This window comes from Flavivirga eckloniae (assembly GCF_002886045.1).
Taxonomy (GTDB): domain Bacteria; phylum Bacteroidota; class Bacteroidia; order Flavobacteriales; family Flavobacteriaceae; genus Flavivirga; species Flavivirga eckloniae.
This window is the reverse complement of sequence record NZ_CP025791.1, coordinates 403,700-461,370: the sequence shown is the minus strand read 5'-3', so window position 1 is coordinate 461,370 and position 57,671 is coordinate 403,700. Positions and strand designations below refer to the sequence as shown.

General features: G+C 34.6%; 44 protein-coding genes and 1 tRNA gene (2 of these 45 running past the window's edge). 18 read left to right on the top strand and 27 right to left on the bottom strand.

Translation table 11 applies throughout. The features are described 5' to 3' along the window. Positions 1–4,867 carry the 5' portion of a PKD domain-containing protein gene (locus C1H87_RS01895; protein WP_102754196.1) on the bottom strand. 929 nt of this gene lie to the left of the window's left edge, so 4,867 of the gene's 5,796 nt are visible here — the first part of the coding sequence; its start codon is at positions 4,865–4,867; its stop codon lies off the left edge, out of view. A gap of 1,276 nt (positions 4,868–6,143) precedes the next feature. Here C1H87_RS01895 and C1H87_RS01890 point away from each other — a divergent pair. Next, a complete protein-coding gene (locus C1H87_RS01890; protein ID WP_102754195.1) occupies positions 6,144–7,310 on the top strand; it encodes a hypothetical protein in 1,167 nt (388 codons plus the stop codon). Positions 7,311–7,675: 365 nt separating this feature from the next. Here the strand turns inward: C1H87_RS01890 and C1H87_RS01885 are convergent. After that, positions 7,676–7,760 (bottom strand) — tRNA-Ser (locus C1H87_RS01885). Positions 7,761–7,947: 187 nt separating this feature from the next. Here C1H87_RS01885 and C1H87_RS01880 point away from each other — a divergent pair. Together C1H87_RS01880 and C1H87_RS01875 are read left to right on the top strand one after the other, a co-directional pair. Beyond that, entirely contained in the window at positions 7,948–8,577 is a 630-nt protein-coding gene (locus C1H87_RS01880) for an NAD(P)H-dependent oxidoreductase (RefSeq protein ID WP_102754194.1), read from the top strand. A gap of 63 nt (positions 8,578–8,640) precedes the next feature. After that, the gene (locus C1H87_RS01875; protein ID WP_102754193.1) at positions 8,641–9,834 is read left to right on the top strand and encodes a DegT/DnrJ/EryC1/StrS family aminotransferase; all 1,194 of its coding nucleotides are present in this window, start codon (positions 8,641–8,643) and stop codon (positions 9,832–9,834) included. A gap of 75 nt (positions 9,835–9,909) precedes the next feature. On the opposite strand, the gene ribB is transcribed toward C1H87_RS01875, so the two are convergent. The 10 genes from ribB to nhaC form a co-directional block, all read right to left on the bottom strand. Then, positions 9,910–11,073: a 3,4-dihydroxy-2-butanone-4-phosphate synthase gene (gene ribB / locus C1H87_RS01870; RefSeq protein ID WP_233783299.1), complete on the bottom strand. Its 1,164-nt coding sequence runs from the start codon at positions 11,071–11,073 to the stop codon at positions 9,910–9,912. A 34-nt stretch (positions 11,074–11,107) separates the two neighbouring features. After that, positions 11,108–13,087: an LptF/LptG family permease gene (locus C1H87_RS01865; protein WP_102754192.1), complete on the bottom strand. Its 1,980-nt coding sequence runs from the start codon at positions 13,085–13,087 to the stop codon at positions 11,108–11,110. Between the two features lie 251 nt (positions 13,088–13,338). Beyond that, on the bottom strand, positions 13,339–13,974 hold the full coding sequence (locus C1H87_RS01860) for a LolA family protein (protein ID WP_102754191.1): 636 nt from the start codon (positions 13,972–13,974) through the stop codon (positions 13,339–13,341). A gap of 12 nt (positions 13,975–13,986) precedes the next feature. Further along, on the bottom strand, positions 13,987–16,374 hold the full coding sequence (locus C1H87_RS01855; protein ID WP_102754190.1) for a DNA translocase FtsK: 2,388 nt from the start codon (positions 16,372–16,374) through the stop codon (positions 13,987–13,989). Between the two features lie 63 nt (positions 16,375–16,437). Next, positions 16,438–16,806 (bottom strand): diacylglycerol kinase, encoded by a 369-nt coding sequence (locus C1H87_RS01850; protein WP_102754189.1) that lies wholly within the window; start codon positions 16,804–16,806, stop codon positions 16,438–16,440. A gap of 21 nt (positions 16,807–16,827) precedes the next feature. Then, positions 16,828–17,328, bottom strand: a complete 501-nt coding sequence (gene tpx / locus C1H87_RS01845) for a thiol peroxidase (RefSeq protein WP_102754188.1) — start codon at positions 17,326–17,328, stop codon at positions 16,828–16,830. A 276-nt stretch (positions 17,329–17,604) separates the two neighbouring features. Beyond that, positions 17,605–17,865 (bottom strand): DUF6952 family protein, encoded by a 261-nt coding sequence (locus tag C1H87_RS01840; RefSeq protein WP_102754187.1) that lies wholly within the window; start codon positions 17,863–17,865, stop codon positions 17,605–17,607. Positions 17,866–17,879: 14 nt separating this feature from the next. Continuing rightward, complete coding sequence (locus tag C1H87_RS01835) at positions 17,880–18,188, bottom strand: thioredoxin family protein (protein ID WP_102754186.1); 309 nt, start codon at positions 18,186–18,188, stop codon at positions 17,880–17,882. Between the two features lie 87 nt (positions 18,189–18,275). Beyond that, positions 18,276–18,914 (bottom strand): peroxiredoxin, encoded by a 639-nt coding sequence (locus C1H87_RS01830; protein WP_102754185.1) that lies wholly within the window; start codon positions 18,912–18,914, stop codon positions 18,276–18,278. A 141-nt stretch (positions 18,915–19,055) separates the two neighbouring features. Then, on the bottom strand, positions 19,056–20,546 hold the full coding sequence (gene nhaC, locus C1H87_RS01825) for a Na+/H+ antiporter NhaC (protein WP_102754184.1): 1,491 nt from the start codon (positions 20,544–20,546) through the stop codon (positions 19,056–19,058). Between the two features lie 355 nt (positions 20,547–20,901). On the opposite strand from nhaC, the gene C1H87_RS01820 reads away from it, so the two are divergent. Together C1H87_RS01820 and C1H87_RS01815 are read left to right on the top strand one after the other, a co-directional pair. After that, complete coding sequence (locus C1H87_RS01820; RefSeq protein ID WP_102754183.1) at positions 20,902–21,144, top strand: hypothetical protein; 243 nt, start codon at positions 20,902–20,904, stop codon at positions 21,142–21,144. A 45-nt stretch (positions 21,145–21,189) separates the two neighbouring features. Further along, positions 21,190–22,212, top strand: coding sequence for a metal-dependent hydrolase (locus C1H87_RS01815; protein ID WP_102754182.1), 1,023 nt, complete (start codon positions 21,190–21,192; stop codon positions 22,210–22,212). A gap of 72 nt (positions 22,213–22,284) precedes the next feature. On the opposite strand, the gene C1H87_RS01810 is transcribed toward C1H87_RS01815, so the two are convergent. Then, complete coding sequence (locus C1H87_RS01810) at positions 22,285–23,529, bottom strand: aminotransferase class I/II-fold pyridoxal phosphate-dependent enzyme (protein ID WP_102754181.1); 1,245 nt, start codon at positions 23,527–23,529, stop codon at positions 22,285–22,287. Positions 23,530–23,689: 160 nt separating this feature from the next. Here C1H87_RS01810 and C1H87_RS01805 point away from each other — a divergent pair, with 160 nt between their 5' ends. The 5 genes from C1H87_RS01805 (at position 23,690) to C1H87_RS01785 (ending at position 26,931) form a co-directional block, all read left to right on the top strand. Beyond that, positions 23,690–24,148: an Lrp/AsnC family transcriptional regulator gene (locus C1H87_RS01805; protein WP_102758140.1), complete on the top strand. Its 459-nt coding sequence runs from the start codon at positions 23,690–23,692 to the stop codon at positions 24,146–24,148. Positions 24,149–24,162: 14 nt separating this feature from the next. Then, positions 24,163–24,789, top strand: a complete 627-nt coding sequence (locus C1H87_RS01800) for a CPBP family intramembrane glutamic endopeptidase (protein ID WP_102754180.1) — start codon at positions 24,163–24,165, stop codon at positions 24,787–24,789. 85 nt (positions 24,790–24,874) lie between these two features. Beyond that, positions 24,875–25,420: a hypothetical protein gene (locus C1H87_RS01795; protein ID WP_102754179.1), complete on the top strand. Its 546-nt coding sequence runs from the start codon at positions 24,875–24,877 to the stop codon at positions 25,418–25,420. Between the two features lie 42 nt (positions 25,421–25,462). After that, positions 25,463–26,155, top strand: a complete 693-nt coding sequence (locus C1H87_RS01790) for a hypothetical protein (protein WP_233783296.1) — start codon at positions 25,463–25,465, stop codon at positions 26,153–26,155. Then, a complete protein-coding gene (locus tag C1H87_RS01785; RefSeq protein ID WP_102754177.1) occupies positions 26,131–26,931 on the top strand; it encodes a sensor histidine kinase in 801 nt (266 codons plus the stop codon). The genes C1H87_RS01790 and C1H87_RS01785 overlap by 25 nt, the downstream gene beginning before the upstream one ends. Before the next feature lie 100 nt (positions 26,932–27,031). Here the strand turns inward: C1H87_RS01785 and C1H87_RS01780 are convergent, their stop codons facing one another. From C1H87_RS01780 to panB, 3 genes are all read right to left on the bottom strand, one after another. Next, a complete protein-coding gene (locus C1H87_RS01780; protein ID WP_102754176.1) occupies positions 27,032–28,411 on the bottom strand; it encodes an aldehyde dehydrogenase in 1,380 nt (459 codons plus the stop codon). 26 nt (positions 28,412–28,437) lie between these two features. Beyond that, complete coding sequence (locus C1H87_RS01775) at positions 28,438–29,139, bottom strand: RluA family pseudouridine synthase (RefSeq protein ID WP_102754175.1); 702 nt, start codon at positions 29,137–29,139, stop codon at positions 28,438–28,440. A gap of 64 nt (positions 29,140–29,203) precedes the next feature. Then, complete coding sequence (panB, locus tag C1H87_RS01770) at positions 29,204–30,022, bottom strand: 3-methyl-2-oxobutanoate hydroxymethyltransferase (protein WP_102754174.1); 819 nt, start codon at positions 30,020–30,022, stop codon at positions 29,204–29,206. A gap of 120 nt (positions 30,023–30,142) precedes the next feature. Here panB and C1H87_RS01765 point away from each other — a divergent pair, with 120 nt between their 5' ends. After that, positions 30,143–30,601, top strand: coding sequence for a nuclear transport factor 2 family protein (locus C1H87_RS01765; protein WP_102754173.1), 459 nt, complete (start codon positions 30,143–30,145; stop codon positions 30,599–30,601). 618 nt (positions 30,602–31,219) lie between these two features. On the opposite strand, the gene C1H87_RS01760 is transcribed toward C1H87_RS01765, so the two are convergent. Further along, positions 31,220–32,641 (bottom strand): L-serine ammonia-lyase, encoded by a 1,422-nt coding sequence (locus C1H87_RS01760; RefSeq protein ID WP_102754172.1) that lies wholly within the window; start codon positions 32,639–32,641, stop codon positions 31,220–31,222. Positions 32,642–32,852: 211 nt separating this feature from the next. Between C1H87_RS01760 and C1H87_RS01755 the strand changes: the two genes are divergently transcribed. The 5 genes from C1H87_RS01755 (at position 32,853) to C1H87_RS01735 (ending at position 38,974) form a co-directional block, all read left to right on the top strand. Next, the gene (locus C1H87_RS01755; RefSeq protein WP_102754171.1) at positions 32,853–34,199 is read left to right on the top strand and encodes a hypothetical protein; all 1,347 of its coding nucleotides are present in this window, start codon (positions 32,853–32,855) and stop codon (positions 34,197–34,199) included. Positions 34,200–34,353: 154 nt separating this feature from the next. Further along, a complete protein-coding gene (gene dnaK / locus C1H87_RS01750) occupies positions 34,354–36,264 on the top strand; it encodes a molecular chaperone DnaK (protein ID WP_102754170.1) in 1,911 nt (636 codons plus the stop codon). A gap of 286 nt (positions 36,265–36,550) precedes the next feature. Beyond that, positions 36,551–37,075, top strand: coding sequence for a hypothetical protein (locus C1H87_RS01745; RefSeq protein ID WP_102754169.1), 525 nt, complete (start codon positions 36,551–36,553; stop codon positions 37,073–37,075). Positions 37,076–37,243: 168 nt separating this feature from the next. Further along, positions 37,244–37,663 (top strand): lipocalin family protein, encoded by a 420-nt coding sequence (locus C1H87_RS01740; protein WP_102754168.1) that lies wholly within the window; start codon positions 37,244–37,246, stop codon positions 37,661–37,663. A gap of 33 nt (positions 37,664–37,696) precedes the next feature. Beyond that, positions 37,697–38,974, top strand: a complete 1,278-nt coding sequence (locus C1H87_RS01735; RefSeq protein WP_102754167.1) for a class I SAM-dependent rRNA methyltransferase — start codon at positions 37,697–37,699, stop codon at positions 38,972–38,974. 63 nt (positions 38,975–39,037) lie between these two features. Here the strand turns inward: C1H87_RS01735 and C1H87_RS01730 are convergent, their stop codons facing one another. After that, positions 39,038–39,538: a nicotinate-nucleotide adenylyltransferase gene (locus C1H87_RS01730; RefSeq protein WP_102754166.1), complete on the bottom strand. Its 501-nt coding sequence runs from the start codon at positions 39,536–39,538 to the stop codon at positions 39,038–39,040. Positions 39,539–40,020: 482 nt separating this feature from the next. Here C1H87_RS01730 and C1H87_RS01725 point away from each other — a divergent pair, with 482 nt between their 5' ends. After that, on the top strand, positions 40,021–40,968 hold the full coding sequence (locus C1H87_RS01725; RefSeq protein WP_102758139.1) for an NAD(P)H-dependent flavin oxidoreductase: 948 nt from the start codon (positions 40,021–40,023) through the stop codon (positions 40,966–40,968). Here C1H87_RS01725 and C1H87_RS01720 read toward each other — a convergent pair. Then, positions 40,961–41,323, bottom strand: a complete 363-nt coding sequence (locus C1H87_RS01720) for a hypothetical protein (RefSeq protein WP_102754165.1) — start codon at positions 41,321–41,323, stop codon at positions 40,961–40,963. The two genes, C1H87_RS01725 and C1H87_RS01720, sit on opposite strands and share 8 nt — an antisense overlap. Before the next feature lie 151 nt (positions 41,324–41,474). On the opposite strand from C1H87_RS01720, the gene C1H87_RS01715 reads away from it, so the two are divergent. Beyond that, positions 41,475–42,080: an MSMEG_1061 family FMN-dependent PPOX-type flavoprotein gene (locus C1H87_RS01715; RefSeq protein WP_102758138.1), complete on the top strand. Its 606-nt coding sequence runs from the start codon at positions 41,475–41,477 to the stop codon at positions 42,078–42,080. 125 nt (positions 42,081–42,205) lie between these two features. Here the strand turns inward: C1H87_RS01715 and C1H87_RS01710 are convergent, their stop codons facing one another. The 8 genes from C1H87_RS01710 to C1H87_RS01675 all read right to left on the bottom strand — a co-directional run. Beyond that, positions 42,206–44,479, bottom strand: a complete 2,274-nt coding sequence (locus C1H87_RS01710) for a T9SS type A sorting domain-containing protein (RefSeq protein WP_158655096.1) — start codon at positions 44,477–44,479, stop codon at positions 42,206–42,208. A 1,180-nt stretch (positions 44,480–45,659) separates the two neighbouring features. Continuing rightward, a complete protein-coding gene (locus C1H87_RS01705; protein WP_102754163.1) occupies positions 45,660–47,930 on the bottom strand; it encodes a T9SS type A sorting domain-containing protein in 2,271 nt (756 codons plus the stop codon). A gap of 562 nt (positions 47,931–48,492) precedes the next feature. Then, positions 48,493–49,245, bottom strand: a complete 753-nt coding sequence (locus C1H87_RS01700) for a fibrobacter succinogenes major paralogous domain-containing protein (RefSeq protein WP_102754162.1) — start codon at positions 49,243–49,245, stop codon at positions 48,493–48,495. A 147-nt stretch (positions 49,246–49,392) separates the two neighbouring features. Continuing rightward, positions 49,393–50,556, bottom strand: a complete 1,164-nt coding sequence (locus tag C1H87_RS01695; RefSeq protein WP_102754161.1) for a hypothetical protein — start codon at positions 50,554–50,556, stop codon at positions 49,393–49,395. Between the two features lie 322 nt (positions 50,557–50,878). Further along, positions 50,879–51,349, bottom strand: coding sequence for a hypothetical protein (locus tag C1H87_RS01690; protein ID WP_102754160.1), 471 nt, complete (start codon positions 51,347–51,349; stop codon positions 50,879–50,881). Further along, positions 51,346–52,953, bottom strand: coding sequence for a class I SAM-dependent methyltransferase (locus tag C1H87_RS01685; RefSeq protein ID WP_102754159.1), 1,608 nt, complete (start codon positions 52,951–52,953; stop codon positions 51,346–51,348). The genes C1H87_RS01690 and C1H87_RS01685 overlap by 4 nt, the downstream gene beginning before the upstream one ends. 263 nt (positions 52,954–53,216) lie before the next feature. Then, positions 53,217–55,628 (bottom strand): alpha-ketoacid dehydrogenase subunit alpha/beta, encoded by a 2,412-nt coding sequence (locus C1H87_RS01680; protein ID WP_102754158.1) that lies wholly within the window; start codon positions 55,626–55,628, stop codon positions 53,217–53,219. Positions 55,629–55,791: 163 nt separating this feature from the next. After that, on the bottom strand, positions 55,792–57,671 hold the 3' portion of the coding sequence (locus tag C1H87_RS01675; protein ID WP_233783294.1) for a gluzincin family metallopeptidase. It continues 856 nt past the right edge of the window; the window shows 1,880 of its 2,736 coding nt (coding positions 857–2,736); its start codon lies beyond the right edge, outside the window — the gene reads right to left on this strand; the stop codon is at positions 55,792–55,794.

The window sequence follows — 57,671 nt, the reverse complement described above, 5'->3', positions numbered from 1 at the left end:
TATCGATAAAATATTTTACGTGGCGACCTCCAGGGGTAATATCCCAGTTGAAGGTTGAAAACTTGATATCGAAGTTCGGGCCAATTACCCCACCATTAGTAGGTGTTTCTATTGTAACTGTTGGGCCTACTGGTAAAGGATTGTTTGTAACATTAACGGTTATGGTATCACCCAAAGCGGTAAGTGAATTATCGCTACGTTCCATCTGCAGGCTTAATTTGTGTAGGCCTTCAGGTAAATTTGTCGGATCTGTAAATTCAGTATTGCTGGTTACCAAACCTCTGTCTCCACCATTAATTCTGAACCTGAGTTTGTATTGTTGAGAGGGAATGCTCCAGCCTTCGGTTTTAAACTTGATATTTAGCGGTGTATTTACCATTTGACCATCTACAGGAGATTCAAAATAAACATCCGGTAATGGAGCAATAGGGGTAGTAGCATCTCCACCATGAAGCGTCCATAATACGGCGGCGTCAAACATTTTGAGTCCATCAGCAGTAAGCAGATGCATAAACTGATCTCTTAGAGGGAAAGCCACGCGTCTTGAAGTAATAGCAATACTTGCTTCATAGCCAAAAAGAATGGGTTGCGTTCCGGCCTTGGCTATAACAATGGCTTCTGTTGTTGGTTTCCCAAATGGCAGAGCTTGTGTTATGGAATACAAAGCTGTACTGGCACCCACACTTGCCGCCATAGGATGTGTAGGGTTTGAAACGGTAATTGTGGAAAATCCATTTTGTGTAAATCCGTATCCGGTGTTTAATCCTCCCGTTGTCATTTTTAGTTTACCATACATAAACGGATTCCAGGTCATTAGTGGCACTTTGGCAGCTTCTAAATCATTCCCTAATTCTCTGGGATCTACGGTAGAAGATATTAATGCCATATCAAATGGGTTGGCAGATTGTGGGCTTGTGGATTCTTCATCAGAGAACAACGTTATTTGGAAACCGAACAGTTGTTCTAACCTCGATTTTATTTTTTGATCTTCTAGGGTTAAGTTATTCTTATCGCCTACAACAAACATAACTTCTATAGTATTCTTATACTTTACTTTTATATCTGGGGTTATTGAGGCAGTATGACCATTATTATAAAATACCTTAGCAGAAATGGTATATGTCTTCCAAATTATTGGAGTCCATAAAGATTCAAATGGTGCTGTAGTTACTGCCTCAATTAGGGTATTGTCTACATAGTATTCAATTTTTGTAACCCCAGTTAAATTTGTTTCAACACTTAGTTTTATAGGATCGGCTTTGTCGATGTTTGTTCCGTCAATTGGACTGGCTATTTTTAATATTTGTTGTGTTGCTAGTGCCGATTCCGATCCATCAATTTGTTTAAGATAGGCTTCTAATTGAGCCATTTCGGTTGTGCTTAATGTAGATGTTGCGCCATGACTATTGTTGGTGTTGTAAGTTGTAAACACTTCGGTTAAGGTTTTAGCAGCTCCGTTATGCAAGTATGGGGCTGTAGCCCAAACATCTTTTAAGGTTGGTACATCCAACGCTAATAGGTTTTTGCCTAAGCGTTGGCCGCTATTATTGTTAATGGTTCCTACATCGTGCATTTTACCTGTACTGCTATCGGTAAAATCGGAACCAGAATGACACGTATGGCATTTTAAGTTTTCGAATATAGCTTTTCCTGCAGCTCCATCCGCAGTTAGGCTACCATTGGTATTTCGATATGGGCTTGGATCGAAAGCATTCAAGGATTCTACATAGGCGACTAGGGCATCTAAATCGGCAGATTTACCCGTTTTAGGATCTCCAAGAGGAAGCCCTGTAGTGCCAGCATTAAAGTTGGCATCGGTCATAAATCCTTGACCTTTGAAGTGGAAACGGATATCATTTTCAAAATCCTGAATTTCATCAAAATTTGCACTCCAATGCACCCTTCCATGTCCTGTACCAGCTCTACCAACTAAGGAAATGGTATTTCGTAATCCTTCACCACGGTCTGTGAAATCCCATGTCCGTCCGTCCTGAGTACCGTCGCTATGGCAACTAACACAGCTAATGTAACCATCGGTTCCCATTCTTAAATCGGCAGCGTCATAAAATATTTGTTTCCCTTTAAGTACTACAGGGCTTAATGTTTCACTGCTAACTGTACTAATAGTAGCTAATTCGGTCAAGGTGGTACTTCCTGTTGTAATCATTTCCGAAGCATCAAAAACAGTCACGTTTCTACTCATAAAGTTTTTTACAAAAACCCTATTGGTGGTTGGATCTATCGCTATGCCCTGAGGTGCTTTGCCTACATCTTTTTTTAAGAGTTCTAATCCCTTTTTAGGGTCGATTACAACAATTCTGTTATTGCCTTGCATGGTGATGAAAAGGTAGTTGCCAGTTGGGGTATACAAAGCCGAGGAAGGTTGTCCGTGATTATCAATATCCAATCGCTTTGTAAGTTCCTCTGTGCTTGTTGTTAGATTTATTGGAGAGATTGCCGTACGAACAGCGTTATCAAAAGTCATAGGTTTTCCATCTCTGGCAAGTCCCCTAAGAATATTATCTTTTTTGGCTACAGACCAGGCTGATGAGTTATCTGGGTTAATGGCTATTCCTGCCACATAATTTGGTAAGCCTCTGCCCGCATTTCCGTTATCTACTGTAAAATTATCCAGGGCTAGTGGAATGGTTTTAGTAAGTGCGAATGTATTTAGGTTGATTTCCCAAACCTGTCCTTCTAGATCTGGTGAAATGAATCGGGTTACAAACAATTTTGATCCATCGCTGGTAACTGCCAGAGCTCTTGGTGTTGGGCCAATATCGATAGTGTTGGTTATTGTATTTGTAGAAGGAGAAACTTCTATAAGTTTACCCGATCCGAAGGCAGATATAAAGCCTCTCGTGCCATCTGGAGTGAAAACGATACCATAAGGGCGAGATCCTTTGGGTAAAACTATTTTGGTTTGAAATGAACCGTTTGTATTAAGAATGTAGACTTCATCGGAGTCTCTACAGGTAATCCATGCTTTTCCCGTACCATCTAAAGCCACATTTACCGGGTCTTTTCCAACAGCTACTTCGTTGATTTTTGTTAGGTTATCTGCATTAACTCGGGCTACAGTATTATTGTCCGGATTAACGGACCAAACAATTCTATTCGTGGCATCTACAGTTATAGGCCCGGATTGCGTAGGTAAGTTTACAGGTAAATTTGGTACAACAACTATAGATTGTGATCCGACTATAAACCCTCCATTATTATCTGATACCTGTACCTGAACTAAATAATTCCCGGCTTCGGTGTAGGTATGGGATGTTGTATTGCCGATCCATCCTGTTTTTGGAGAACCATCTCCAAAATCCCATCTATAGGTCAGTGTGTTTCCATCGGCGTCTGTAGCATTGGCAGTAAAATTTACTCCGGTACTTATGGTAATAGGGGAAGGGGTGCTTAAATTAATCCCTGTAATTTGTGGAGATTGATTTGTGGTATCACCTCCTGTAGTAAAATAAAAGATGTATTCTTCCATACCGTTTCCTACGGCATCTTTTATACCGCCCTCAACAAATTTTACTTCGTATGTGGTGTTTGGCAACAAGGCTTGTTTTGGAGCATAATTAACAACTTGATAGGAGGTTGTGGTTACATCGCCTTGGATAGGAGCGCCTCCTAATGGACTTACTTGTATGGTTTGGTCGTTTACAGTTAAATCATTAAGGGTTTCGTTGATCACAAAACCTAATGTGGTGGTTTGTGGCTGATTTATTGCTCCCGATACTGGAAAATGATGCCCCACTGTTGGCGGTTTTATGTCTAACCCGTCTTGATGTGTGAAAATAGAGGTTTTGTCATCTCCGCTAGCAACGAGAATATGGCCGATTGGCATCCATTGGTTGTCTATAAACTGAACCGTTTCATCACTAGACGGCGGTATAAATTCCTGTGCGATCTGCATCGTTTCAAAATTAAACTTTACGCCGCGGTCAAATCGTCCGGAGAATCCGTATTCATCCTGAAAAATCATATACCTTCCTAAAGTAATTTGATCGGAATGTAAACTAAAGCTTTTGGTTACATTGGTGGGGTCGCTAATATTGAAACCTACCAAAGCATCAGGGCCTTGGTTACCACTCATAAAGACAAGATGGTTTCTCCATAACTGGATTGCTGTGCTATATTGCTCGTGTGGTACATTACCACCAAACGATCCCAAGAATTTAATATTTAATGGATCTCCGAAATCAAATACGCTAATGGCTCCGGTTTGGGGGGCATAAAAAACATAGTTTCCAATGCGTACTACAATGTCTGGGAGAGCTACAGTAGTGGGGATGTCGTCTACCTGTACTCCAGTTCTCATGTCAAAAACCCGGCTGCCGTCTATAGTGTGTGGAAATGTTTCCAGATTGTCATAGTTTGACTGACCATCGTTTACGTTGTATAAAATACTTGAGGCGGTTACAGGTTTTCTGTCCAGCACATTGGAAATATCGAGGTATTTATATCCGGTTCCTTGAACTTCTGGTACCGAATATTCCCTGTAGAATAAATCGCCTTCCAGTTTCCACCACCGATGACCGTTATTTGCTGCATTACTAAATTGTATTCTTTTTGGTGCTGTGGGATTGGAAATATCCCAAACACTGGTTCCTGCCTGACCATTCATAAAAAAATAGTTACGGTGGTAGGTGCTAATTCTGTCTCCTTCTGGGAAGTTGGCTAAAAATGTTCCCGCCGGCCAGGTTTGGGTTGTCATTTCTGGGCCTGCGGTGCCATCGTAAACTTGTATAAATGATCTAAACGCTATAGAAAGTGATGCTAATATGATAATGAGGTAAAGTTTGCGATTGTTTTTCTTAAAGAAAGTGATGCCCCAATTTCTTTTCTTTTTGTTGGTTGATTTCATGATCGTGTTATGTGTTTATATATTGCGGTTTGTTGTTTTCTATTTTCGAGAAAACATTCACTATAACCATAAAGAAGGGGGCGTTATAGCACATGGCTATCTTCTTGAATGTGTATGTTTATTAGGTTTTAAGAATAGGTTATAGCTATTCTTAATTTCTCTTTTCTTTTTTGTGGTTAGTTTACAGCATACTCTTTCTAGCTCAAAATTAGAAGTGTTTAGTTCTACTTTTTTTGAGTTTGATTCATCCTGTGTCTCTTTAATTAATGCACAAGATTTATGTATTACTAGTTGTAGTTCCTTTCGATAAACCTTTTTTCATTGAGAAACTGGTTTATTCTGAACAGGGTTCTTAAATGTCTTTGCATTTAATATTGCTACTGGTAATTCATTTTGACAAGCAGGCGTAGTACATTATTATTGAAATAACAACGCTTTCAATTAGAGGTTTGCCCTGCATTAGTGGGGTATCCTAATGCTGAATCGTGTATGCAACGTGTTTGTTTTTTTAGTATAGTAAAATTACCTGGATATTGAACTTAGAAGGAAAGTGGTTCTATCAAGATTACTCTATGTTTGGTATTGCTATACTTTTTAAATAACAATACAAAAGTGTTAAATAAAATTTATTTTAAACGTATAAATAATTGTATTAGAAGGATTTATGTTTATTTTCAATTAAAGAAGCTTTTGCAATTACCTCATGTTTTGCAAAGTGCTTTACAGCATTATTTTCGAAAGCATTGCGAGCTATTTTATTGTTAGTGTTGCCAACGACCAGAATTTTTTTGTATTGTTTTAAGTTTTTTCATTTTTAATTAGTTAAAATATTTAGTTTAGCCTAAAGAATTAAAACGTATTCTTTTGTTTTTTGAATTCAAGTTGCTTTCCTACATGTGGTATGGTTTTAAAAAGTAACCACAATTACTGCCTTTGTAATTATCATTTTTGGGTCAAAAAAAAAGGATGCTGTTTTTGGTATAATGTTCCAAAACGATAGTAACATATTTAATCATTTTTTATTAGTGAAACTCTATTTTGAAAAGTTGCGAAGCAAAGCATTCAAAATAGTAAGTAGAACTAATCCCGCTTCCTGTGCTGAACTTGTTTCAGTATCTGGCGGGATCTTAAGTTTAATACCACGAAGCTTGCTTCGGAATTTATAAATAATATTTTCAATTGAATGCCTCGTGCGTTTGCCCCGAGGATCATTTACTTTTAAATCATGATATTAAAATTTTTAAAACAATTCTATGCGTAATAAAATAAGTGTGTTATGAAGTTAATTGAGGTTAAAACGTCAAAGGAGGCAAAAGAGTTTGTTAAATTACATACTTGGTTATATAAAGAAGAAAGGGCATGGATTCGGCCTTTAGACAAGGATATTGAAGATGTGTTTAATGAAAAGGTTAACCAGAATTTTAAAAATGGTGTTTGTACTCGATGGATTTTAATGGATAATGGTATGTGTGTGGGCAGAATAGCCGCTTTTATAGACTACCGAATTGCATATAAAAATGGAGAAGCACCAGTAGGAGGGATTGGCTTTTTTGAATGTATAAATAATCAAGAAGCTGCTAACATGCTTTTAGATGCTTCTAAGGAATGGTTGAAGAATAAAGGTATGGAAGCCATGGATGGCCCCATAAATTTTGGAGATCGGGATAAATGGTGGGGTTTGTTAACCAAAGGATTTGAATTAGAACCTAATTACAGATGTAATTATCATTTATCATACTATAAGGATTTGTTTGAAAACTATGGTTTTGAAACGTACTTTAAGCATTATACTTTTATACGAAATACTGCAGACCCTTTACATCACAGAATTAAGTACAAATCTGATATATTTAGTAAGGATAAAAACTATCATTTTGAGCATATGAACCTAAAACATATAGATAAGTATACCGAAGATATTGTGCATATTTATAATAAGGCTTGGGTAAACCATGAGGGAGTGGCAGAGTTATCTTTAGAGCAGGGACGTGCTATTATAGCAGAGTTACGCCCCATAATAGATGAAAAGATTATTTGGTTTGCATATTTTAAAAAAGCCCCGGTTGCTTTTTATATTAACATCCCCGAGGTGAATCAGGTTTTAAAATATGTAAACGGAAAGTTAGGTATTATAGGCAAATTAAAATTTGTTTGGCACCAATGGAGAAAAACAAATAACAAAATGTTGGGATTGGTGTTTGGTGTGGTGCCAGAACATCAAGGAAAAGGGTTAGATGGTGCACTAATTATGGCAGCAGCCCAAATGATTCAAAAGGAATACCCTAGGTACCCAATATTGGAGATTAATGGTATTGGAGATTTTAATAAAAAGATGTTAATGGTAATAAAACAGGTCGGGGGGGAAGTAGCAAAAGAGCATACAACATATCGTTACAGTTTTAATGGGAATATACCTTTTCAAAGAATAACGAACATTGGATAAGTTTATATAAATAAACTCCTTTGATTCTGTTTTAAAGGCTAATTTTTAAAATCAATTTGTAACTTATATTTGCATTCATATACCAATCCAGTATGAATGTTGTTTTACTAGTAATTCAAGTAAGAAGCGATTTTGGGGTGTTGGAAAAGATTCCAAGGATGCCAGTTGTTCTTCTAATTCTTTTGACAATATTATTTGTAGGGACTTTATATCTTTTAATATGATAAGTTTAAAAGGAAATAACCCAATTCTTACCTATTAAAACGACATGTAGTTTTCATAAAATGTCTTGATCCGTTAATTGTCAATGATACTGTCAGCTAAAAAACAAAACCCTTGTAATCGTACGATTACAAGGGTTTTTGCGGAGAAAGAGGGATTCGAACCCCCGGAGGTGTGACCCTCAACAGTTTTCAAGACTGCCGCATTCGACCACTCTGCCATTTCTCCTTGAGTGCCTCATCAAGCTATTTGCCTGAATGCGGGTGCAAATATAGAACCCTTTTTTAATTCTTTCAAATAAAATGCAAACTTTTTAAAAAATAATTTTCACGTCATCCGAACCAGATTATTTTATCCCTTAAAATTTTAAAAAACAAAATCTCAAAACCTTATTTTTGCGTAATATTAAAATGAAATGGATACTATAAAACAATTACAATGGCGTTATGCTACTAAAAAGTTTGATAGCAATAAGAAACTATCAAACGAGAAGCTTAACACTTTAAAAGAAGCTTTTAATTTAACGGCTACTTCTTTCGGACTTCAAACTATCAAGTTAATAGTTGTAGAGGATGAAGCCTTAAGAACACCATTGGTTAAGCATGCATTTAACCAGAAACAGGTTTTAGATGCTTCTCATTTATTTGTAATCTGTATACAAGATAATATTCATGAGGAAGATGTTAATACGTATTACAATAACATCAAATCTATTAGAGGAACATCCGAAAAGATTTTAGACCCCTATAGATTGGATCTTATTAATTATATGAAAAAAATGTCTGTAGAAGAACGTCAGCAATGGTCTAAAAACCAAGCTTATATTGCATTAGGTAATTTAATGACGGTATGTGCTGTAGAGCGTATAGACTCATGCCCGATGGAAGGGTTTTTACCAGATAAATTTGATGCCGCTTTGGGATTGGATACAATGAAACTAAAATCTGTATTGCTATTACCTGTAGGATACAGGGCTGATGATGATATGTTTTCTGAATTTGAAAAAGTTAGAAAACCAATTAAAGACGCGATTATTGAATTATAAACTAAACGGGCTGTTTAAGAAGTCATATTTAGACAGCTTTATAAAAACAACAAAATATTATTTATGCCAGGATTTGAATTATTTGGAGAATTAGAACGAAAGGAAGTTAACGATGTGTTAGATAACGGTGTTTTAATGCGCTATGGTTTTGATGGTATGCGCAACGGTCATTGGAAATCTAAAGAACTTGAAACAGCTTTACAAGCGTCGTTTAAAACAAAACACGTACAACTAGTTTCGAGTGGTACAGCTGCCGTTTCGGTTGCATTGGCTTCTGCTGGCGTTGGAGCTGGAGACGAAGTTATTATGCCAGTGTTTACATTTGTGGCGAGTTTTGAAGCTATAATGATGCTAGGCGCAGTTCCCGTTTTAGTCGATATTGACGATACGCTTGCAGTAGATCCAAAGGCTGTTGAAGCTGCGATTACTCCAAAAACAAAAGCTGTCATGGTTGTACAGATGTGTGGAAGCATGGGGCATATGGATGCTATACAGGCTATTTGTAATAAGCACAATTTATTATTGGTAGAAGATGCCTGCCAGGCCATAGGAGGAAGCTATAAAGGTAAGTCTCTAGGGAGTGTAGGAGACCTTGGTTGCTTTTCCTTTGATTTTGTAAAAACGATTACCTGTGGAGAAGGTGGTGCGGTTATTACAAATAATGAAACCTATTATACTAATGCAGATCATTATAGCGATCATGGTCATGATCATGTGGGTAATGATAGAGGAGCAGAAACACACCCTTTTTTAGGATATAATTTTAGAATTTCTGAATTACATTCGGCCGTAGGTTTGGCACAAATAAAGCGGTTACCGGAGTTTTTAGAGATTCAAAAGAAGAATTTTTCAATACTTAGAGACGCTTTGTCTGAAATTCCCGAGGTAACTTTTAGAACTGTACCAGAAGGAGGGGAGGAGAGTTGTGCATTTTTGAATTTCTTTTTACCAGATTTGGAAACTGCTCGAAAAGTGTCGGAAGCTTTTAAACAAAATGGAGTAGATGCCTGTTTTCATTATTACGATAATAATTGGCACTATATTAGAAAATGGGATCATTTAACGAATTTGAAATCGTTATTTCCAATTTCTTCAGAAATTAAAGAAGGACTTAGCTACTTAAAGACAAAAGAATTCACCCAGTCTGATCATTATATTGGTAGAAACATTTCTTGTTTAATAAAGCTATCGTGGACGGAAGCAGAAGTAAAAGAAAGAGCGAGTAAAATGGCCGAGATTATTAAATCGGGTATTTAATGAATAAGTAACTTAATTATCATTCCTGCCTGGTCACTGAGCGTAGTCGAAGTGCAGGTAGGAATGATAAAACTTTTAATATTTCACATAATCAACAATCTCTAAACCATAACCAACTAAACCAACACGTTTGGTATGTTCTTCGGCGTTAGAAATTAATCTTAATTTATGAATATTTAAATCGTGAAGTATTTGAGCACCTATACCAAAATCTCTGGAATCCATTTCAATTCGAGGAGCTTTAGTTAATTGACCAGCGACCTGATTCTCTTTTAAAATACTCAAACGCTTTAAAATATTTCTGCTTTGTATTTGTTGGTTAATAAATAATATGGCGCCTTTACCTTCATCGTTAATCACTTTAAACATGCCATCTAATTTTTTGTCGATGTCATTGGTAAGTGTGCCTAAAATATCGTTATTAACTAACTTCGAATTTATTCTGGTGAGTACCTGCTCATCATCTTTCCATTGTCCTTTGGTTAAAGCTATATGTACTTGATTGTTAGTTGTTTGGTTATATGCTCTTAACCTAAAACTTCCAAAACGAGTTTCTATTTGAAAATCCTCTTTTTTCTCAATTAGAGAATCGTGTTGCATCCTGTATGCTACCAAATCTTCAATAGATACAATTTTTAAATCGAGCTTTTTTGCAACATCCATAAGCTCTGGTAAGCGTGCCATAGTACCATCTTCATTCATAATCTCTACGATTACACCAGCTGGATTTAACCCGGCCAATCTGGCAAAATCGATAGCGGCTTCTGTATGCCCCGTTCTTCTTAAAACACCACCTTCTTTGGCAACCAAAGGAAAAATATGTCCTGGACGCGCCAACTCAAAAGGTTTAATGTTAGGGTCTATTAAGGCTTTGATCGTTTTTGCTCTATCGCTAGCTGAAATTCCTGTTGTAACACCATTGCCTCTTAAATCTACAGATACTGTAAAAGCCGTTTCCATAGGATCGGTGTTATTACGTACCATCATATTAAGCTCAAGCTCCTTACATCTGTTTTCGGTTAGAGGTGTACATATAAGCCCTCTACCATGCGTGGCCATAAAGTTTATCATTTGTGGTGTTACCATATCGGCAGCAGCAACAAAGTCACCTTCATTTTCACGGTTTTCGTCATCAACAACAATAATTACTTTACCATTTCTAATGTCATCAATGGCTTCATGTATGGTGTTTAGCTTGAATTTAGTGGTCGTCTTTTGTATCATGGTATCTGAAATCATAATGCAAAGATATTGATATTGTTAAATTTTTGATCTAAATTATTTGATTTAAATCTTCTTTAATCTTTTTTCTTTGGAGTAGGTAATAAATAAAATATAGAGGCAGACCAATAAGAATAAAAAGAATAACATTACCAATAGACCTTTTATCTATTAATTTATAAAAATTAGATTGGTAGTTGAATGATTTTACTAATGCTATAAGGTAAATTACGCCAAAAACAATTCCTATAGCTACTAATGTTGTTCCTAAGGTAGGGAAGGTGTTATTCTTTAGGATTAAGCCTGGTACGGCTAATACTGCCCCGATTATGTATAGAATAAAGGCTAATTTCGAATCTTCTTCAAAGGCAGAGGTTAATCGAACGGCTTCTTCATATTTTTGATTTGAAAAATTATTACTAATTTTCAATTCTTGTTTGGAAACTCCTCTATTTTCCAATATAGATAGCGACATCGCCTTAAAGCTTGCATCGTAATCGTATTGTTTGTAATTTTTAAGGATGTCTATAAGTTTGTCGTTTTCGTAAGAATTAAGAAGCTTATAATCTTCAGAAGATGTATCGAAATTAACATTTGCGATATCTGGCTTATTACTTTTTATTCTAAACAGTTTCTTTAACGGTGTTAAAATCCCTTCACTTTCAAACAGACCCCTGTCTGCCGTGGCTCTTTTGGTTAAAATAATGCCAAGAGGTAGCATGGTAAGGGTGGAGAACCAACTGGCTAAAATAGGGTTAAGGTTACCACTTTTTGCGCTGTTAGTGGCAAAAATACCTATAAAGTGATAGGATAAGAATAACAATATAGCTATAACCATAGGAAGTCCAATACCTCCTTTGCGAATTAAAGCTCCTAATGGTGCACCAACAAAGAATAATATAATACATGCAAAGCCTAAAGCAAATTTTTCTTGTAAAGAAATAATATGCTTGTTAAACATGATTTTTGAGTTTTTTCGTGTTTTTTGTTTTGATATGATAATCTGTTTAGCACTTGTTATTGATTTATCCGCAAGGTCTACCAACTCTATTTTTTTTTCGGGACTAAAGATGTCCAAAATAGCTCCTGTATAAACAGAATCCTTTATAACGGCTTTGGTTTTAATAACATTGGAAACACCAGATCTTAGATGTAGATTTTTTGAAAATGTTTGAAAATCGGATTGTCTTTTTTCTGCAAGGGAATCAATGGTTTTGTTTAATCCATTTACACTTAACATGTTGTATTTATCTGTTTGCGATTTTTCATCAAAATCAACTTTGTTAAGCTTAGAGAGGTCTATATTGATAATATACTTTTCGAAAGTACTTTTTGCGAATGGCTTTTTTTCTCTATCCTTTGATTTTTTAGGACTAAGGTCTGTATAATAATTACCATCTAGCAATATAAGTTTTAAAACATTCGAATTCTTTTCACTGGCAAGTTCTCCTGTTTTGGATTTTATAGTTGTGGCATTTTTTTTACCATCGTTTCCTTTAATATGTATGGTGATATCGGTTAAATATTGATCTCTATCACCGTGTTTGTCTGCGAATTTTATATTATAAGTACCTACCTCGTTAAACTGGCCTTCGGCTAATAGCATGGCTGGTTTTAGTTTCGCTATATTTCGGCGCAGGTTATAGGAGTTAAGTTCTGCCCACGGAATAACATTATTGGAAAAGAAGAATGTGATAATACCTAATACGACTATAAAAATACTAAGACCAGACATAGCACGCTGCAAGGAGATACCAGTAGATTTCATGGCAGCAAACTCGTAATTCTCTGCAAATGCTCCAAAAACCATAATGGAAGATAGTAATATGGTTAGAGGTAATACCAACGGAATTAGTTTAGGCATGAAATAAACTAAAAACTTAACGATTACCACAATGTCTAAGTCCTTACCAGCAAGTTCTTTAATATAGAGCCAAATGGTCTGTAAAATAAAAATCAGCATGAGTATTATAAACACGCTGAAAAAGGTTTTAAGGTATGTGGTTAGTATGTATCGATCTAGTATTTTCATCTGCTCAAACTTATTGTTTTTTTACAGTCATGGTTCGGTCTCGCTTAATACAAGAATATAACATTTATGTAATAATTCTTTCTAGTGATTAAGTTTATTTTCATAAATGTTTTACGTGGTTAAGGTTTGTTGGTTACTTGGTTAACGAGCTAATTTATAAATATAAAGAACGAGTATAAACTCGTTCTTGAATTAAAACTTTTTAAAATAGTTGTTTAGATTTTAATAATAACTGTTTCACAAGCGTTTGCCTAATCTAATTTATTGATGTAATAGTCTGTATACTTATTGGCATCAAAGGTAAATAAGCTTTTTGATAAAGGCTCATTAGTTTTAAAAGAATTAACAGTTAATGTAGTTTTTGTACCGTTTTTTCCAAGCTGAATCAAATTGTATACATGCTTGGTTTGTGAATCGATACCTAGCAAAATATATTTTATTTCAGAATTTGAATCGATAGGTGTTAACTTGATGTATTGTATTTTTCTGCCTTTTATATTTTGTTCGATATCTAAAGCGTACATATAGCCATCTTCATAAAAAGACAACATTTTACTTGGCGTAATGGCATCCTCTTCGCTATTGCTTTCTGAAGAAATGGTTACTTCTTCATCTTCTGGGCTTATAGTGTAAAGTGTTTTACCATTAAAAAGACGAATAACACCAAGAATATTCAGCTTATATTTTTCGCCTTTCATGATAACATCACCGCGCGTTTCTTGCTTTATATTTTCTGACGTGTTTTCTAGTGTATATTTAAAGTCTATGGAAATATTTTCATAGCTCTTTACTTTTTGGGAAACTTCGTTTAGTAATGTTTTTGCTTTATTTTGTGCTATGCCATTAAATGCACATGCAATAAAAAGGTATGTAATAATTCTTCTCATCTTCAAATTAGGTTATATCTCGTTTTCTAAATGTTGATCTAAGGCAATTAGGTCGGTAATTAAAACTTGTCTTGCCTTGCTGCCTTCAAAAGGCCCTACTATTCCAGCTGCTTCTAATTGATCGATTAATCTACCGGCTCTATTGTAGCCTAGTTTTAATTTTCGTTGCAATAATGAAGCTGAACCTTGTTGTGCTGTAACAATAACAACAGCAGCATCTTTAAACAATTTGTCTCTGTCTGATATGTCTACATCAATACTTGTGCCACTTTCTTCACCAACATATTCTGGTAAAAGGTAAGCATCTGGATAAGCCTTTTGAGCACCTATGTAATCAGTAATTCTTTCAACCTCTGGTGTATCTACAAAAGCACATTGTAAACGAATAACATCGTTCCCTTGGGTAAATAACATATCTCCGCGACCAATTAATTGATCGGCTCCTGAGCCATCTAAAATGGTTCTTGAATCGATTTTAGAAGTTACTCTAAATGCTATACGGGCAGGGAAGTTTGCTTTTATAATACCTGTTATTACGTTTACAGACGGACGTTGCGTTGCTATGATTAAATGAATACCGATAGCTCTGGCTAATTGTGCTAAACGTGCTATGGGTGTTTCTACTTCTTTTCCAGCAGTCATGATTAAGTCTGCAAACTCATCAACCACCAAAACAATGTATGGCAAAAATTGATGTCCGTCATTAGGATTTAATTTGCGAGCCTTAAACTTAGTATTGTATTCTGCAATGTTTCTACACATAGCATTTTTAAGCAGCTCATAGCGGTTGTCCATTTCAATACATAATGAGTTTAATGTATTGATTACCTTGGTGTTGTCTGTTATTATAGCTTCTTCACTATCTGGTAATTTGGCTAAATAATGACGTTCAATTTTATTGAATAGTGTTAGCTCTACTTTTTTAGGATCGACAAGAATAAACTTAACTTCTGCCGGATGCTTTTTATATAGTAATGATGTTAAAACGGCATTTAAACCTACCGACTTACCTTGTCCCGTAGCACCAGCCATTAGTAAGTGAGGCATTTTGGCAAGGTCGACAACAAAGGTTTCGTTGCTAATGGTTTTTCCTAAAGCTATAGGAAGTTGCATTTCTGAAGTTTGGAACTTTTTGGATGCAATTACCGATCGCATAGAAACTATTGTTGAGTTTTTATTTGGTACTTCTATACCAATGGTTCCTTTTCCTGGGATAGGAGCAATGATACGAATACCTAGTGCCGATAGGGATAAAGCAATATCATCCTCTAGGTTTTTAATTTTTGAAATACGGATTCCAGCATCTGGAACTATTTCGTATAAAGTAACGGTTGGTCCTATAGTCGCTTTAATACTGGCAATACCAATTTTATAGTTGCTTAAGGTTTCAACAATTTTATTCTTATTATCTTCTAACTCTTCTTGGTTTATAGTAATACTTTCTGAATCGTATTTTTTAAGAAGGTCTAACGGTGGAAACAGATATTTGGATAATTCTAACGTTGGGTCGAATTGTCCAAAATCCTCAACCAATTTATTAGCTAAATTATTTTTTTCTGAAAGTTCTTCTGAAACTTCTTCAACCTTCATTTCCAAATCGAGTTCTTCTTCTGCTTCTTTTGGAGCTACTTTAACTTCCAGAGGGGCTACTTCTTTTATAGGTTTGTCATCCTTTTTTAATGTAGGTTCATCATTTTGCAAAGAAATTTCGTAAGCAGACTTAATAGCTTCAGCTTCATCAGATAAGTTGTTATCTAAAGGCACCACCAAATCGTCTTTTAAATCGGAAATTTCATTTTTAAGATCCTTTTTTGCAGATTTAAAAAGGGCTGTTATACTTTCGAACGTTACTCTAAAACGGATAGCTAAATACGTAATAAAACCAAATAAGAGTAGGAGAGATGTTCCTATTTTACCAATATAATCTTGTAAGAAAGAATTAATTTCATACCCAATTGTACCACCAAGAATAGCCGTTTTATTCCAGAAGAATCCAAAAAGAACGGATAGCCAAATAATGATTAAAGTACCCCAAAACCAATGCTTTCTTAATTTGGATTTATTAAGATTCATTAGCACATATATTCCCGATAAAAATATTAGTCCAGAGAATATAAACGAAGCAACACCAAAACCACGTTGAATAAGGTATTCCCCAATCCAGGCACCAAACTGGCTTACCCAATTTTGGGTTTCTATGGTTCTGGAAGGAAACGTATTTATAATACTTTGGTCTGCTTTTCCGGTAAAGAAATAGGAAACAAAGGCAATACACAACCAAATACCACTAATAACAAGTAAACTACCAAACACCAATTTTTGTTGGTTTGATAGCTTAAAACTTGGTTTTTTAATTTTTTGTGTAGGTGGTTTTTTAGTCTTAGTTTTTCTCTTCGCCATTAATGCGTTGTTAGTTTAAACAAAAATACAAATTACTAACGTTTATCCTAAAGTAATAGTATTTTAAAAAATCTTTGGCAGGTATATAATGAAACCAATAATGATGGCAAAAATAGAAGCTATAAATACGGCTCCTGCTGCAATATCTTTAATAAAACCAATTTTGTTATGGTGCTCTGGATGAATAAAATCGGCAATCGCTTCTATGGCTGTATTTACGCCTTCAATACTCATTATTATACCGATACAAAGTAATTGAATCATCCATTCTGTAGATGAAATATCATAATATACGCCTGCTATTGTTATAATGATGGCAATCGCAAACTGAATTTTAATACTTGCCTCGGTTTTTAAAAGTATCAAGGCTCCTTTAAAGGCATATCCTATACTTTTTAAACGATTTACTAAAAAGGAGTCTTGTTTTGTCATGTACTAAATAAGATCTAGTATTTACTGTAAAGCTTCTAGAGCAGCTTTGTAATTAGGTTCGTTAACGGTTTCCGGAACTTGCTCTGTGTATTTTACAATACCGTTTTCGTCTACGATTACAACACTTCTTGAGTGCAATGCTTCTAATGGACCGGTTACAAAGTTTAATCCGTAATCTTTTCCAAAACTTCCATCTTTATAATCAGATAAACTAATAACGTTTTCCAATCCTTCCGCACCACAAAAGCGTGCATGAGCAAATGGTAAATCGTGAGAAATACAAAGAACTTTAGTGTTTTCTAGGTTACTAGCTTCTTTGTTAAACTGTCTAACAGATTGTGCACAAGTACCAGTATCGATACTTGGGAAAATATTTAAAACTAATTTTTCTCCTTTAAAGTCGCTTAACGTTTTAGTAGATAAATCGGTTGCTGTTAATTTAAAATCTGGAGCTGGACTTCCAATTTCAGGTAAGTTTCCAGACGTTTCTATTGCATTTCCTTTTAGGGTTACTGTTGCCATTTTTTTATAATTTTTATTTGAATTTAAAAATATAAATATTTAATCTTTTACCTACTAAATTTTAAAAATTGTTTTAATAAAAAACACTTCATCTATGTTTACGGATAAAGTATTCAATTTTTATATAATAGATCTCTTGTAAAATGCTAATTTATAAAACGGATGACTTGCAGAAATGTAATGAGTAGTTATTGTTTAGTTCTTTATAGCTTTAAAATATAAAACCGTCTAAAATCACTATTTAGACGGTTTTAAATTATTGGAATTTTTCTTTTTCTAAGTTTTATCAATAGATCCTAAAACACGTTTCATAAAACTGTTCAGGGCTTCTTTCTTATCTACACCATCTTTTATCATTTTATTTACTTCAATGGCGCCGTACATGTTAGAAATAAGCTCACCAATAACATCTAATTCTTCATCTTTTAAAGAGGGAACTTCTGTTAATGCTTCAAGGGTTTCGATGGTTTCTATTACAAAATCCTCGTCATTGTCTTCAATAAACTGTGTAAGATGTTTAATTACTGGTAACTTCATTTAAATAATGTGTTTTAAATAACTTCGTCGACTAACTCTTTTAAAACGTCAAACTTGTTTGTTTGAACCTGATTTAAAAGTACGCCATCTTTAAAGGTTGCAAAAGTCGGTAAATTGTCAACAGTTGCTAATTTTCTGGATTCCGGAAATTTTTCTGCATCTGCAATAACAAAAGAAACGTTTTCGTTTTCTGAAGCTAATTTCTTGAATTTAGGTTTCATAATTCTACAATTACCACACCAGGTAGCAGAATATTGAACAACTACGATGTTGTTGTTAGAAACTATTTCTGTTAAATTATCTTGATCTAATTCTTGTAGCATAATATTTTTATTGAATTTTCAATAGATCAAGCGCCAAATTCCGAGATGGAATCGTAGGAATTTGGCATTTTGACTATTGATATTTATTTAGTGAGAAGCTAAATACTCTGCTGTAGCCTTAGCATTAGGATTCATGGCATCTTTACCTTCTTCCCAGTTTGCAGGACATACTTCTCCTTTTTCTTGTACATGGGTTAATGCATCAACAAGACGAATATATTCTTGTACATTTCTACCCAAAGGCATGTTGTTTATGCTTTCGTGTTGTACGGTACCTTCTTCGTCTATAATGTAAGTGGCTCTGTACGTTACGTTATCGCCTTCAACTTGTACAGTTTCTGTTGCTTCGTCGTATGTTTCATTAGTAATATCCAGTATACCTAAAACACTTGATAGGTTTCTGTTGCTATCTGCAAGAATAGGGTAGGTAACACCTTCGATACCACCATTATCTTTAGAAGTGTTTAACCATGCAAAATGAACTTCTGGTGTATCGCAAGATGCGCCAATTACAATGGTATTGCGTTTTTCAAATTCTGGTAATGCTGCTTGAAATGCATGTAATTCTGTAGGACATACAAATGTAAAATCTTTTGGATACCAAAATAATACTACTTTTTTCTTGTTGTTAACTGCTTCTTCAAGAACGTTTACTTTAAAAGTATCGCCCATTTCGTTCATTGCGTCAACGTTTAAATCTGGAAATTTTTTTCCTACTAATGCCATGTGTTTTATATTTTAATTGTTATTAATTTTCGACAATACAAATATAAAGCAGAATAGTGATTTTTGTAAGAATTGAAATTTTTATTATTTATTAGTCAATAGATTTTGTCTATTCGTAATTCAAAAAACAATAATTTAAATTTATTTTTCAGTAAGCTGTTTTATTTTAATTGAAAAGGCAGCAAACAGTAAGGTAACGAATGGACTAAGAATACTAAAGAAAACGTACGGAATGTATGCTGTGGCTCCTGCATAACCAAATAGAACTTTAGAATGGTAGGCCCCACAAGTATTCCAAGGAATAAGAACAGATGTTACCGTTCCGGAATCTTCGAGTGTTCTACTTAAGTTTTCGGGGGCGAGACCTTTGTCTTTATAAGCTTGTTTAAACATTTTTCCGGGAACTACAATAGCTAGATATTGATCGGAAGCTGTCAGGTTTAGGGCTAAACAGCTAGCAACCGTACTTGCAAATAGGCCAAATGTAGTTGTTGCTAAATTTAATAAAGATTTGGTGATTCTGGATAAGGCACCTATAGCATCCATAACTCCTCCAAATACCATAGCACAAACGATTAGCCAGATGGTTCCAAGCATACCTTTCATACCTCCAGCTGTAAATAAATCGTTCAATTCTGGGCTAGATGTTTCAACAGCAGTGTCTACTGTTAAAGCATTCATGACGCCTTGATATGCCGATTGAAATGTTAATGATTCTGCCCCAGCAATTTTTGCTACAATGTCTGGTTGTGCAATAAGAGCAGCTACACCACCAAGTAAAGCTCCTGCAAGTAAAGCTATTAATGGCGGGGTTTTCTTTACAATCATAACTATAACTAATACTGGAACGATAAATAACCATGGACTTATGTTAAAAGCTCCTTTAATAGCAGTTAGTTTATCATTTATTTGTGGAGTACCGGTTATATCTAGATTTAAACCTATTATAATAAAAATGATAAGTGTTATTAGTATGGTTGGCACTGTAGTTAATGACATATATTTAATATGACTGAACAATTCCCCACCTGCCATAGCCGGCGCAAGGTTGGTCGTGTCGCTAAGTGGCGATAGTTTATCACCAAAATAGGCACCAGATAATACGGCTCCTGCTGTCATTCCAACCGATATACCTAAGGCCTCACCAATACCAACAAGAGCAATACCAATAGTAGCAGAAGTAGTCCAAGAGCTTCCAGTTGCCACAGAAATAATGGAACAAATAATTACACAGGCTGCTAAAAAGATAGTTGGGTTTAATATTTGTAGACCATAATAGATCATGGTTGGAATAATACCACTAATTAACCAGGTTCCTGCTAAAGAACCTACCATAAGTAATATTAATAGCGCTCCGGTGGTCGACTTTACATTCTCAGAAACTTCTTCAATCATTCGTTTGTAAGATACTTTGTTCTTAAAACCAACTATGGCAGCAACGGCAGCACCTAGGAGTAAAATAAACTGGTTACTTCCGCTTAAAGCATCATCGCCATAAACATATATGTTATATGCCAGCATACCAACCAATGCTATTACAGGAATTAAAGCCTCCAAAATGCTTAATTCTTTGTTGTCAATTATTTTTTGATCGTCGATTTTAATTTCAGAGAGATTGTTTTCGTCTTGCATCTATTTTTTTTTAGTCACGTAATGTTACGATAATCCTTATTTTTTAGCAAATTGTTAAACTTCAATTTTTAAATTTTTGTGTTGTCTGGATTACGAATGGCCTATTTGGGTGTGACTTTGTAATAAAAGTCGTGTCGTAATTAATGTAGCAGGAGTACTCTTGGTTCTATTACTACAACAAAATGTTACAATTTAAGATTTTGATTTTTTTTTCAGTTATTTTTTTTTATTTTGAAACCACTAAATCCAACAGTATAGTGATTCTCTCGCCCTAAATAGGGTTTGTCACTTAATCTGTATCTAAATCTCTGATTTTGACTTAAATAAAACTAACCAACCAACCAGATTAATAGCAATGAAGTATAACGTAGAAACGCGTAATCATGTAAAAACTAAAATAGAAAAATATAATCAGACACTATCCAGAAGCTTAAAAACCCTGGAATATATCTATATGATAGAAAATGATTACGCAAAACAGCAGAAAAAAGAAAGTTATGAAGAACTTTTAGAGTTCAAAATTAACATTCAGGAAAATATAATTAGAATTACTGAAAAAATAAACTACTATAAATCTTTACAAAAAATGTTAAGATGATGGCGTTTTGATGAAGCCGTTTAAATTGTATTTTTACCGGCGTATATGGATTCATTAACTCAAATTGTCTTAGGGGCTGCTTGCGGTGAAGCTGTTCTTGGAAAGAAAATTGGTAACAAAGCGCTTTTATTCGGCGCTATTGGTGGCACAATTCCAGATTTAGACGTTTATGTTGGCAGCTTACTTTATGGTAACGAAATTGACGCCATGCTGTTTCATAGAGGTTTTATGCATTCCATTTTATTTTCGGTTCTTGCTACATTTCTTTTAGGATGGCTCACTCATAAAATATATAATTCCGGCAAACGGATTCATACTACTACTGCAAAGGATTGGATGTGGTTATACTTTTGGTCTTTGATTACGCATCCAATTTTAGATTGTTTTACACCCTATGGAACGCAGTTGTTTACGCCATTTAGTAATTACCGTGTTGCTTTTAATAATATTGCGGTAGTAGATCCCATTTATACGTTACCGTTCCTTATCTGCATGATCGTTTTGATGTTTATTAACAGAACATCGAATAGAAGGGAGCTTTGGTTAAAATTGGGTCTAGGTATAAGTTCTACATATATGTTGTTTACCATAGGGAACAAGCTTTATATAGATGCCGTATTTAGAAAATCGATGGCAGAAAGTCAGATTAATTTTAAGCGGTATAGTACACAACCAGCTATATTTAATAATGTATTGTGGTACGGAATTGTTGAAACGGATTCTTTATACTTTGTGTCTAACTATTCGTTGTTAGATAGGCAAAGTAAGTTTTTGAATTTTAGAGTGCTGCCAAAACAGCGTGATTTAAAACCTTCTCAATATGATGATATTAAAAACCTAGCAAAGTTTAGTAATCATTATTATAGCATTTATAAGATGAAGGATAATAACTATCAATACAATGATTTACGGTATCCGACTTTAGACGAAAACAACCCTAATTCTTCTGTTTTTAGCTTAAAGCTTTATAAGGACAATAATCGATTGAATATTAAACCTTTTGAGCCAGAGTTTGAAAACTTTGAAACGGTTATGTCCGACCTATGGACGCGTATTAAAGGGATTTAACTTGATCCTGATCTAAATACATATGATTACTAAACTTTTTAATTTATACTACCTAAGCTTAATAGGTTGTTTTTAAGCATTTTGTAGTTTACTAGGTTTTATTATTTCTTCTCTGGGATCAAGGATGTTTAATGTTTCCATACAGGTACGCATGGTTTTATAAGTACGTTCGATATCTGCATCCAGCCCTATAGAAAAGCGGATTAATCCGTCGCTTAAGCCCATTTCCTTTTGTTCATCTTCTGGAATTTCAGACGATGTTGAGCTCCCGGGAGCACTAAAAAGTGTTTTGTAAAACCCAAGGCTTACTGCCAAATAGCCCAGGTTTTTATCTTGCATCATTTCCATAAGTTCGTTGGCTTTATCTAAAGATCCCACATCGATGGTTAGCATACCTCCGAAACCATATTTTTCATTCATCATACTTTTAAAGAGATTGTGTGATGGATGGGATTCTAATCCCGGATAAACCGTTTTTAAACCATCAGCTTCAAACTTTTCGGCGAGATACATGGCATTATGGCTATGCTGTTGCATTCTAATATGCAATGTTCTTAGGTTTTTTAATATAGAAGCTGCTCTAACACTATCCATTGTAGAACCTAGTAGCATGCTAGCGCCATCATTTACATTACGTAACGCGTTTATAAATTCTTGAGATCCGCAAACAACGCCACCAACGGTATCGCTAGAACCGTTAATAAATTTTGTTAAACTGTGAATAACAACATCTGCGCCTAGTATTACAGGAGATATCGATAGTGGGGAAAAGGTATTGTCTACCACTAACTTTAGGTTGTGTCTTTTGGCAATATCTGCCAGCCCTTTTATATCTGCAACTTCTAAAAGTGGATTACTAACAGATTCGCAATATAATACTTTTGTGTTTTCGGTAATGGCATGTTCTACTGCCTCCAAATTTGTAATATCAACAAACGAGGTTTCAATGTTTAATCGAGGCACAAAGTTTTTCAAAAAAGCATATGTACCACCATAAATAGTTCTACTGGAAACTATATGATCTCCAGCACCACACAACTGTAATAAAACAGGGGTGATAGCACCCATTCCTGAAGCTGAGACATTTGCAGTTTCGGTACCTTCCATAGCAGCTAAAGCTTCACCTAGATATAAGTTTGAAGGTGAGGAATGTCGCGAATATAAATAACAGCCATCTGCATTACCTTCAAAGGTGTCGAACATGGTTTTTGCGGATAAGAATGTGTAAGTTGAAGAATCTGAAATAGAAGGGTTTACACCTCCGAATTCACCGAAATATTGTAAATCTTGTATATTGTTTGCTGGTTTAAAAGCCATAATGATTTAGGTTTTTTATATAACAAAATTGAGTATTAATAGATTAAAAAACAATCTATCGTTAATTATTTAGAAAATAAAACTTAAATATGGTTTAAATGTGGTTTTTTATACTGAATCTTGCCTGTTTTTTATGTATCTTGATGAAAAATTTTCAATTATGGTGTTTGATGAAATAGATAGGAAATTACTAGATTACTTGCAAACGGATAGTAAACAAACGAATAAAGAGCTTTCTAATAAATTAAATCTTTCTGTAACTGCTGTTTATGAGCGGATCAAAAAACTGGAAAGAGAGGGGTTTATAGATAAGTATGTCGCTTTGGTAAATAAAGAACAGGTTGATAAGGCTTTTGTTGCATTTTGCCATATTAAATTAGTTCAACACAGTCAGGATTACGTAGTGAAGTTTGAAAAGGAAGTAACCGATATTAATGAAGTATTGGAGTGTTATCATATTAGTGGTGATTACGACTACCTATTAAAAGTTTTGGTAAAAGACATGCGTGCTTTTCGCGAATTTATGGTTAAAAAGTTAACAACCATCAATCACATTGGAAGCACCCATAGCATGTTTGTAATAAACGAAGTAAAACACACTACGGCAATTAATATGTAATAAGGAGTTTCAATATGGATACAAGACTATATAAGAGTATTGAGTTTTTAATCATTTTTATCTTACTGCCTGTTAGTTTTGCTATAAACTATTCTGTAAGAATTAAAATGGGTATTGGACTACTCGGGTTCTTGTATATTGTTTATGTTCTGTTAAAGGTTGAAAAAAAAGTCTTTAAAATAGCCCCAAACCTTAAATGGCAGAAATTTTGGAAGCTCACAATTTTTAAACTGGTTATCATTGCTGTACTTACTACATTATTTGTTTGGCTAACCGATAGCACATTGCTTTTTAATGTATTACTTAATAAACCCAAGCTTTGGGTCTTTATATTGTTTATATATAGTTTCTTTTCGGTGTACCCACAAGAGATCATTTACCGAACCTTTTTCTTCGAGCGCTACAAGGGTTTGTTTAAAAAAGAAGCGCTATTTGTATTCGTAAATGCCGTTATATTTGCTTTGGGGCATATATTTTTTAAAAATAGTTTGGTGATTATACTCACTTTTTTTGGTGGTTTGCTATTTGCGATAACTTATAACAGAACACAATCAACAGTGTTAGTATCCATAGAACATGCCGTTTACGGTTGTTGGTTATTTACAGTAGGCATGGGGGATATGCTAGGTTTTCCTGCCTAATTTATCCATTAGGAAAAAGGACTACAGAATTAAATCTTTTTCTTATTTTTGGTCAGCTATTTATTAACCGTTTAACTAACAAAACATGAAGAAATTAAGTTACATCATTTTAGGCTTCATCATTGGAGCCGTGTTGACGTATTATTTTTGTCCTAGGGGACCTGAAGTAGATGCTATGAAAACAAGATTCAGGACTGCCGACGGGCACGTTAAAAAACCTAAAGGACTTATCGACACTAGCTATGCCAAAAAATTAAATGAAAACTGGAACAAATTCAGATGCCAAGCTGTAGATAGTTGTGTAACAACGCAGACAGGTGGTAAAAAAGAAAAAGATTACCGCTGGACACATTGGTCTTTAGACGAAATTGAAAACTATATAGAGTTTTCTAAAGAAGCAGCAGAAGATATGGGCTACGAAATGACAGGGCTTCGTTTTTATTTGGGAGTTTACGGGAAAGATGCAGGTGAGGAAAAGGGAGATTTAACAACCATGTTTATGGTACCAACTGGGCATAAGTCGTATGATGCGGCAAGTATGAGCCCATTCACTACCTTTCAAGGTGGAGGAGATATTCCTACGCCCCCTAACAACAATGGAGGTGGAGGTAACGGAGGATATCCCAACTAGTATATTCTTTTTGTGGAAGAGTTTATAAAACAGAATTATTATTTGTTAACAACAATAATGGAATCGTTAGCAGCTGTAACAGGTTTGTTGCTTTATAAAAGGTACAAATTTACAGCTGCTAAATATTTTATATACTTTTTAGCTTATCTAACTATATGTGATTTTTTTAGCTTTTATACAAGGTATGTTTCACCAGGAAAAGTTTTTGATTTTCTTATAGGTTCAGTTTTTGAGAAAAATCATTGGTGGTCAACTTTGTTTTGGGGTATCGGAGCTATTCTTTTTTTCGGATTTTATTATCATAAAATATTAGAAAATAAAGCATTCAAAAATATAGTTAAATACTCTAGTTATAGTTTTTTGTTTTTCTCGATAGTATACATTGCTTTAAATTGGGATAAGTATTTTAACAGTTTTTTTCCAGTAATAAGTATTTTTGGTGCGGTAATTATTTTTTTATGTGCCGTATTATATTTTATTGAGACTTTACAAAGTGATAATATATTAACTTTTTATAGATCGCTCAACTTTTACATTAGTGCCGCCATATTTGTTTGGTGGCTCATTATTACTCCTTTAGATTTTTATGATATATATTTCACCTATGAAGTAGGAAACCCAAATCGAGATTGGGATTTCATCTTTTTAAGAAGGGGAATTTATTTATTTGCCAATATTTTTATGTACTTAACTTTTACCTTTGCTTTAATATGGTGCAAACCAGAGAACAATTAGCGAGTACCGCTTCAGAACGTTATTTATTAGCATATATGATTACTGTTTTAGTAGTCGTAACGCTTTTGGTCATTATCTTTTTTGTGGTATTTCAAAAGAGAAAAAATAAATTGTTATTGGAGAAAATAAAGCAACAACAAGCTTTTGAAGAAGAAATAGCACAGGCACAAACCGAAATACAAGAACAGACGCTTAAGAATATAGGATGGGAGTTGCATGATAATGTTGGACAGTTGTTGTCGTTTGCCAATATGCAGTTGAGTATTTTAAAAATGCAAGTGGCAGAAGATGTTAAAGAAAAGTTTAAAGATACTTCTGAAGCGCTTAAAAATAGTTTGTCTGAAGTACGCGCCCTTTCAAAAACATTAAATAATGAAGTGGTGTTGAATATCGGTTTTGAGAAGTCTATTACTAACGAATTAGACCGACTTAAAAGGATGAAGTTTACTTCTGCCGAGCTTAAAACAGTAGGAGAGAAGATTGATTTTACAAACAAGAAGCACGAAATTATTATTTTTAGAATACTGCAGGAGTTTATGTCCAATTCGGTGAAGTATTCTGAAGCAAGTAACCTATCTGTTACCATAGAATACAAAAAAGAAAGCATTAAGATTATTGCGACAGATGATGGTAAGGGCTTCGATCTTAATGAAGTAGAAAAAGGTGCAGGATTAATAAATATGAAAAGTAGGGCATCATTAATTCATGCAGAATTTGATTTACTCTCTAAACCTAACGAGGGTGTACAATTGGTTTTAAATTATCCGATTACTTAAGAGGCGAATAAGATCACAATATGAATCGTAACTCTTTTTGCTAATCAAGAATACTAATCTTTTAGTCAGTTTATTGTTAAAATAAAAGCTCACTTTAAAATTAAGAGAAATATTTAAACATGTTTTTTAAGAGTTGGAATTTCCCTTTATATGGAGCGTATCTCACACCTGGATCGGTCCAATTGCCTCGTTTGGAAATAGCTTTATCGTGTGAAAACGTATTGAAACCAGTTTTTCCATGGTATGCGCCCATGCCACTAGCCCCAACACCTCCAAAGGGTAATCTGTGATTTCCAAAATGGATGAGCAAATCATTTACCACACCACCGCCAAAACTATATTTTTTAATGGTTTGTTCAATAAAAGCATTGTTTTTTGAAAACACATACAGTGCTAAGGGTTTGTCATAATTCCAAATAATGTTTTCTATATCCTGTTCGGTATCATAAGTTAGAATAGGTAATATTGGACCAAAAATCTCATCACTCATTATCTTACTGTCTAAATCTGGGATGTTTAGTATTGTAGGTGCTATATAGCAATTATCAACATCAATTTCACCCCCAAAAACAATTTGGGATTCTTCTAACATATCCGCTAGTCTTAAAACATTTTTTCTGTTGATTATTCTAGGTAAGTCAGGCGATTCCTTTGGGGTTTCGCCATACCTTTTAATAATTTCAGTTTTTAAAGCTTCGATAAAAGCATCTTTAATACTGGATTTAACAATAATATAATCGGCAGAAATGCATGTTTGCCCAGCATTTAAGAACTTGCCCCAGGAGATGCGTCGGGCGGTAAGCTTTAAATCTACGGTGTCATCAATAATGCAAGGTGATTTCCCGCCTAATTCTAAAGTAACAGGTGTTAAATGCTTTGCCGCAGCTTTGGCTACTATTTTTCCAACAGGCACACTACCAGTAAAGAATATATAATCCCACTTTTGGGCTAATAGCTCAGTGGCAGTTTCTACACCGCCTTCAACAGATGTTGCCACGGTTTCCGGAAATACGTTTTGCATCATACTCGTAATGAGCTTTGATGTATGCTCAGTAAGTTCGCTGGGCTTTAAAACAACCGTATTGCCTGCGGCAATGGCCATAATTAAAGGTTCTATAGCTAATAAAAAAGGGTAGTTCCAAGGTGCAATTACTAATACACTTCCGTAAGGTTCTTTATAAATATAATCTCGTGAAGGAAATGTAAGCATCGATGCTTTTACACGCTGTGGTTTAACCCATTTTTTAAGGTTTTTAATAACTAGATTCAGTTCAGAAATAACCAATCCGAATTCGCTAATAAATGTTTCGAATTCTGGCTTGTTAAAATCTTTTTTTAGAGCATCGTAAATAGCTTGTTCATTAGAAACTATTTCTTGCTTTAAGATCTTTAAAAGTGACAATCTATAGGAAACGTCTTTTGTTTTTTGGGATTTAAAAAACGTTCTTTGTTTTGATAGTATTTCGGGTATGGTATTCAAAAATCTTTTTTATAAAGATATTCAAATTATGCTAAACAAGCATCCCAAATAGCATCTTTTGGCAGTGGTGCAGAAACTTTTACAGGTTCTTTTTTAACTGGGTGAATAAACTCAATATACCTGGCATGTAAATGAATGCTAGCATCTTTGTTACTTCTATCGAATCCATATTTTAGATCGCCTTTTATGGGGCATCCTATGTGAGATAATTGCGAGCGTATTTGATGATGCCTGCCCGTTTCCAGATTAATTTCAAGTAGATAATAACGGTCTAACTTTTTTAGTAGTTTATAATGAAGAATAGCTTTTTTACTGTCTTTAACCTCTTTGGTGTGAGTAGTAGACTTATTGTTTTTAGGATTCTTTTTTAGCCAATTAATTAAAGTGTCCTCTGGTTTAGGTGGTTGGTTTTTTACTAGAGCCCAGTATGTTTTTTTTATATCCTTTGAAAGGAATAATTTGTTAAGTCTAGGTAGAGCTTTGCTTGTTTTTGCAAAAATGACAAGTCCGGTTGTGGGTCTGTCTAGCCGGTGTACAACGCCCAAATATACATTTCCCGGTTTGTTGTACTTGTCTTTAATATATTCTTTTACAACATCGCTTAGAGGTTTGTCTCCCGTTTTATCGCCTTGAACAATATCTCCAGCACGTTTGTTAACGATAATAATATGATTGTCTTCGTATAAAACCTGAAGATTGCTTTTATTGGAAAGAATTTTTGTAGCCACTAATGCTTAAATAATTTCGTAAACAATATAATTATTATTGAACACTGTTTACTGCTAACTAAAATTAATACTGTTCATTATCATTAGGAAATTCAGAGGTTTTAATATCATCGACATATTGAGAAATGGCACCAGTCATGTCTTCATATAAATTCATATAACGACGTAAAAACCGAGGATTAAACTCATGGGTCATTCCTAACATGTCGTGTAATACCAATACTTGTCCATCTACACCATTTCCAGCCCCGATTCCAATAATTGGAATACTCACACTTTCTGCTACTTCTTTTGCAAGTTTAGCTGGTATCTTTTCAAGAATAATGGCATAGCAACCAATACGTTCTAACATTTTGGCGTCGCTAATAAGTTTTTCGGCTTCTTCCTCTTCTTTGGCTCTTACTGTATAGGTTCCGAATTTGTATATGGATTGCGGTGTTAAGCCCAAATGTCCCATTACGGGAATACCGGCGTTTAGTATACGTTTAATGGATTCTTTTATTTCCTTACCACCTTCTAGTTTTACCGAATGCGCCCCGCTTTCCTTCATAATTCTGATAGCAGATCGCAGTGCTTCTTTAGGATCACTTTGATAGCTTCCAAAAGGTAAGTCTACAACAACCAATGCACGATATATAGCACGAATTACAGAAGATGCGTGATATATCATTTGATCTAAAGTTATAGGTAGTGTGGTTTCATGTCCGGCCATAACATTACTGGCAGAGTCTCCAACAAGTATAACATCTACACCAGCACCATCAACAATTTTCGCCATCGTATAATCGTATGCGGTTAACATTGATATTTTTTCACCATTAGCTTTCATATCAACTAATGTTTTTACTGTGACGCGCTTATATTCTTTCTTGGCTACAGACATATATTTTATGTTTTTTAAATAGTATGTAAAAGTAGTGAATTAAGTATATATGTTAAACTTTTCTTTAAGAAGTATTATCGTTACATATGTTGTTTTACCTTAGTTAAAATTTAAACGTTTATGGCACGTACAATTTTCTATTTATTAGCTTTAATGACCTCTATTATGTATTCTCAAAACAATGAACAAGCTGCTGTTAAAGCTGCGGTAGATACTTTTTTTGAAGGGTTTCATAAAGGAGATACTACACTTATGAAATCGGTTATGATGGATAAAATACTTCTACAAACAGCTTATAAAAATAAAGAAGGTAAAGATATTTTGGTTACCGATGATCCTGAAAAGCTAATAAATGCTATTGCTAACAGACCGGCTGACCAAAAATGGGATGAGCGCTTGCTGGATTACAGCATTCAGGTTGATGGTAATATGGCTAATGCATGGACGCCATACGAGTTTTGGTTTAATGGAGAGTTTAGTCATTGTGGTGTTAATTCGTTTCAGTTGTTTAAGGATGGTGATACATGGAAAATTATTTATTTGATTGATACGCGGAGGAAGGTAACTTGTGGGAAGTAGGTTTTTTTAACTGTTAAATCGTTAAGTTGTTTAATTGTGGAGACGCTAAGCCGCAAAGGCGCTAAGAAATACTATAAATAGCAAATGAATTGTGTTTATTCATAGATAAATAATGTTTACTAATTTGTAAATGTAGTTTACTGATTACTGCAACTGAATACTGAATACTTTCAATTCTCGCTAAGCCGCAAAGACGCCAAGAAATACTGCAAGAAGCAATCGATTTATGTTTATAAATAAGTAAATAGTGTTTATTAATTTGTAAATATGGTTTGCTGATCACTGCAACTGAATACTGAACACTTGATGTTTCTCGCTAAGTCGCAAAGACGCAAAGGATTTAAGAATGTAAATAATATCGACTAACAACTGCCCACTGCCACTGAACACTAGATATTTCTCGCCAAGCCGCAAAGAATCTAAGAATATAAATTGTACCTACTAACAACTAACAACTAACAACTAACAACTAACAACTAACAACTAACAACTAACAACTAACAACTAACAACTAACAACTAACAACTAACAACTAACAACTAACAACTAACAACTAACAACTAACAACTAACAACTAACAACTACCACTGAACACTGTCTACTACTAAAAAAACACATCTAACAATCCGACATATTAACCCCAACAGCTAAACCACCTTCTGAGGTTTCCTTATATTTTGTATGCATGTCCTTGGCAGTTTCCCACATGGTGGAAACGACTTTGTCTAATGGTACTTTTACGTTTTTAGGATCTGTATCTAGAGCCATTTCTGCAGCATTTATGGCTTTAATAGCTCCCATGGCATTACGTTCAATGCAGGGAATTTGTACTAATCCGCCAATAGGGTCGCAGGTTAAACCTAAATGGTGTTCCATGGCAATTTCGGCAGCAACAAGTACTTGTTCTGGGGAACCACCCAAAAGCTCACAAAGCGCACCAGAAGCCATAGCAGACGATACGCCAATTTCTGCCTGACAGCCACCCATGGCAGCACTTATTGTCGCACCTTTTTTAAAGATGCTACCAATTTCTCCAGCCACTAATAAAAAGCGTTTAATATCCTCGAAGTTGGCATCATGATTTTCAATCACCAAATAGTACATTAAAACAGCAGGAATAACTCCGGCGCTTCCATTGGTAGGGGCGGTAACAACTCTGCCTAACGAGGCATTAACTTCGTTTACGGCAAGGGCAAAGCAACTGACCCATTTAAGGATTTGTCGAAATTTAACTTCGGTATCCCTTATGGCATAAACCCATTCTACAGGAGTTGTATAAGAAGTTTCACCTTTTAAACTTTGATAAGTATCGAAAGCACGACGCCTTACATTTAAACCTCCGGGAAGATTTCCTTCGGTATGACAACCCGTATACATACATTCGAGCATGGTATCCCAAATGCGTTTTAATTCTAGATCTATTTCTTTTTCCGAGCGTATAGATTTTTCGTTTTCTAAAACAACTTCAGAAATGGACTTATTTAAAGTATCGCAGAACTGTAAAAGCTCAGTACCCTTATCGATAGGATAGGGGAATGTGCATTTAATTTCAAAGTTTTTCTTGGAGTTTTTGCGTTCCTCCTTAACAACAAAACCTCCACCTATGGAATAAAAAGTAGATGTTACGTTTTTTCCATTTATGGTTGCCGTAAAGGTTAATCCGTTTGAATGAAATGGTAAAAACGTTTTATTAAAAACAATATCGGTTTCTATATTAAATGGTACAGGTTTTTCATTATTGAAGTGTAATGTTTTGGTCGTTTTAATTTCAGAAACAATAGAGGCAATGGAATCTGTTGGAATAGTTTCAGGGTCGCAACCATTTAATCCTAGTAAAACAGCATAATCTGTGGCATGACCTTTTCCTGTTAACGACAGAGAGCCATAGAGGTTTACAGCTATTTTATCTACTTCGTTGAAATTATCACTGTCTTTTAATTCTTTGATCCATCTTTCGGCAGCTCTCCAAGGCCCTAAAGTATGGGAACTTGATGGGCCAACACCAATTTTTAACATATCAAAAACTGAAATACACTCCATAGCACACAATTATTATAGAACTGCCAAATATAGTTTTTATTAATAATTTATTATCCATTTAAAATTCTAATCATGAACTAAAAAACAATAAATTTTTTTGATATTAATGTTTTTTATCGTATTATTGTGCGTTTTATCGATTATTTGAATGTTTTATAATTATCAAATGGTCGAAAAATAATAAATTTTATTCTCTCAAAAATTTAATATTGTGAAAACTTTACCACTCGTTATTCTCGTCTTTTTCCCTGTTTTTTTATTTTCTCAAATAGGCATTGGAACTACAACACCAGATGCAAGTTCAATATTAGATATTGAATCTACCACTTCAGGGATTTTAATACCACGTTTAACCCAAGTCCAACGTGATGCTATTGCATCTCCTGCTACAGGATTACTCATTTATCAAACAGATAATACCCCAGGGTTTTATTTTTATAATGGAGCTACATGGCAACCTTTTGGAGGCGGTATTGATAGTGATTGGACTATTAATGGAAACGATATGTATAATACTAACTCAGGTAATGTAGGTATAGGAACAACAAACCCTGCCACCAAATTACATATAGAATATACGAGTCCGTCTGCAACGATCTTGGATCAAGACTTTGAAACGGCCTTAACACCGTTAACAACTAGTGGTGATGCTAATTGGTTTACACAATCATCTAGTGTTAATTCGGGTACTCAAGCAGCCGAATCTGGAAATATAGGAGACAGCCAAGAATCTATCATGGAATATTCTGCTACAGTACCAGCGGGAGGAGCGACACTTAGCTTTTTTTATGAAGTGAGTTCTGAGGCTACTTTTGATCTTCTAGAGTTTTCAGTTGATGGAAACGTTATAGATTCATGGTCTGGTACGGTATCTTGGACAAACTATTCATATAATATCCCTACGGCGGGAACTTATACGCTAAGGTGGCGTTATTTTAAAGACGTTTCTGTTTCAAATGGGGATGATGCAGGTAGAATAGATGATATTACTTTAACCTCTACTGTTACTGGTTCTGCCATACGAATTGCAGATGGCAATCAGGGAGCGGGTAAAGTGTTAACTAGTAATGCAGCTGGTGATGCCACTTGGACAACATTATCTACGACTCAAATTGCAGACATTCCAGATATTGCATCCGTTAATGGTATGGAAATTCCTATTTGCGATAATGTATCTGTAGGCAGTACAGGTTCTTTTAATGTAGATGTTCAAGGCGTTAATACAACAGTATCTTGGGAAGTCTTAAATCAACAGACTATTCCTGGGCAGACTGCTACGGTTGCAGGAGTAGACGTTTTAAGGGCACCATTTAGCCCATCTCGTTTACAAGTAAGATATGATTTTTCGCCAGATCTACCTTTTAATCCAGATGGTATTATTTTCTCAGCTAATAATAATAGTTCATTTCCAGATACATTTAGTTTAAACTATTCTAATAAGTCGATTAACTCTTTAACGGTAAATATTACTAGAACAGATAAGTTTGGAGATATTAGTTCTGGAGCTAATTGCTGGCAGGGCGCGTTCTTTTTTGACATATTTATGACGGCCAATTAAAATTATAAATAAGATACATGATAAAAGACTTCATAGATTTGAAGTCTTTTTGTGTTTTATGACATCGTGTCAGTTATTTTCTGTTGGCATAATGATTGACTATTACAAATCGAGTTTAAAAAGAACATTCAACATATTTAAAGCATAACATATTATGAGCAAAATTATTGGAATCGATTTAGGAACAACGAACTCATGCGTTTCTGTAATGGAAGGTAATGAGCCAGTTGTAATTCCAAACGCAGAAGGTAAGCGTACAACGCCATCTGTGATCGCATTTGTAGAGGGAGGCGAAATTAAAGTTGGTGACCCGGCAAAGCGTCAAGCAGTTACTAACCCAACAAAAACCGTTTATTCTATTAAGCGTTTTATGGGTAATAAATATTCTGAGTCTAAAAAAGAAGCAGAACGCGTACCATATAAAGTAGTAAAAGGTGATAATGATACACCTCGAGTAGATATTGAAGGGCGTTTATATACGCCACAAGAATTATCGGCTATGATTCTTCAAAAAATGAAGAAAACTGCCGAAGATTATTTAGGAACAGATGTTAGTGAAGCTGTTATTACAGTACCAGCTTACTTTAACGATGCACAACGTCAGGCAACTAAAGAAGCTGGAGAAATTGCAGGTTTAAAAGTTCGTAGAATTATTAACGAACCTACTGCCGCAGCTTTAGCTTATGGTATGGACAAAAAAGGTACAGACCAAAAAATAGTTGTTTTCGATTTTGGTGGTGGAACACACGATGTATCTATCTTAGAATTAGGTGATGGTGTATTTGAAGTATTATCTACAGATGGAGATACGCATTTAGGTGGTGACGATGTAGATGAGAAAATCATCAACTGGTTAGCAGATGAATTTAAAGCAGAGGAGTCTATGGATTTAAGACAAGATCCTATGTCTTTACAACGTTTAAAGGAAGCTGCCGAGAAAGCTAAGATTGAGTTGTCATCTTCAGAACAAACAGAGATTAACTTACCATATATTACAGCTACAGCAAGTGGTCCTAAGCACTTAGTGCGTACATTAACGCGTTCTAAATTTGAGCAGTTAATTGACGACTTAGTAAAAAGAACCATTGAGCCTTGTCAATCTGCATTAAAATCTGCAGGATTAAGTAAAAGCGATATTGATGAGATCATCTTAGTAGGTGGTTCTACACGTATCCCAGCAGTTCAAAAAGCTGTTGAGAAATTCTTCGGAAAAACACCTAGTAAAGGTGTTAATCCAGACGAAGTAGTATCGTTAGGAGCTGGAATTCAAGGTGGTGTTTTAACTGGAGATGTTAAAGATGTATTACTTTTAGATGTAACACCTTTATCGCTTGGTATTGAAACTATGGGTAACGTAATGACGAAGCTTATAGAAGCTAATACAACGATTCCTACTAAGAAATCGCAAGTATTCTCTACAGCAGCAGACAATCAGCCTTCTGTAGAAATTCATGTGTTACAAGGTGAAAGAGCTATGGCTGCCGATAATAAAACGATTGGTCGTTTTCATTTAGACGGTATACCACCAGCTAGACGTGGTACGCCACAAATTGAAGTAACTTTCGATATTGATGCAAATGGAATTATCCACGTAACTGCTACAGATAAAGCTACTAATAAGACACAAGATATTCGTATTGAAGCCTCTTCTGGTTTAACAGAGGAAGAAATCGAAAAGATGAAGGCAGATGCAGAAGCAAATGCAGAAGCAGATGCTAAAGCAGCAGAAAGTGCTAAGAAGTTAAACGAAGCAGATTCAATGATTTTCCAAACGGAAAAACAATTAGAGGAGTTTGGTGATAAATTATCTGATGATAAAAAGAAGCCAATCGAGGACGCTTTAGAAGAACTTAAAAAAGCTTACGAAACTAAAGATATTGCTGTTATTGAGCCAGCTTTAGAGAAAATAAACGAAGCTTGGAAAGTAGCTAGTGAAGAAATGTACAAAGCGCAAGCAGAAGCTCAAGGCGGAGCACCAGGACCAGATGCTGGACCAGATGCAAGTCAAAGTGGATCGGGTGAAGGTAGTGATGTAGAAGACGTAGACTTCGAAGAAGTCAAGTAGTTTGTTCTGAGCGCAGTCGAAGGGTAGATTTCGAAGAAGTTAAGTAAGTAGAGAACTTCCTTTCTTTTTTAGAAAAGTGAGTGAATTACTTATCCGTAATGAAGCCGAAGAATCCTTATAAATATAGATAAGTGTTATAAAGCTCAGCAGAAATGCTGAGCTTTTATACTTTAATTAATGTTTTAATTTTTTTCTTGATGTTTTTCGTCTTTTTAAGTTGTAATTTTTTGTTTACAGTTATCGTATTCCTATTTTTATGTTTCATTAAACAAATCTACCTATAAACATGAAAAAATTAAGTATTTTATTTATTGCCCTAACCTCAATATTAACTGCTTGTTCAAGTGATGATGATTCAGCTTCAAACATAACAGGAAGTATAGTTGGAAAATGGAAAGCAGTGTCTGTAGATAATTCCGGAACTCTAGAGTTTTCAGAGAAAGGAAATGATATAACAGCAGATTTTACAGGAGAAGCTTATAATATTGATAATGTATTAGTTTTTACCGAAAAGCCTAATGTATTAGCTTCAACTGGAGGATTTAGTTCTAAGCTTGCTGTCACTTTCTTAGGACAAACAATTACACAAAAAGTAGAAGACTTAGAACTTTTAGGAGGTGGTACTTGGATTGTTAATAATGATGAACTAGAAATAACTGATGGTGAAGAAAAGGGAATAATCAAGATAGATAAACTCACTGACTCTGAACTTATTTTGATATACAAGGATCAAAAATCGAGTTTTACTGATGATGAAGGGACAGTAATTAAATTTAATGCAGATCTTGTAGCTACGTATAAAAAGCAATAATTTTTTTGGTTGCGTTTTTTTGTGCCATTATCTTACTATAAGCTTGTAAAATACTTGCAAAATTTTTTTTCATCGATGTTTTATAACTTTCGTCTAAATCATTTTTTGATTATGTTTTTTTGGCATTTTTTCCTGTTATTTTTACTAGACCAACCAACCTAAAATAAAATGAAAAGATTAACCACTCTATTTATTGCATTCGCTCTAGTGCTAACAGTATTTTGTTCAAACGGTTATAGCGAACGATCTAACAAATTTATTATTGGAACCTGGAAAGTAATATCGGATGTTGAAGACGATGAAGAATTTGTAAAACGTACAGATTGTGATGTGCTTTATACGTTTACGCAAAACACCATTACAATTGAAGAGTTTACAGGTGAAAACTGTAAAGGACTTGTACAAAACCTTAATAATACCTGGCCATATTCTATAGCCAATAATGTTATTGTTGGGTTTAATGTAGAAGAAAGTCAAGAAGTCATTAGCACTTACGACTATGAGATTGTTGAGTTAACAGACACAACATTAAAGATTAAATATGAAGAGGAAGGGTATGTAAATAGAATTACTATGACCCGGCAATAGAATTTGTCATTAAAATTTTAAAACGCAACCAAAATGGTTGCGTTTTTTGTACTTTGCGGCTTCATAAAATCTTATTTCGCCATTTTTACAGAACATATAAAAAGCAACTATTTACCCAAGCGGTTAGCGGTTAAGCTAAATGCTAAAGGCGAGCAATTTGTTATTAAAAAACACCCATGGGTATTTTCAAACAATATTGTAAAAATTAATAACGATGCGCAAACCGGAGATTTAGTTATTGTTTTTAGTAAAAATAAAAACAAGGTTATTGGTCTGGGACTATATGATGCTCGTTCACCCATTCGTATTAAAATGATTCATAGCGATGCGACAAAAGTAGAAGTGAATGCTGATTTTTTTCATCGTAAAATAGAAGATGCTTATAAAAAGCGCATCAACTTGTTAAAAACCCATACGACAAGTTATCGGTTATTATTTGGTGAAAATGATGGTTTCCCTGGTTTAATAGCCGATGTTTATAATATGGTTTTGGTTGTAAAACTCTATTCTGAAATTTGGCTACCGTATTTAGAATTTATTTTAAAAAGTTTACAAGACGTTTCTAAAGTCGAAACTATTGTTATTCGACTAAGTAGAGGGTTACAACAGGCAAACACACATAAATTGCATGATGGTGACGTGGTTTACGGCACGCTAGAGAACGAAGTAGTGCAATTTGTAGAACATGGTGTGCAATTTTCGGCAAACGTTATTAAAGGGCATAAAACGGGGTATTTTTTAGATCATAGGGATAACAGAAAACGTGTTGGTGAGTTTAGTAAGGATAAAACTGTTTTAGATGTGTTTTCATATGCCGGTGGATTTTCGGTTCATGCCTTGTTTCATGGGGCAAAAAAAGTAACAAGTTTAGATATAAGTAAACAAGCTTTAGAAATAGCCTATCAAAACGGGAAGCTCAATAATTATAAAGGACAGCATGTTACCATTGCTGGTGATGCCTTTGTAGAGCTTAAAAAACTAATAGAAAAGCAGCAAACTTTCGATGTTGTGGTTATTGATCCACCAAGTTTTGCGAAACAGCAATCTGAAATTGATTTGGCAAAAAGGAAATATGCACAACTGGCAGAGTTGGGGTATCAATTAACAGCTAAAAATGGGCTTTTGGTTTTGGCGTCGTGCTCATCGAGAGTTTTGGCTCAATCGTTCTTCGATATAAATTTGCAAACGTTGAATAATCAGCCGAGATCGTTTACAAATATTTTAAACACATTTCATGATGTAGACCACCCGATAGGTTTTCCAGAAGGCGCGTATTTAAAGTGTGGCTATTATAAATTTAAAGACGCCTAAAAAAATCTGTCATTACTATAATAACGGTCTTTTTAGACGTCTTCTATGGAAAGCAAAAAACTATTATAAGAATATACCGTTTTCGTCGGTTTTTAATCTCATCGTTTTATTGTCATTCTTAATTTTAACTCTATAAATTTGTTCTATAGAATCTTGAGTACGGTGGTATTTAATAAGGTAATTATCCTGAACAATACCCCAATTTGGGTAACGTTTCGAAATGGCTTGTAGCACTTCTTGAGGTAACTTTACGTTATTGTATTTTTCAGTAGTCCTTATTATTTTACCTTCTTTATCGAAAATGGCCACTATTTTTCCTTCCGGAACGAAAAAAGTAACTTCATAGATTTCGAATTCCTTATCGTAAAGTTTAGCGAGATCATTCTTATCAAAGTTCAGAATGGCCGTCTCTAGCTTTTTAACAAGGTTTGGCGCGTTGTCTAAATCAATCGCATCTAAATATTCGTAATTTGTTGAAATTACTGTGTTTGCTAATTCAATTGTTTGTGAATTTCCTTGGAGGGTAAGGCCAAAAATAAATATACCTAAAAGTAATTTTTTCATGACTAAAAATATTAATTTATTATACTTTAAAGTTAATTATGCATGCATAATAAAACTATGATAAAAGTCATAAATACGAGTACAAGAAATAATTTGAATTTTGTATTTAATTTATTTATAATCAATTACTTGGGTGTTTTTTCATTCAAATTATTAAGCTTCTTATCAAAAAATTATGTAGTGTTTAAAAAGACTCCTAATTATCTATTGAATTGGAATTTTTAAGTTTTATTAGTTCAATTAGTATCAAAGATTTAACAAATTCGTTTTTGATATATTACAAGTTATATTTTAAAGGGAAATTTTTTATGGAAATTTGATTGTCAACGAGTTATGTTTTTTATAGCTATGTGTCATGGTTCACCATACTTTTATGTACTGTTTTTTAATTTCAAATGTCACTAAATCATAAGACGCACATATATTATGCGTGCATAATATATTTATCCTTATATTTGTATATATAAGAATTGAACATGTCTATGCAAACTAAATTAACCGAACTTCTTAATATAAAGCATCCTATAATACAGGCACCCATGTTTTTAGTATCTAATGTAACGATGGTTACCGAAGCTATGAAATCTGGAATTTCTGGATGTATTCCTGCGTTAAACTATAGAACTTTAGAAGAGCTAAGAGCTGCACTTCGAGAACTGAAAGCAGCGAAAGTAGATGGTGGTGCTTTTGGCTTTAACTTAATAGTAAACAAATCGAATGTTAAGTATAAAGCGCAATTAGATGTTATTTGTGAAGAAGGTTGCGATTTTATTATTACGTCTTTAGGAAGTCCGGAAGAAACAATTAACCGGGCACATAAGGTTGGTATTAAGGTGTTTTGCGATGTGGTTGATTTAAAGTTTGCAAAAAAAGTAGAACAATTGGGGGCTGATGCCATTATCGCTGTAAATAATGAGGCAGGAGGACATCGAGGGGATGCATCTCCGGAAGATTTAATTAAGGAATTAAGTTCAAACTGTAGTATACCTATAATCTCTGCTGGCGGGGTAGGTAATAAAGCCGATGTTGATAATATGTTGCGTTATGGAGCTGCAGGAGTATCTGTTGGTAGTCCGTTTATAGCTTCTGTCGAAGCTTCTGTTACCGACGAATACAAACAAGCCTGTGTTGATTATGGTGCTAAGGATATTGTTATGACCGAACGTATTTCTGGTACACCATGTACGGTAATAAACACACCCTATGTTCAGAAAATAGGGACAAAGCAAACTTGGTTGGAGTCTGTACTGAATAAAAACAGAAAGCTTAAAAAATGGGTTAAAATGATCCGTTTTTCCATAGGAATGAATGCTACAAAAAACGCAGCCACCAAGGTAACCTATAAAACAGTTTGGGTGGCAGGCCCGAGCATAGAGCACACCAAAGCTGTTTTGCCGACAAGAGAGATTGTAAACCGTTTGATTAATTAACCAAGGCTACTTGCTTTCCTTTTTTCTTTTTCTTTTTCTTTTTTCCAACAAATAAACTTAGCGTTACACTTGCTGTTAATCCACCTAGTGTTGTAGCCGCCATATCGCCTGCGTCAAATTTATTGTGTTCTTTACCACTATCTATAACTTCTTTGGCAACACCAGCCAAAGTTGAAGCTCCCAGACTATACCAAAAAGCCTTCTTTTTGTTTTTTGTAGTTGTATACACTAAGGTATATGTGGCTGCAGAAATTACAGCACCGGCAGCAACATGTAATTCGCCATCATTTGAAATAAATTGAGCACTACATAAGCTTGAAAAGGATAACATTAGAATTGTTGCAATAGTTTTCATGTGAATTTTAGTGTTTTGTTTATTACATGTAATGTTATATAATATTTACAATAGGTTCGGTAAATACTTGATGAAATACAATTTTATTTGATTACGAGAGGTTTTATTTACCATTATGGTTATTTTTGAGCATCATTTCTTAACGACTATTATGCAGATAAAAACCGAATCGCAACTTCGTGAACTTTATGATTTTCCTAAGGGACGATCTAAGGATGAAGTATTCCCGAATTTAGATACGCATGCTACACATTTTATTGAGATATCGCCATTTGTAGTAATGTCTACAGTAAACAGCGAAAACAAATTGGATGCTTCGCCAAGAGGAGGGGCTCCGGGGTTTGTAAAGGTACTAAGTGAAACAGAAATAGTAATTCCAGATTTTAAAGGAAATAATATCTTAGATAGTATAAGTAACATTATACAAACCGGAACCATTGGGTTGTTATTTTTAATACCTGGAATGGATGAAACATTACGGGTTAATGGTAAAGCTTCAATTAGCACAGATGCCAAATATTTGAATTTATTTGCTTCTGAAAACATCCCACCAAAATCATGTATTGTAGTTACTATTGAAGAGGTGTTTTTACATTGTGCTAAAGCATTTATGCGTTCTAAATTATGGGACGATAATGCAAAAATTGATAGAGATTCGTTTCCGACCATGGGACAAATGTTAAAGGATCAATTGGGATCTTTGGAAGCTCCGGAATCTAGAGAGGATATGATTAAACGTTATGAAAAGGACCTATAAAAGGTTCATTGATTATAAATAAAAATAGAATATTGTTTTAAAGGTTTATATAACGGATGATAAAATGCAAGGAGAGGGCTAAAACTCTTAACCCTCTCTTGATTGCATTTTGTTATTACCGAATGTTATTTTAAAACTCGTATTTTTTTGATAATAGATTTATCAGATTTCAAATCTGAGATTTTCAAGAAATACATGCCTTCTGGAAGGTGTCGTGTATCAATTTTATTCATTTTTTCGCCAGAAAATTTGAGTTGACCTAGTAGATTGAATAATTCTACTTTGTAGTTCAAATTGTCATTAGCCATAATTTTAATTTCCAATTGGGCTGGATTTGGATAAGCCAGTATTGGTAATTCGCTTGTTTTGTTAATTGATAACGTAACGTCTTGTCCATCGCAGTTTTCATCGATACCATTGTTTGGTATTTCGACGGCATCTGGGTTGATTAAAGGATCTTCATCGTTACAATCTACATCAGAATAGAAGGTGTCATTATCTACATCTCCAATAATTGGGGCGCCATCACAGCCATATTTTAATTCGTCTATTTCGGCGATACCATTTCCATATCTTTCCATGGCAATATTTAAGTGGTCGATGGTTCCTACTGGTCCAAATGTTTTTGTAGCATGTGCATTGCTTTCTTCAAAATTATTAAGTTGATTTACCCATAAAAACACCTTAGTTTCGGAAGAACCTAGTATGTATTTGGCAACCAACCTGTATACTTCTCCTTCTTTTACTCTAAACTGTGTAGGGTTGTTGTCGATACTTAACTGATCGCCCCATCTTTTTCCTATGGCAATAGATTGTTGAAAACTTGGTTTTATCCAGAAACCTCCGTCACCTCTTTTTATTATTTTAATTAAAGCACTAATCCATAGTGTATTTCCTGTTACAAATGGCTTAGCAAAATCTCTTCTGGAGCTTTTGGTGAGGTTTTCGTCTTGAAGTTCAAATCTTAGTCTGTTCCCTTTACTTTTTATGTTAGGGTATTCTAACGATCCTTCAACTACTTCTATTTTTCCGTTTAAAGGGTCTGTTTGCCATCCTCCTGTATAGCCAAAACCGCCATCTTTTCCATGAATGGGTTCATTAAAAGTATAGTCAAAATGATCTTGATTTAGGCTAAGACATTCTTCATTATCACAAATATTGTTTCCATTAGAGTCATTTTCAGGATCTAGAGGGCATTCGTCACAAAAATCAGGGATCTCATCAAAATCAGTATCAACCTTATCATCTCCTCCTGGACATGTATCTCGAGCATCGCATACGCCATCGTTATCGGAATCTCCTGAAATGGTAGTACAGTTGCGGAATTCAACTTCCACCCATTTTTCTTCTCCGGTTCCTCCAGTGTTAATAATTTTTATTTGGGTATTGCCCCAATTGAATTCTTCATTTTCGACGAGTGCTGCATCCCAAAAATCGATTACTGGTAAATAATTGGAACCTATACCTGGTGGAAGTTCTGTGATTGATTGGGGGCGTGTATCCAGAAGCCTACAAACTCCAGATCCAGGACCGGGAATGTAGTGAAAAAGAAGCCCTTTTTTAGTAATTCGGGTATTGGCGTTATCTGGCTCGTAACTCACCCATAAATTATCATCTAATTGAATACTATATTTACGTGTATCATCATAATTACTAACAAGTGAAGATTTATATAGTTTTACAGTTTGAGTATTCAGGGTTTCGCTAACTATATGTTCAACCCCTTGAGGATCAATCCAACCTAAAACATATTGCATGTAATTTGGTATATCTGTATCTAGGCCAGCATCTCCCTGACTTCCCATAAAGTGATAAGGGTCGTGTCCGCCAGTAACAGAACCAGGAAATACGTTACTACCTCCTTCAATGGTTTCGGCATGTCCAACACCCAAAGCATGAAATCCTTCATGAATATTACCCGGATAGTACCAGGCTAGTGAGTTTTTGGCCCAAATGGTACCTTTAAGACCGTTTCCGCTACCTAACGCTCCGGCTCCTCCAAAGTCTGTGCTCGAAGAATCCAAATACATAATGATATTGTAATCATCGAGGTTGTAGCCATCATTAGTAGCTAATTCAGCCAGCTTTTGAGACATCGCACTGTATCCATTGTTGTTGGGGTCTACAGTAAAATTGTAAACAGGGGTAATGTCGTAAGTACCTATCCAGGTTTTTTGAAACGATGTGTTGAGTAAGTAAGTATTAAATTCTGTTTTAAGATTTTGAAGATGTTGATCGGTGTCTTGCCAAGTATGGGTGGCGGGATCTACACCTCTAACAATAATCATTTTTCGTGCCCCCAGAACTAAATTGGTCTGTTGAGGGAGCAAAGACTGACCAAAGTTTGAAAAAGAGAAAAGTAGCAATAATTGGATGAGTAAAAATTTTTTTAAATTCATTTTTGATGGGTTAAAATTAATTTTAATAGTCATCATCTTGTCCATAAGAATTTCTATATGGCAAGTAGGGTAGGGAGAGGAGGGAATTATTGAATTTGTACTTAGACAAACATCAAATATTCGAGGACTACCGGGAGCTCTATTTTGCTATAAGCGCCTTGCTATCGTCTGTTTTTGATTTTGTGTATTAGGTTTATTGCGCTAAAATGCATTAGCGTCATTTAAACCGTTAATTACCGTGATTTTTCCAATTCATCACTGGATTTATCACATGGTGTATACTAATCTAAGTTGTAGTACTTCTTAGTTGTCTGTAAACAATTCCGGTTGCTTTGACGATAAAAAATAGTTAGCTTTTGTCCTCTGATTTGTAATTAACAATTGCTTGTTTTATGATGAAGATGTTATTAGTTAAATAACATAAATAGTTAAAAGGTTGTCTATACTAAGAAGCGTAGTAAATAACATTTGATAGACAACGCTAAACTGCAATTGTTTTACATAAAACTATTGAAAAATCTTTGTTAATACCAGTAGTTAAAACAAGAGATTTAAAGTTTTGATAGTTTGATTTTTAAGGCTTAATGGCAAAGTGAGTTTTTTTTCATATGCATTATTTGTTTTAGATTAATAATAAATTCAAAATGCTATTCTTTTATTGTAGATCTACCTTTATGCATTTTTTAAAAAAGAATATCATTAATCCCAAAACAAAAATATTATGAAATGTAGTATTTTAATTATATGAGAGTTTCAAATTCTTATAAAATCATACTAATTTTCTTAAAAAAGATGTGTTTTATTATTTAAGCTTTATTCTGACTTGAAAAAAACCGATGTGATAGTTAAAATTTTATCTATTTACTATTTTAACGACTCTTGTTTAAAAGTTCAAGATATCACTACCATTTATGTCACTTGTAAATTTTTTTTATACAATCAATTAATCTATGTGTCAGTGAGACATCCAATAAAAATTTTATCCAGTGTAAAATATTGACGTAATGTCTCCTCGAGTACTTCGGCTGTGCTCAGCATAAACTGAAGTCGAGAGGTCTTAAGGAGGTCTAGACTGTGCTCGACCGGACATATTTTCTTATCCAAGATTCGTTATTTTAATAGTAATCAAAATAGCCCCAATTAAGGGGCTATTTTTTAACTATGTTATATTAAAATTATGCTATTTCACAATTTGAATCGTTTTGGTTGTGTATTTACTTGTATCCAGATCAGTGATTTTTAAGACGTAAATACCTTCTGGAAGATGATTAACTTTAACAACATCCAATTGTTTACCAGATACTCTAAGTTGTCCCTGCATATCAAATAATTCCACATTATAATTTAACGTTCCATCAACTTGAATTTGGATATCTGATTGTGCTGGGTTTGGAAATGATTGTATGGTCGCGCTGCCTAATTTATTTGCAGCAACCGAATCTAGTCCGTCACAGTTTTCATCTATACCGTTATTAGGTATTTCGGTAGCGTTTGGATGGATTGCAGGATCGGCATCATTACAGTCAACATCAGAGAAAAAAGTATCGTTATCTACATCTCCAATAATAGGTAAACCATCACAAGAAACTTTTAATTCATCTATTTCTACAATACCATTACCCCATCTTTCCATTGCAACTGCAATATGATCAAAATCTCCAATAGGTCCAAATGTGTATGTAGAATGCGCTTTGCTTTCTTCAAAATCACTAAGTTCATTTACCCATAAAAAGATTCTGGTTTCGGTTGGGGCTAATATGTATTTTGCAACTAGTCTAACAACTTCTCCTTCTTTTACTCTAAACTTAGTAGGGTTATTGTTGATACTTAACTCGTTGCCCCATCTTTTTCCTATTGCATAGTTTTGATTGTTATTAGGTTTTATCCAAAAACCACCATCGGCTAGCTTTTCTACTTTTATTAGGGCGCTTACCCATACAATGCTTCCAGCAGCAAACTTATTAGTAAAGATTCTTTTGGTGCTTTTTGTTCTATCTTCATTGTTAAATTCGAATCTTAGCTTATTTCCTTGGCTTTTTATATTAGGATATTCTAGAGATCCTTCAACTATGCCAATGGTGCCATTTACAGGTTCTGTTTCCCAAGCTCCGGTATATCCTACGCCACCTTCTTGTCCATGAAGGGGTTGTCCGAATTCGTAATCGAAACTGTCGTGGTTTGAGTTAAGACATTCTTCATTATCACAAATGTCGTTTCCATTGGCATCGTTAGCTGGATCGAGCGGACATGTATCACAAAAGTCTGGAATACCGTCAAAATCAGAATCAACTTTATCATCGCCACCAGGACATTGGTCTAAAGTGTCGCATATGCCATCGTTATCGGCATCACCAGAGACAGTAACACAATCGCGGAATTTAATCTCTACCCATTTATCTTCTCCAGTACCTCCGCTATTTGTAATTTTTATTTGTGTGTTGTTCCAGAAGAATTCTTCGTTTTCTGTAAGTGCCGCATCCCAAAAATCTATAACTGGCAGATAATTGCTTCCAATACCCGGAGGTAGTTCTGTAATAGATTGCGGGTTGGTATCTAAAAGTCTACAAAGACCAGAACCTCTGCTAGGGATGTAATGAAAAAGAAGCCCTTTGTCTGTTATACGTGTATTGGCATTATCGGGTTCGTAGCTAATCCATAAGTGATCTCCTAATTGAGCACTGTATAAACGTTGGTCGTTATAACTGCTTACTAGTGAAGATTTATATAGTTTGACAGTGTAACCATCTATATTGTCGTTAGGTATTACAGAAACTCCTTTAGGTTCGATCCACCCTAAAAGATATTTCATATAATTTGGCAGATCGGCATCTAGTCCAGCATCTCCTTGACTTCCCATAAAATGATAAGGGTCATGTCCTCCGGTTACACTACCAGGGAAAACGTTGTCGCCTCCTTCAATGGTTTCTGCATGTCCAACACCCAAAGCATGAAATGCTTCATGAATATTTCCTGCATAAAACCATGATAGTGAGTTATTGGCCCAAATAGACCCTCTGAGTCCATTACCGCTTCCCCATGCACCTGCGCCACGAAAGTCTGTTGTAGATGAGTGTAAATACATAACGATGTTATAGCTATCTATATCATAATTATCTGCTGTAGCTAAGGCTTTAAAAGTATTCGTCATAGCTCCTATACTATTATCGTTAGGATCTACGGTAAAATTATAAACAGGCGTCATCTCAAAAGTTTCAATCCATGCTTTTTTAAAGGACGTGTTGAGAAGGTATTTATTTAATTCGACACGAAGTTTTTCCATATCTGTATCGGTATCGTTCCAGGTATGCGTGGCAGTGTCGACACCTCGAATAACAAGCATTTTTCTTCCTCCTAATACTAAATTAGCCTGTTGGGGTAGTAGTGTTTGACTAAAGATTGGTGATGAAAAAAATATCATCAATAAAATAAGTAGGTAATTTTTTAAATTCATTTTTAATTAATTGGGTTTTGTTAAAGTTTGTCATATGCGCAAAACACTATGGTTTATGGCAAGAAAAGGAGCGTAAGAATGGTAGAATTTCGGTGTTGATTTAAGCCAAAATCCATGTTTTTATTTCCATTCCAAGTTTTAGCAAAGGAAATAAGTCAAATGGTCAAAATTTGTCCACTTGATGTTTTTTTTTAACAATTAAGGATGTTATGTATGTGTTTGGTAGTTGGTGATGTGTGTGTAAGATTGTTTATGAGGGGGTTACTCGTTTGAATTGGTGAAATGTTAAAGTTTTATTTTTTGGTGGTGGTTGTAAATTGATACGGTGAAGGTGAAAATTTACAAAGTGTAAACCCGGTTTGTTATGAAATTTATAATTTCTACTCATATATCAAAAATACAAAGGACATTTTCATTTATATTATGACGATCTTATTTCATTTGCTTACCTGTGGATGCCACTAAACTTATTCGTAAACCTACGGATTTAAGACAGAGTTTAGCTGTAGAGGGGAACTTGTACAAGGACTACCACTGTTGTAAACAGTTTTTGTAGGTTTATTTAATCTTTTATACATCGCACTGAAAAACCGTATTGTTTGCTTTGTCCAAGACGGCTTAAATTAACAGAAGTATTAGCAAGACCAAATTTTATTGCAATATTGTTAGAAGAAGAAGTTGAGCTCCACCAACTTGTATTCCTCCTTAATGCATTAAAGCTCACGGTTGCATCAGCCCAACGACTACCAGCTGGTAAGCCTGTAAATTCTGTTGTATTATTTAAAGTCAAATCGTTGCCTACTGAACCATTTTGAGAAGCGTTTTGCCATAAATTTGTAGATGCTAATGATTTTCCTATTTTGTTTCCGGAAACGGTCTCATCATAATTATATCCATTTGTAATTAAATAATCACTTAATAAAGTCCACTCATCATCACTTGGAACGTGCCAACCTTCTGGTGCAAGACCTCTTGGGTCATTGATTGCATGCCAATTATATAACTTGCCATAAGTTGTACCATTTGATGATTTATTAGCATAATAGCACCAAGCTCCTGTATTTAAATTTTGCCATTCATATGGGTCAGTAACTTGTAAAATTGGGTCTCCATTTCTGTATGTGCTGACATTGAGGTTTTCTTTTGCCCAAAATTGATTACCTATTTGAATTATGTTATATATATTTCCATCATTATCGGTCACAGAAGTAGGGTTTGAGTTGTTGTCTTGCTCAGAGCCATTATCACTGTTTGAGCAAGATGACAAAAAAATAATTCCAATCAAAAGTGCGTATGCTAGTTTCATTTTTTTCATTTGTTATCTTTGGTTTAATGTTTACAACGGTAAATTGTATGAGTAGTGGCAGATTGCGTGATACTTTCCTGTCAAACCTCTACATAGTTTGAGTGGTCTAAAAACCTTGATATTTAGCATTTTTCCTGCCATTACTTATACAAAATGTTAGCGGCTGTGGTTTTCATTCCAATCTAACTTTATTAATCTTTTCCCATCTATAATCATCACCGAAATTTCTTTATCTCGTGCTGTCCCGTAATGGTCTAAATTCATTAAAATAAATTTCCCATATTTATTTGTTATTGGGTCATGAGTATAAATCTCGTTATTAAAAAGTGGATGTACAATCTGAAACTCGTTACCAACAATCTCTGCTAGAAAAGTCTTTTCATTTAGATAAACCATGAATAACTGCCTATCTTCATAATTGAAAGTAGAGAATAATTGAATTCCCCAATAATCAAGTGTAATTTCATAAGCTTTTGTTGAATCAGCATATCCTAATGCTTGTCCATTTTTTGTTTTATTAATCTCCGTTTTTTTCGCTTGAGTCAATTTACGAGGGTCTTTTATTGTCTTAATCTCTGTGGAGCCAGTCATATGTCCTAAATGTGCTAGAACTAAGTAACTATCCCCTTTTTTTATTACAGAATTAGTACAACTCGATTCAGTAAAATAGGTTTCGCCATTAGTCTTGTCAAAGAAGTAAATAGTTCCTCCCCATTCTCCATGGCAATCACCATAGACCGTAAAATCAGTGTCCTCAAATAGTTTTGGTTGATTCTTTAAAGGAAAGACTGTTTTGTTCTTTGTCCAATTACTACCATTCCAGATGTACATCAAATTTCCAGACAATGCTCCCAGCTTATCATTTACAATCCAGTGGTATTTAAATTTGCGAGTATTTAATTTCTTCTCAAAATCCAAATCCCTTTCAAAGTCAGATAATCTATGACAAACAAATTTTCCATTACGAAATAATGATACTAATCTGTTATCATGTATTACAGAATATGAAACTGGGTAATTAATATAATTGTCATCGTAATCGTCAAAATCATCAGTAAAATATGGATTTTTAATTACTGTATGAAAAGTTTTATATGCAATCGGATTCTCACTAATCGAAACATTAAAATCTTTTGTTTGATATAAGAATGTTGTATCAATAGAGTCTTTTAATTCACCTGAAAAAATGTTCCAACCTTTAGTTTCTTTAAATCTACTAGTAATCTTATCAAAAGATACTGAATCAGTTTGGGTATCAATTTGTCCGAATACCGAAAAGTTTATTAGAATCGAAAAAGCTATATGTAAAATTTTTCTCATAAGTTAATGGTCATTGTGTATCTGTCCATTGCCGCTAACTATATTATATATGTAATATTACGCATGCATCTCAAATAAGGAAGGGTATGTGTAACATATAACATAGTATTGTTTTTTTGGTTATATTATATACTCGTCAGTTGATTTCTGAAAATTTTCTTTTATACCATAAAATAAATCAAATTTTCTTGTTATTATTAGCACAACTAAAAAAGGGAAAAGGGTTGCCTAAAAAATGGTTTTTCGATGTTATACAGGATAAACAGTTAAAGAACGCTAGCTTTTTAATTTTTTTTATTAGTGCAAATGAGTTTTAAACAACCTACAACCCCTCCAACATCAAATTATAATCATACTGTAAATCTTCATGTAATTTTGAAATGATCTTTTTGGAAAGCTGTAATTGTCTGTTATACATGTTCTGTAGTTGAACGCTTCTGTCGATATTTGGTGTGAAGTCCTTTAGTTTTTGGCAAAAGTAGAGGAGGAGTTCTACTTCGGTTTCTTTGTTTTGGGAGTAGCGTATGTACTTTTTTATGTTCCTTAGAATCTTTCGCATGCTTTTTCGAATATAGAAATAGCTATCACGATTAATTAATTCGAATTCGTCATCGATATAACCTTTAACGCTTTCTATATAGCCAGATTCGTTATGGGATTCAAAAAGCAGGTAGGTGAGGAGTTCTTTGTTTTCCTTTTTAAATCTAGATAGGCGGAGGCAAAGTTCTTGTATTTCTTGCGTTGAAAGTGTATTTAGCTCTTGTTTAATCTCTCTTAAAGTAACTGCCTTCATATATTGCCTTTTAATAAGTTAATGCTTACCGTAGCTAGTTCTTTATTGGGAAACATGGTAAAATAATTGGGGTCTGGGTATAACCCGGCTTCTGTGGCCACTTTGTTAAACACATCGACTTCCAGAATAAATTGGTCACTATAACCATGGGTGGCATCATAAGCTGTGGCTGCCGTTTTTCCTAAATTATTAGCTGTTAATTCTGGGTTTATGGTATGTAATTCTATAATTAATAAACCGAATCGCTCTACGTAAGGTTTCCATTTTTGTAAATGTTCTAACAAAGAACTTTCTACTAAATTATTACCAATTCGTTTACCTTGATAACTAAAGGCTCCTGTTGATTCACTAATACCATTTATTGTTTGTTTTGGAGTTTCCCAGATCCGGTTATGGTCTAAAAAGGTTCTAACGTTTAATAAATCCTTTAAATCTATATTGTAGTCCTCTTTTAAATCTTTGGCGAGTAAGTCCGGTCTGCCAATATTGCCCCAAATAACTTTAGCCCAGATATCCGCTTTAATCAAATTTGCTCGGGTTACTTTTAATGCTGCCTGATTAAAATCTGCACCAACAAGCAATAACGGGTATTCGTCAAGCATTTTTCCTCTTAATGTTTTAAATTCTATAACATCAAAGATATGTTGAATAAAGGCTCCGTTACCGCAACCCATATCTAAAATACCTTTAGGTTGTTCATCTATGGGTTTGTTAAATAGTTCTATGATAATGCTGTCTATGATCTTAAAGTATGTCGCATGTGCGCCGCCGCTTCCCCATACATTCATTTCCCTATCTACATGCTTTTCTTTTTCGTCTGGTGAACTTGTTTTTAGCACCAAAGGGTTGCCAAATATAAGGTCGTTTAATTTCATAAAGGTCGGCAAATACGAAACGGTAACGCCATATGCACTGGCGCGCTTCGCAAAAAAGAGTCCTTTATCTGTAAAACGATAGGTATCTTTCTTTTTTGTAAACCAACCTAGGTGTGTGAAAAAATCGAGGATCTTCTCAAAGCTTTCAGGATCTTTATGGTATTCTTGGGCTCGAAAAGAGGCCTCCATAAAGTATTTGTGAAATAACCCGTTAAGGCCTAATAACACAATAATGGGAGCTGCAATAACGCCTTCGATGTGCTTTAAAACTTGGTGTTCAATGGAACCTTCGCTAACAGTGGAAAACCCGAAGTTCTGTTTATACTTTTTAAATATCTTTTCTAAAGCGCTAAATGCGTCTGGACCTATACGTTCATCAGGAAATTTAACGGAGTAGTTTAGCAAGTTTACAGCATCGGCGTATAAGGGCACTAGGCTAAATGCTTTTTCACTGGTGTTATTTGTTTCGTATTGTACAGTGTTATCAGCATTGTTTATGCTCATGTTTAACCAACCTTGGGATGCTAATACCCGTAAGCCAACATTGAGATAACCTTCGTTTGCTTTAAAGGCTGTGGCTAGATTTTCAACACTAGACTTTTTATGGTCTAACAAATATTGTAGTACGCCATTTTTATGCAGTGAAAAGGCTGTTGTTGCCGTTGCAATACCATCTAAATGTCTGAAAATGGTACTTCTAAATTGTTCTTTATCTTGTTTTGTTAACATGTTTCTGATTGGTTTGGTATGTCGATTCGATTTAAGTCAAAATAGAGATAATAGAACTTGTTGTTTTCAAGAAATACGATCAACCTCGAGCGCTAATAAGGTCTCGATTGCGCTCGACCAGACATAGGTTTATACACTAAACTTACCGTACTGGTTTTATGACTATTCCCTTGCACCGAATTTACGTTTTTATATAAATATATAAAGAAAAACCTTTCCATTTAAGTAAGGAAAGGTTTTTAAAATATTTAATTTTTTCAGTATTATCTTAATTTAGGAAACTCGGAAGGGTTTAATTCGTGCATAACATCATAAACAGCTTCAAAAATATCTTCGGCAGATGGTTTAGAGAAATAGTCACCATCGTTACCATAAGCTGGTCTGTGATCTTTTGCTGTTAATGTTTTTGGCTGACTATCGAGATATTGATAGGCATTCTGATTGTTTAATATTTCATTTAAAATATATGCTGATGCCCCTCCAGGAACATCTTCATCAATAACCATTAGGCGATTTGTTTTTGCTACACTTTTTACAATGTCGTGGTTCAAATCTAAAGGTAGTAATGATTGTACGTCAATGACTTCGGCGTTAATACCAACAGTTAAAAGATCTTTAGCTGTTTGTTCTACAATACGTAAGGTCGATCCGTAAGAAACCAGAGTAATATCGGTACCTTCTTTTACGGTCTCTACAACACCTATTGGCGTTTTTATAGCGCTTAGGTTATTAGGCATTTTTTCTTTTAAACGATAACCGTTAAGGCATTCTACTACAATAGCAGGGTCGTCACCTTGTAACAAGGTATTATAAAAACCTGCAGCTTTAGTCATATTTCTTGGTACTAAAACGTGTACGCCTCTAACTAAATTTAGAATACCGCCCATTTGAGATCCAGAATGCCAGATCCCTTCAAGTCTGTGGCCTCTGGTTCTTATTATTAATGGTGCTTTTTGCTTGCCTTTTGTTCTGTAGTGCACTGTGGCTAAATCATCACTGATGATTTGCAGTGCATACATAATATAGTCGAGGTATTGGATTTCTGCTATGGGTCTTAAACCACGTAGTGACATCCCTATCCCTTGTCCTATAATGGAGGCTTCTCGTATACCAGCATCGGCTATACGCAATTCGCCGTGTTTTTCTTGTAATCCTTCGAGTCCTTGGTTTACGTCTCCAATGTTCCCGGTGTCTTCTCCAAAAACCAATGCTTCTGGGTGGTTACTGAAAATGGCATCAAAATTATCACGTAGTATGATACGGGCATCAACTAAAGCCGGGTCACTATCGTAAGTTGGTTTTACCTCTTTTATAAGCGTGTTCGATTTTTGTGTTTCGGAATATAAATGCGAACTAAAATCTGGCTGTATGTTTGTAAAGACGTTGTTAATCCAGTCTTTAAGTTGTTGTTTTTCTTTAGACGTTTCTCCTATAACATATCTTAAAGCCTTTCTGGCACTGGATAAGATGTCTTTTCTGGTAGGTTCATCTATTTGTTTTAAATGATCCTTGATTTTGGATATAAAGGCTTTATTAGGGCTAGTTGCCGCTAATTGTTTTAGTATGGAGAGGGCCTCTTGTTTTTCTTTTATAATAGGTTTTAAAAAGATATTCCATGCATTTTTCTTAGCTTCACGAACTTCCCTTTTTATGGTTCTTTCTATTTCTGAAAGGGTTTCATTGGTAGCGATACCACTTTCAATGATCCATTCACGCATTTTTAAATTGCAATCGTGCTGGTTTTCCCATTCTAAGCGTTGTGGACTTTTATATCGCTCATGCGATCCTGATGTTGAATGCCCTTGTGGTTGCGTTAATTCCAATACATGAATGAGCACTGGTACATGTTCTTCTCTTGCAATTTTAGAAGCTTCCTGATACGTTTCTACAAGATTGGCATAATCCCAACCTTTAACGCGTAATATTTCGTAACCGTTATTGTTTTCGTCTCTTTGGAATCCTTTTAAGATTTCCGAGATATTTTCTTTTGTTGTTTGATGTTTGGCATGAACGGAGATACCGTATTCGTCATCCCAAACGCTTATTACCATAGGAACTTGTAAAACCCCTGCTGCATTAATGGTTTCGAAAAACAGACCTTCGCTGGTACTTGCATTTCCAATGGTGCCCCAGGCAACTTCGTTTCCATTTACGGTGAAGTTAGAAGCATTGATGTTATCAACATTCCTAAAAATTTTTGACGCTTGAGCTAAACCTAATAAACGAGGCATTTGCCCTGCAGTAGGAGAAATGTCTGGACTTGAATTATATTGTTTGGTTAGGTCTTTCCAGCTTCCGTCTTCGTTTAAACTATGGGTTACAAAATGGCCACCCATTTGGCGACCGGCAGACATAGGTTCCAGTTCTAAGTCGGTATTGGCGTATAGTCCTGCGAAAAATTGCTCTATACTTAATTCGCCAATAGCCATCATAAAGGTTTGGTCGCGGTAGTACCCCGATCTCCAATCGCCTTTTAAAAAGGCTTTGGCCATGGCTAGCTGTGGAACTTCTTTTCCGTCTCCAAAGATTCCAAACTTCGCTTTACCTGTTAATACTTCACGTCTACCTAATAAACTACATTCTCTACTTTTAACAGCAATTTTATAGTCGTTTATAACTTCTGTTTTAAAGTCATCGAATGATATGTCGTTTTTCAAATTTGGAATAGTTTGCATTTAGCTGTGCTTTTTGCTCGTGCAAAAGTAGTTAAACTTTGCCTTTTTTGCAATTTTTTAAGCACCTAAATTATTGAAGCATTGTTAAAAATATGTAAAAAAAGCGATTTAAAATGATGATTATTTAATAAAAACGGCTTTAAAATGGTTTTTTTTCAAAAAATCAATACCATCTTCTTCTAAATAGGCCAAAAAGTATTTGTGGATCTACGGTAAACTTAAATCTGATTTTTTCGTCATAACTTCTTTGTGCTATCTCCCAGCCAAGGTTCGAATACACAGGGAAATAGATCTCAAAGTAATCTGTAACCAGATTAACTCGTATACCAGAATCGTATACAAAATGCGGTTTGTCTAGTTTGCTTTTTAGTACGCCTATATCGCCGTATGCTAGTATATATTTCCAAAGCGTGGTATTTAGGTTAAGGGTTGTGATCCATTGGTTTGCAAAAGGAGTTTCCAGTTTGGATTTAAATCCGCCTTCGGCATCAATATATTGTTGACTAAAAATACCTGAGTCTTCAGAACGTCCTAAATAGGGATAGTCGAATAGATAGTCATTTGGACGGTCTAAAGCAAAACTGAAATAATCTGAGCCTGCATCTGTTTTATTTTTTAAGAAAGCTCCGGCGAAGAAGCGTAAATTTAATTGTCTGTTACTTTCAAATAGGCGCCTGTACTCGTAATTAAAGGCTATTTTACTGAATTTTTCTTCTACTTGAAAGTCGACGTACCATTTATTAAAGTTAATTAAATTGTCGTTTGAGTTAAGATAACGAATGTTGAAAAGCTTATAGTTTGGTCTAAAGCTAGAGGAGATGTTACGTACGTCTTCATCTCTTTTAATATCTAAATATCTTAACTTTAATCGTTTTCTTTGATTGGAGCGTAAATCATTATTTTTTCTAAAGTAGAATGTTATAGAGGGTTTTATTTGTCTAACGAACAAATCTTCGGCATAGGATGTATAACTTCCAACAATACCGTAGTTAATTGCAAATAGGTCGTTGTCAAAATAATGTGTTTTAGATAATGATGCCGATCCTGTTAGTGATCTGGATTTAAAGGCATAGGATGGTTCTATTTTATAATTGAAAAGCTTTCTTAATACGGTTTTATTGTAGGCACGCACGCCTAAAGTGAAGCCATCGTAAATGTTGTTAAACTCTACAAGAGGCATAAGGAATACTTGATTGAAGTGCGGATCTTCAATATCCTTAAAAAGTCTAAACTGTAAAGGTTTGTTGTTAAAAAAGAAGCCTTTTAGCGATTTCCAGTTGTTTCGTATGTTGACTTCCGGAACGTATCTTTCGTAATTTAATACGAGTTTATTAGCATTATTTCTTGGTATGGTAAGGGTTTTACTTTTTAAAATGTTTTCTATCCATGTTTTAGAAATGATACTATCATTGTTTAACGTGTATAAAGAAATAGGCATTTTATTATTTTGCAAATTCTTTATGGTTAGTGTTATGGAGTCTTCTGTTTTAGTGACTTCCTTTATTTTAAAATCTATTTTTTTTCTGGTGGCCAGGTAGTCTTCAAAAAACCAATCTATGTTCTTTTCGGTTTTAGATTTTAGATAGGATTCAAACTCTTTAGTGGATGTTTGTTTTAGTTTTTTATCTGATAAAAACGTGGTTAAGGTGTTTTCTAATATTTGAGCATTTATGAAATCGTCTAAATACTTAAGCCCTATACCGGCTTTGTACTTATTGGCAATATTGGTATTAAACTTTAGCAAAGAGTCTTTTTGCATGGTGAGCGGCTGGTCTCTATTAGTTCGCGCGGCAGACATGGCAGCCAAGGTATATTTGCCATTAAATTTCATGTCTGAAGCATGAAAAGACCTAATACCCCAGATATCGGCTAAAGCTCCTAGAAACTTCATGTTTGGGTAGTATTCTTCAACATACTTCATTAAATAGTAAATCTGCATACCATCTAACAACCATTGTTCTTTTCTTGGGTTTACCAAAAGTGTATTTTCTAGGTAATTATGTAGTGTGTTTTTTAATAGTTTGAGTTCGTATTGAAAGTGAT

Bases quoted from the DNA above. Each gene is read 5' to 3' on its own strand.
- C1H87_RS01695 (WP_102754161.1), bottom strand. From the start codon at position 50,556: ATGAGAAAAATTTTACATATAGCTTTTTCGATTCTAATAAACTTTTCG.
- C1H87_RS01820 (WP_102754183.1), top strand. From the start codon at position 20,902: ATGAAGTATAACGTAGAAACGCGTAATCATGTAAAAACTAAAATAGAA.
- C1H87_RS01795 (WP_102754179.1), top strand. From the start codon at position 24,875: ATGAAGAAATTAAGTTACATCATTTTAGGCTTCATCATTGGAGCCGTG.
- C1H87_RS01865 (WP_102754192.1), bottom strand. From the start codon at position 13,087: ATGAAAATACTAGATCGATACATACTAACCACATACCTTAAAACCTTT.
- C1H87_RS01890 (WP_102754195.1), top strand. From the start codon at position 6,144: ATGAAGTTAATTGAGGTTAAAACGTCAAAGGAGGCAAAAGAGTTTGTT.
- C1H87_RS01720 (WP_102754165.1), bottom strand. From the start codon at position 41,323: ATGAAAACTATTGCAACAATTCTAATGTTATCCTTTTCAAGCTTATGT.
- tpx (WP_102754188.1), bottom strand. From the start codon at position 17,328: ATGGCAACAGTAACCCTAAAAGGAAATGCAATAGAAACGTCTGGAAAC.
- C1H87_RS01710 (WP_158655096.1), bottom strand. From the start codon at position 44,479: ATGAATTTAAAAAAATTTTTACTCATCCAATTATTGCTACTTTTCTCT.
- C1H87_RS01840 (WP_102754187.1), bottom strand. From the start codon at position 17,865: ATGAAGTTACCAGTAATTAAACATCTTACACAGTTTATTGAAGACAAT.
- C1H87_RS01705 (WP_102754163.1), bottom strand. From the start codon at position 47,930: ATGAATTTAAAAAATTACCTACTTATTTTATTGATGATATTTTTTTCA.
- C1H87_RS01730 (WP_102754166.1), bottom strand. From the start codon at position 39,538: ATGAAAAAATTACTTTTAGGTATATTTATTTTTGGCCTTACCCTCCAA.
- C1H87_RS01800 (WP_102754180.1), top strand. From the start codon at position 24,163: ATGGATACAAGACTATATAAGAGTATTGAGTTTTTAATCATTTTTATC.
- C1H87_RS01855 (WP_102754190.1), bottom strand. From the start codon at position 16,374: ATGGCGAAGAGAAAAACTAAGACTAAAAAACCACCTACACAAAAAATT.
- C1H87_RS01690 (WP_102754160.1), bottom strand. From the start codon at position 51,349: ATGAAGGCAGTTACTTTAAGAGAGATTAAACAAGAGCTAAATACACTT.
- C1H87_RS01745 (WP_102754169.1), top strand. From the start codon at position 36,551: ATGAAAAAATTAAGTATTTTATTTATTGCCCTAACCTCAATATTAACT.
- C1H87_RS01740 (WP_102754168.1), top strand. From the start codon at position 37,244: ATGAAAAGATTAACCACTCTATTTATTGCATTCGCTCTAGTGCTAACA.
- C1H87_RS01715 (WP_102758138.1), top strand. From the start codon at position 41,475: ATGCAGATAAAAACCGAATCGCAACTTCGTGAACTTTATGATTTTCCT.
- C1H87_RS01760 (WP_102754172.1), bottom strand. From the start codon at position 32,641: ATGGAGTGTATTTCAGTTTTTGATATGTTAAAAATTGGTGTTGGCCCA.
- C1H87_RS01815 (WP_102754182.1), top strand. From the start codon at position 21,190: ATGGATTCATTAACTCAAATTGTCTTAGGGGCTGCTTGCGGTGAAGCT.
- C1H87_RS01810 (WP_102754181.1), bottom strand. From the start codon at position 23,529: ATGGCTTTTAAACCAGCAAACAATATACAAGATTTACAATATTTCGGT.
- C1H87_RS01805 (WP_102758140.1), top strand. From the start codon at position 23,690: ATGGTGTTTGATGAAATAGATAGGAAATTACTAGATTACTTGCAAACG.
- C1H87_RS01680 (WP_102754158.1), bottom strand. From the start codon at position 55,628: ATGCAAACTATTCCAAATTTGAAAAACGACATATCATTCGATGACTTT.
- C1H87_RS01700 (WP_102754162.1), bottom strand. From the start codon at position 49,245: ATGAAAAAAATGAAACTAGCATACGCACTTTTGATTGGAATTATTTTT.
- C1H87_RS01735 (WP_102754167.1), top strand. From the start codon at position 37,697: ATGGTTGCGTTTTTTGTACTTTGCGGCTTCATAAAATCTTATTTCGCC.
- C1H87_RS01765 (WP_102754173.1), top strand. From the start codon at position 30,143: ATGGCACGTACAATTTTCTATTTATTAGCTTTAATGACCTCTATTATG.
- dnaK (WP_102754170.1), top strand. From the start codon at position 34,354: ATGAGCAAAATTATTGGAATCGATTTAGGAACAACGAACTCATGCGTT.
- C1H87_RS01880 (WP_102754194.1), top strand. From the start codon at position 7,948: ATGGATACTATAAAACAATTACAATGGCGTTATGCTACTAAAAAGTTT.
- C1H87_RS01725 (WP_102758139.1), top strand. From the start codon at position 40,021: ATGCAAACTAAATTAACCGAACTTCTTAATATAAAGCATCCTATAATA.
- C1H87_RS01875 (WP_102754193.1), top strand. From the start codon at position 8,641: ATGCCAGGATTTGAATTATTTGGAGAATTAGAACGAAAGGAAGTTAAC.
- nhaC (WP_102754184.1), bottom strand. From the start codon at position 20,546: ATGCAAGACGAAAACAATCTCTCTGAAATTAAAATCGACGATCAAAAA.
- C1H87_RS01860 (WP_102754191.1), bottom strand. From the start codon at position 13,974: ATGAGAAGAATTATTACATACCTTTTTATTGCATGTGCATTTAATGGC.
- ribB (WP_233783299.1), bottom strand. From the start codon at position 11,073: ATGATTTCAGATACCATGATACAAAAGACGACCACTAAATTCAAGCTA.
- C1H87_RS01685 (WP_102754159.1), bottom strand. From the start codon at position 52,953: ATGTTAACAAAACAAGATAAAGAACAATTTAGAAGTACCATTTTCAGA.
- panB (WP_102754174.1), bottom strand. From the start codon at position 30,022: ATGTCTGTAGCCAAGAAAGAATATAAGCGCGTCACAGTAAAAACATTA.
- C1H87_RS01785 (WP_102754177.1), top strand. From the start codon at position 26,131: ATGGTGCAAACCAGAGAACAATTAGCGAGTACCGCTTCAGAACGTTAT.
- C1H87_RS01830 (WP_102754185.1), bottom strand. From the start codon at position 18,914: ATGGCATTAGTAGGAAAAAAATTTCCAGATTTAAACGTTGACGCAATG.
- C1H87_RS01835 (WP_102754186.1), bottom strand. From the start codon at position 18,188: ATGCTACAAGAATTAGATCAAGATAATTTAACAGAAATAGTTTCTAAC.
- C1H87_RS01850 (WP_102754189.1), bottom strand. From the start codon at position 16,806: ATGACAAAACAAGACTCCTTTTTAGTAAATCGTTTAAAAAGTATAGGA.